55 protein-coding genes and 1 other RNA gene (1 of these 56 cut by a window edge) are annotated in these 53578 nt (G+C 69.2%); 31 read left to right on the top strand and 25 right to left on the bottom strand.

Features of this window, described 5'->3' with window-relative positions; translation table 11 throughout:
* The 3 genes in view from ACESMY_RS12415 to ACESMY_RS12405 are tightly spaced (at most 53 nt apart) and all read right to left on the bottom strand, a layout consistent with a single transcriptional unit that may run on beyond the window.
* A protein-coding gene (locus tag ACESMY_RS12415) for a DHA2 family efflux MFS transporter permease subunit (protein ID WP_372784900.1) crosses the window boundary here: on the bottom strand, window positions 1–1113 show its 5' portion. It extends 444 nt beyond the left edge of the window; the window shows 1113 of its 1557 coding nt (coding positions 1–1113); it begins with the start codon at window positions 1111–1113; its stop codon lies off the left edge, out of view.
* A gap of 27 nt (window positions 1114–1140) precedes the next feature.
* Window positions 1141–2256 (bottom strand): HlyD family secretion protein, encoded by a 1116-nt coding sequence (locus ACESMY_RS12410; protein WP_372784899.1) that lies wholly within the window; start codon window positions 2254–2256, stop codon window positions 1141–1143.
* A gap of 53 nt (window positions 2257–2309) precedes the next feature.
* Window positions 2310–3758 carry an efflux transporter outer membrane subunit gene (locus tag ACESMY_RS12405; protein WP_372784898.1) on the bottom strand — a complete coding sequence of 483 codons (1449 nt, stop codon included), beginning with the start codon at window positions 3756–3758 and terminating at the stop codon, window positions 2310–2312.
* 110 nt (window positions 3759–3868) lie between these two features.
* Between ACESMY_RS12405 and ACESMY_RS12400 the strand changes: the two genes are divergently transcribed.
* Complete coding sequence (locus ACESMY_RS12400; protein ID WP_372784897.1) at window positions 3869–4489, top strand: TetR/AcrR family transcriptional regulator; 621 nt, start codon at window positions 3869–3871, stop codon at window positions 4487–4489.
* 4 nt (window positions 4490–4493) lie between these two features.
* Here ACESMY_RS12400 and ACESMY_RS12395 read toward each other — a convergent pair whose 3' ends face one another.
* Complete coding sequence (locus tag ACESMY_RS12395) at window positions 4494–5399, bottom strand: LysR family transcriptional regulator (protein WP_372784896.1); 906 nt, start codon at window positions 5397–5399, stop codon at window positions 4494–4496.
* Between the two features lie 109 nt (window positions 5400–5508).
* On the opposite strand from ACESMY_RS12395, the gene ACESMY_RS12390 reads away from it, so the two are divergent.
* The 3 genes from ACESMY_RS12390 to ACESMY_RS12380 all read left to right on the top strand — a co-directional run bounded on the left by ACESMY_RS12390 (window position 5509) and on the right by ACESMY_RS12380 (window position 8465).
* Complete coding sequence (locus ACESMY_RS12390) at window positions 5509–6525, top strand: aldo/keto reductase (protein WP_372784895.1); 1017 nt, start codon at window positions 5509–5511, stop codon at window positions 6523–6525.
* An 84-nt stretch (window positions 6526–6609) separates the two neighbouring features.
* Complete coding sequence (locus tag ACESMY_RS12385; protein ID WP_372784894.1) at window positions 6610–7785, top strand: VWA domain-containing protein; 1176 nt, start codon at window positions 6610–6612, stop codon at window positions 7783–7785.
* Between the two features lie 11 nt (window positions 7786–7796).
* A complete protein-coding gene (locus ACESMY_RS12380) occupies window positions 7797–8465 on the top strand; it encodes a TetR/AcrR family transcriptional regulator (RefSeq protein ID WP_372784893.1) in 669 nt (222 codons plus the stop codon).
* Here the strand turns inward: ACESMY_RS12380 and ACESMY_RS12375 are convergent.
* The 4 genes from ACESMY_RS12375 to ACESMY_RS12360 all read right to left on the bottom strand — a co-directional run bounded on the left by ACESMY_RS12375 (window position 8462) and on the right by ACESMY_RS12360 (window position 12620).
* Window positions 8462–8752 carry a hypothetical protein gene (locus ACESMY_RS12375; RefSeq protein WP_372784892.1) on the bottom strand — a complete coding sequence of 97 codons (291 nt, stop codon included), beginning with the start codon at window positions 8750–8752 and terminating at the stop codon, window positions 8462–8464. The genes ACESMY_RS12380 and ACESMY_RS12375 overlap by 4 nt on opposite strands.
* Before the next feature lie 90 nt (window positions 8753–8842).
* Window positions 8843–9904: a class I SAM-dependent methyltransferase gene (locus ACESMY_RS12370; RefSeq protein ID WP_372784891.1), complete on the bottom strand. Its 1062-nt coding sequence runs from the start codon at window positions 9902–9904 to the stop codon at window positions 8843–8845.
* A gap of 56 nt (window positions 9905–9960) precedes the next feature.
* A complete protein-coding gene (locus ACESMY_RS12365) occupies window positions 9961–11397 on the bottom strand; it encodes a UdgX family uracil-DNA binding protein (protein WP_372784890.1) in 1437 nt (478 codons plus the stop codon).
* Window positions 11397–12620 (bottom strand): putative DNA modification/repair radical SAM protein, encoded by a 1224-nt coding sequence (locus ACESMY_RS12360; protein ID WP_372784889.1) that lies wholly within the window; start codon window positions 12618–12620, stop codon window positions 11397–11399. The genes ACESMY_RS12365 and ACESMY_RS12360 overlap by 1 nt, the downstream gene beginning before the upstream one ends.
* Window positions 12621–12733: 113 nt before the next feature.
* Here ACESMY_RS12360 and ACESMY_RS12355 point away from each other — a divergent pair, with 113 nt between their 5' ends.
* From ACESMY_RS12355 to ACESMY_RS12335, 5 genes are all read left to right on the top strand, one after another.
* Complete coding sequence (locus tag ACESMY_RS12355) at window positions 12734–13447, top strand: glutathione S-transferase family protein (protein ID WP_372784888.1); 714 nt, start codon at window positions 12734–12736, stop codon at window positions 13445–13447.
* A 44-nt stretch (window positions 13448–13491) separates the two neighbouring features.
* Window positions 13492–14376 carry a transglutaminase N-terminal domain-containing protein gene (locus tag ACESMY_RS12350; RefSeq protein WP_372784887.1) on the top strand — a complete coding sequence of 295 codons (885 nt, stop codon included), beginning with the start codon at window positions 13492–13494 and terminating at the stop codon, window positions 14374–14376.
* Between the two features lie 37 nt (window positions 14377–14413).
* The gene (locus ACESMY_RS12345; RefSeq protein ID WP_372784886.1) at window positions 14414–14560 is read left to right on the top strand and encodes a hypothetical protein; all 147 of its coding nucleotides are present in this window, start codon (window positions 14414–14416) and stop codon (window positions 14558–14560) included.
* Window positions 14561–14628: 68 nt separating this feature from the next.
* Complete coding sequence (locus tag ACESMY_RS12340; RefSeq protein WP_372784885.1) at window positions 14629–15246, top strand: DUF6134 family protein; 618 nt, start codon at window positions 14629–14631, stop codon at window positions 15244–15246.
* Between the two features lie 116 nt (window positions 15247–15362).
* A complete protein-coding gene (locus ACESMY_RS12335) occupies window positions 15363–16943 on the top strand; it encodes an MFS transporter (protein WP_372784884.1) in 1581 nt (526 codons plus the stop codon).
* Here ACESMY_RS12335 and ACESMY_RS12330 read toward each other — a convergent pair.
* From ACESMY_RS12330 to pcaF, 7 genes are all read right to left on the bottom strand, one after another.
* Window positions 16940–18019, bottom strand: a complete 1080-nt coding sequence (locus ACESMY_RS12330; RefSeq protein WP_372784883.1) for a Glu/Leu/Phe/Val dehydrogenase — start codon at window positions 18017–18019, stop codon at window positions 16940–16942. The two genes, ACESMY_RS12335 and ACESMY_RS12330, sit on opposite strands and share 4 nt — an antisense overlap.
* A 64-nt stretch (window positions 18020–18083) precedes the next feature.
* The gene (locus tag ACESMY_RS12325) at window positions 18084–19103 is read right to left on the bottom strand and encodes an alpha/beta fold hydrolase (protein WP_372784882.1); all 1020 of its coding nucleotides are present in this window, start codon (window positions 19101–19103) and stop codon (window positions 18084–18086) included.
* Window positions 19104–19146: 43 nt separating this feature from the next.
* A complete protein-coding gene (locus ACESMY_RS12320) occupies window positions 19147–19785 on the bottom strand; it encodes a glutathione S-transferase family protein (protein WP_372784881.1) in 639 nt (212 codons plus the stop codon).
* Window positions 19782–20057 carry a DUF3253 domain-containing protein gene (locus tag ACESMY_RS12315; protein WP_372784880.1) on the bottom strand — a complete coding sequence of 92 codons (276 nt, stop codon included), beginning with the start codon at window positions 20055–20057 and terminating at the stop codon, window positions 19782–19784. The genes ACESMY_RS12320 and ACESMY_RS12315 overlap by 4 nt, the downstream gene beginning before the upstream one ends.
* Window positions 20057–21205, bottom strand: a complete 1149-nt coding sequence (locus ACESMY_RS12310) for an acyl-CoA dehydrogenase family protein (RefSeq protein ID WP_372784879.1) — start codon at window positions 21203–21205, stop codon at window positions 20057–20059. The genes ACESMY_RS12315 and ACESMY_RS12310 overlap by 1 nt, the downstream gene beginning before the upstream one ends.
* Window positions 21172–21810, bottom strand: coding sequence for a hypothetical protein (locus ACESMY_RS12305; protein WP_372784878.1), 639 nt, complete (start codon window positions 21808–21810; stop codon window positions 21172–21174). Before ACESMY_RS12305 ends, ACESMY_RS12310 begins: the two co-directional genes overlap by 34 nt.
* Window positions 21807–23015, bottom strand: a complete 1209-nt coding sequence (pcaF, locus tag ACESMY_RS12300) for a 3-oxoadipyl-CoA thiolase (RefSeq protein WP_372784877.1) — start codon at window positions 23013–23015, stop codon at window positions 21807–21809. Before pcaF ends, ACESMY_RS12305 begins: the two co-directional genes overlap by 4 nt.
* Window positions 23016–23106: 91 nt before the next feature.
* On the opposite strand from pcaF, the gene ACESMY_RS12295 reads away from it, so the two are divergent.
* Window positions 23107–23580, top strand: a complete 474-nt coding sequence (locus ACESMY_RS12295; RefSeq protein WP_372784876.1) for a PaaI family thioesterase — start codon at window positions 23107–23109, stop codon at window positions 23578–23580.
* Here ACESMY_RS12295 and ACESMY_RS12290 read toward each other — a convergent pair.
* Window positions 23577–25067 carry an FAD-dependent oxidoreductase gene (locus tag ACESMY_RS12290; protein WP_372784875.1) on the bottom strand — a complete coding sequence of 497 codons (1491 nt, stop codon included), beginning with the start codon at window positions 25065–25067 and terminating at the stop codon, window positions 23577–23579. The genes ACESMY_RS12295 and ACESMY_RS12290 overlap by 4 nt on opposite strands.
* 83 nt (window positions 25068–25150) lie before the next feature.
* On the opposite strand from ACESMY_RS12290, the gene ACESMY_RS12285 reads away from it, so the two are divergent.
* From ACESMY_RS12285 to ACESMY_RS12265, 5 genes are all read left to right on the top strand, one after another.
* A complete protein-coding gene (locus ACESMY_RS12285; protein WP_372784874.1) occupies window positions 25151–25642 on the top strand; it encodes a MarR family winged helix-turn-helix transcriptional regulator in 492 nt (163 codons plus the stop codon).
* A 20-nt stretch (window positions 25643–25662) separates the two neighbouring features.
* Window positions 25663–26019: a GFA family protein gene (locus tag ACESMY_RS12280; RefSeq protein ID WP_372784873.1), complete on the top strand. Its 357-nt coding sequence runs from the start codon at window positions 25663–25665 to the stop codon at window positions 26017–26019.
* A 25-nt stretch (window positions 26020–26044) separates the two neighbouring features.
* Window positions 26045–27052 carry an MsnO8 family LLM class oxidoreductase gene (locus ACESMY_RS12275; protein WP_372784872.1) on the top strand — a complete coding sequence of 336 codons (1008 nt, stop codon included), beginning with the start codon at window positions 26045–26047 and terminating at the stop codon, window positions 27050–27052.
* Window positions 27049–27933, top strand: a complete 885-nt coding sequence (locus tag ACESMY_RS12270; RefSeq protein WP_372784871.1) for an MBL fold metallo-hydrolase — start codon at window positions 27049–27051, stop codon at window positions 27931–27933. Before ACESMY_RS12275 ends, ACESMY_RS12270 begins: the two co-directional genes overlap by 4 nt.
* Before the next feature lie 101 nt (window positions 27934–28034).
* Entirely contained in the window at window positions 28035–28289 is a 255-nt protein-coding gene (locus ACESMY_RS12265; RefSeq protein WP_372784870.1) for a GlsB/YeaQ/YmgE family stress response membrane protein, read from the top strand.
* 6 nt (window positions 28290–28295) lie between these two features.
* Here the strand turns inward: ACESMY_RS12265 and ACESMY_RS12260 are convergent, their stop codons facing one another.
* From ACESMY_RS12260 to ACESMY_RS12250, 3 genes are read right to left on the bottom strand one after another with little or no spacing between them, the layout of a single operon-like run.
* On the bottom strand, window positions 28296–29111 hold the full coding sequence (locus tag ACESMY_RS12260) for a hypothetical protein (protein WP_372784869.1): 816 nt from the start codon (window positions 29109–29111) through the stop codon (window positions 28296–28298).
* Window positions 29108–29743, bottom strand: coding sequence for a glutathione S-transferase family protein (locus tag ACESMY_RS12255; protein WP_372784868.1), 636 nt, complete (start codon window positions 29741–29743; stop codon window positions 29108–29110). The genes ACESMY_RS12260 and ACESMY_RS12255 overlap by 4 nt, the downstream gene beginning before the upstream one ends.
* A complete protein-coding gene (locus ACESMY_RS12250; protein ID WP_372784867.1) occupies window positions 29740–31110 on the bottom strand; it encodes a NupC/NupG family nucleoside CNT transporter in 1371 nt (456 codons plus the stop codon). Before ACESMY_RS12250 ends, ACESMY_RS12255 begins: the two co-directional genes overlap by 4 nt.
* A 294-nt stretch (window positions 31111–31404) precedes the next feature.
* Here ACESMY_RS12250 and ACESMY_RS12245 point away from each other — a divergent pair, with 294 nt between their 5' ends.
* From ACESMY_RS12245 to ACESMY_RS12215, 7 genes are all read left to right on the top strand, one after another.
* Entirely contained in the window at window positions 31405–32547 is a 1143-nt protein-coding gene (locus ACESMY_RS12245) for an ABC transporter permease (protein ID WP_372784866.1), read from the top strand.
* The gene (locus tag ACESMY_RS12240) at window positions 32544–33311 is read left to right on the top strand and encodes an ABC transporter ATP-binding protein (RefSeq protein WP_372784865.1); all 768 of its coding nucleotides are present in this window, start codon (window positions 32544–32546) and stop codon (window positions 33309–33311) included. The genes ACESMY_RS12245 and ACESMY_RS12240 overlap by 4 nt, the downstream gene beginning before the upstream one ends.
* 11 nt (window positions 33312–33322) lie before the next feature.
* Entirely contained in the window at window positions 33323–34297 is a 975-nt protein-coding gene (locus ACESMY_RS12235) for an HlyD family secretion protein (protein ID WP_372784864.1), read from the top strand.
* 19 nt (window positions 34298–34316) lie between these two features.
* Window positions 34317–36011 carry a hypothetical protein gene (locus tag ACESMY_RS12230; RefSeq protein WP_372784863.1) on the top strand — a complete coding sequence of 565 codons (1695 nt, stop codon included), beginning with the start codon at window positions 34317–34319 and terminating at the stop codon, window positions 36009–36011.
* A gap of 110 nt (window positions 36012–36121) precedes the next feature.
* The gene (locus ACESMY_RS12225; protein ID WP_372784862.1) at window positions 36122–37027 is read left to right on the top strand and encodes an SDR family NAD(P)-dependent oxidoreductase; all 906 of its coding nucleotides are present in this window, start codon (window positions 36122–36124) and stop codon (window positions 37025–37027) included.
* Window positions 37028–37189: 162 nt separating this feature from the next.
* On the top strand, window positions 37190–38617 hold the full coding sequence (locus ACESMY_RS12220) for an MFS transporter (RefSeq protein ID WP_372784861.1): 1428 nt from the start codon (window positions 37190–37192) through the stop codon (window positions 38615–38617).
* Between the two features lie 131 nt (window positions 38618–38748).
* A complete protein-coding gene (locus ACESMY_RS12215; RefSeq protein WP_372784860.1) occupies window positions 38749–40143 on the top strand; it encodes an MFS transporter in 1395 nt (464 codons plus the stop codon).
* A gap of 1 nt (window position 40144) precedes the next feature.
* Here the strand turns inward: ACESMY_RS12215 and ACESMY_RS12210 are convergent, their stop codons facing one another.
* The gene (locus ACESMY_RS12210) at window positions 40145–41251 is read right to left on the bottom strand and encodes a P-loop NTPase (protein WP_372784859.1); all 1107 of its coding nucleotides are present in this window, start codon (window positions 41249–41251) and stop codon (window positions 40145–40147) included.
* A gap of 271 nt (window positions 41252–41522) precedes the next feature.
* Here ACESMY_RS12210 and hflK point away from each other — a divergent pair, with 271 nt between their 5' ends.
* The 3 genes from hflK to ACESMY_RS12195 are packed head-to-tail and all read left to right on the top strand — an operon-like array spanning window position 41523 to window position 44001.
* The gene (gene hflK, locus ACESMY_RS12205) at window positions 41523–42560 is read left to right on the top strand and encodes an FtsH protease activity modulator HflK (RefSeq protein WP_372784858.1); all 1038 of its coding nucleotides are present in this window, start codon (window positions 41523–41525) and stop codon (window positions 42558–42560) included.
* Window positions 42557–43456 (top strand): protease modulator HflC, encoded by a 900-nt coding sequence (gene hflC / locus ACESMY_RS12200; protein WP_372784857.1) that lies wholly within the window; start codon window positions 42557–42559, stop codon window positions 43454–43456. The genes hflK and hflC overlap by 4 nt, the downstream gene beginning before the upstream one ends.
* A complete protein-coding gene (locus tag ACESMY_RS12195) occupies window positions 43456–44001 on the top strand; it encodes a GNAT family N-acetyltransferase (protein ID WP_372784856.1) in 546 nt (181 codons plus the stop codon). The genes hflC and ACESMY_RS12195 overlap by 1 nt, the downstream gene beginning before the upstream one ends.
* Here ACESMY_RS12195 and ACESMY_RS12190 read toward each other — a convergent pair.
* Window positions 43980–44657 carry an HAD family hydrolase gene (locus tag ACESMY_RS12190; RefSeq protein WP_372784855.1) on the bottom strand — a complete coding sequence of 226 codons (678 nt, stop codon included), beginning with the start codon at window positions 44655–44657 and terminating at the stop codon, window positions 43980–43982. The two genes, ACESMY_RS12195 and ACESMY_RS12190, sit on opposite strands and share 22 nt — an antisense overlap.
* A 48-nt stretch (window positions 44658–44705) precedes the next feature.
* Entirely contained in the window at window positions 44706–45602 is an 897-nt protein-coding gene (serB, locus tag ACESMY_RS12185; RefSeq protein ID WP_372784854.1) for a phosphoserine phosphatase SerB, read from the bottom strand.
* On the opposite strand from serB, the gene miaA reads away from it, so the two are divergent.
* Together miaA and ACESMY_RS12175 are read left to right on the top strand one after the other, a co-directional pair.
* Window positions 45601–46533 (top strand): tRNA (adenosine(37)-N6)-dimethylallyltransferase MiaA, encoded by a 933-nt coding sequence (gene miaA, locus ACESMY_RS12180; RefSeq protein WP_372784994.1) that lies wholly within the window; start codon window positions 45601–45603, stop codon window positions 46531–46533. The two genes, serB and miaA, sit on opposite strands and share 2 nt — an antisense overlap.
* Before the next feature lie 168 nt (window positions 46534–46701).
* Complete coding sequence (locus ACESMY_RS12175; RefSeq protein WP_372784853.1) at window positions 46702–48495, top strand: acetolactate synthase 3 large subunit; 1794 nt, start codon at window positions 46702–46704, stop codon at window positions 48493–48495.
* A gap of 846 nt (window positions 48496–49341) precedes the next feature.
* On the opposite strand, the gene ACESMY_RS12170 is transcribed toward ACESMY_RS12175, so the two are convergent.
* A complete protein-coding gene (locus ACESMY_RS12170) occupies window positions 49342–49653 on the bottom strand; it encodes a DUF6665 family protein (protein ID WP_372784852.1) in 312 nt (103 codons plus the stop codon).
* 44 nt (window positions 49654–49697) lie between these two features.
* Complete coding sequence (locus ACESMY_RS12165; RefSeq protein WP_372784851.1) at window positions 49698–50060, bottom strand: SnoaL-like domain-containing protein; 363 nt, start codon at window positions 50058–50060, stop codon at window positions 49698–49700.
* A gap of 251 nt (window positions 50061–50311) precedes the next feature.
* Between ACESMY_RS12165 and ACESMY_RS12160 the strand changes: the two genes are divergently transcribed.
* From ACESMY_RS12160 to ACESMY_RS12150, 3 genes are read left to right on the top strand one after another with little or no spacing between them, the layout of a single operon-like run.
* Window positions 50312–50887 (top strand): TIGR00645 family protein, encoded by a 576-nt coding sequence (locus ACESMY_RS12160; RefSeq protein WP_372784850.1) that lies wholly within the window; start codon window positions 50312–50314, stop codon window positions 50885–50887.
* A gap of 1 nt (window position 50888) precedes the next feature.
* Complete coding sequence (gene ilvN / locus ACESMY_RS12155) at window positions 50889–51437, top strand: acetolactate synthase small subunit (RefSeq protein WP_372784993.1); 549 nt, start codon at window positions 50889–50891, stop codon at window positions 51435–51437.
* A gap of 38 nt (window positions 51438–51475) precedes the next feature.
* On the top strand, window positions 51476–52366 hold the full coding sequence (locus tag ACESMY_RS12150; RefSeq protein ID WP_372784849.1) for a hypothetical protein: 891 nt from the start codon (window positions 51476–51478) through the stop codon (window positions 52364–52366).
* Between the two features lie 4 nt (window positions 52367–52370).
* Here ACESMY_RS12150 and ACESMY_RS12145 read toward each other — a convergent pair whose 3' ends face one another.
* Window positions 52371–52982 carry an inner membrane-spanning protein YciB gene (locus ACESMY_RS12145; protein ID WP_372784848.1) on the bottom strand — a complete coding sequence of 204 codons (612 nt, stop codon included), beginning with the start codon at window positions 52980–52982 and terminating at the stop codon, window positions 52371–52373.
* Window positions 52983–53123: 141 nt separating this feature from the next.
* Here ACESMY_RS12145 and ssrA point away from each other — a divergent pair.
* Window positions 53124–53482: a transfer-messenger RNA gene (ssrA, locus tag ACESMY_RS12140) on the top strand.
* Window positions 53483–53578 lie beyond the last annotated feature (96 nt).

The raw sequence follows: 53578 nt of genomic DNA, 5'->3' as shown, positions 1-53578 counted from the left end.
CACCAGGGCCCCGAAGCTCACATCGGTCGTATAGAGCGAGCGTAGCCAGAACGAGGCGGCGAAGGCGACCAGCGACAGCGAGGCCGTCCAGCGCGCGTCGACCCGGTTCATCAGCCGCGCCGCGAACGGCGTCAGGAACACCGCGACCACGCCTGACGGCGCCGCCACCAGACCCGCCCAGGTGGCGACGTAGCCCATCCGCGTCTGCAGCCAGAGCGGCTGCAGGAGGTTCGCGCCGAAGAACAGCGCGAAGCCGATGCAGGAGACAAGGGTCGCGATCACGAAGTTGCGGGACTTCATCAGCGACAGGTCGACGATCGGATGCTGCTCGTTCAGCTCCCAGATCAGCCAGGCAATGAACCCGATGACCGCGATGATCGCCTCGACAATGATCGCCGGCGAATTGAACCAGTCGGCGTCCTTGCCGGTGTCCAGCATCACCTGCAGCGCGCCGACCCAGGTCAGCAGCAGGAAGAAGCCCGTCCGGTCGATCGGCACCTGGCGGGTCGCGGTCTCGCGGCTGCGCATATTGCGCCAGCAGATCACGCTGCAGACGATCCCCACCGGCAGGTTGATCAGGAAGATCCACGGCCAGGAGATGTTGTCGGAGATGTAGCCGCCGAGGATCGGTCCGCAGATCGGCGCCACAAGCGTGGTCATCGACCAGATCGCCAGCGCCGTGCCGCGCTTGGACGGCGGGAAGATCATGATCAGCAGGGCCTGGGAACCCGGGATCATCGGCCCGGAGACCGCGCCCTGCAGCACCCGGAAGATGATCAGTGACGGCAGGTCCCAGGAAATGCCGCAGAGGAAAGAGGCGACGGTGAACATCGCCACCGACCCCACGAAGGTCTTCACAACCCCGTAGCGCATCATCAGCCAGCCGGTCAGCGGCACGGAGACGCCGTTGGCCACCGCGAACGAGGTGATGACCCAGGTGCCCTGGCTGGTGCTGACGCCCAGGTTGCCGGCGATGGTCGGGATCGAGACGTTGGCGATCGTCGAATCCAGCACCTGCATGAAGGTGCCGAGCGCCAGCGCGATGGAGGTGATCGCCAGCAGCGAGCCCGTCATCGGGGTGGGCATGCCGGGGGCGGAGCCGGTGTTGGCCATGACCTGGAGCCTTCCGAGGCGGGCGGCTTAGTTGGCGCCGGCGATGTCGACCGAGGCCTTCATCGAGAGGCCCACGCGCAGCGGATGGCTGGCCAGCTCCTTGGGGTCGAGGTCGATCCGCACCGGCAGGCGCTGCACCACCTTGATCCAGTTGCCCGAGGCGTTCTGCGCCGGGATCAGCGCGAAGGCCGAGCCGGTGCCGCCGGAAAGGCCGCGGACCTTGCCGTGGAACTTCACGCCGGAGCCATAGAGGTCGGAGGTGAGCGTCACCGGCTGGCCGGGGCGCACCTTCTTCAGCTGCACTTCCTTGAAGTTGGCGTCGACATAGGCCTCGGTGGCCGGGACGATCGACATCAGCGGCACGCCGATGGAGGCCTGCTGGCCGACCTCGACCTGCTTCTTGGAGACGATGCCGGCGATCGGCGCCTTCACCACGGTGCGGTCGAGCGCCAGCTGGGCGGCGTCGAGGCGCGCCTTGGCGGCGGCCACCTCGGGATTCTGCTCGAGGCTGACGCCGGCGATCAGCACGCGGTTGGCCTCGCGGTTGCCGGCGGCCGCGGCGCGGCTGGCCTGGGCCTGGGCGAGCGCGGCCTGAGCCTCGGCGAACTTGTTCTTGGCGTTGGTCAGTTCGTCGCCGGAGACCGCGCCGGAGGCCGACAGCGCCTGGCGCCGTTCGAGGTCGGTGCGGGCGCGGTCGAGGTCGGAGCGGGCGCGGGCGATGTCGGCGTCGCGGGCCCCGAGCTGGCCGGCGAGCGCGGTGTCGCTGGCCTCATAGCCGCGCACCTTGCGTTCGGCCTGGCCCAGCGCGGCCCGCGCCTGCTCGACCAGGATCCTGGTGTCGGCGTCGTCGAGGATCACCACCGGCGTCCCGGCCTTCACCGCCTCGGTCTCGCGCACCAGCACCTTGGCGACGGGTCCCGCGACCAGCGGCGTCACCTGGGCGACGTCGGCGCCGACATAGGCGTTGTCGGTCGACACCGCCTTGCCGGAGAAGATCAGCGCGTAGAGGCCGTAGAGCAGGACGCCGACGACCACGGCGACGGCCAGCCAGATGAGCAGGCGCTGGCGGCGCGCCTTGGCGGCGGTGACGCTGGCGGTCGGGGCGGCGGCGGGCGCCTTGGCGAGGGTGGCGGTGTCGGACATCGGGGTGGTCCTTGGAAGCGTAATCGGGCGTCGAGGGTTCGGATAGGGTCGGGTCAGGCGGCGGCGCGATAACCGCCGCCCAGGGCGCGGACCAGGGCCACGTCGAGGGCCAGCGCCCGGGCGTCGAGGTCGGCCACGGTTCGGCGGCGGGTCAGCACCCCCTGCTCGGCGAGCAGCACGGTCGGATAGGTGGCGAGCCCGCCCTTGTAGCGAAGCGTGGCGATGCGGAAGGCGTCCTCGCTGGCGGCCAGGGCGGCACGGGAATCGGCGACCTGCGACTGCAGCGCGCGGCTCGACGCCACCACGTCGGCGACCTGGCGGAAGGCCTCGGTGACGGTGGCGTCGTAGCTCGCCACGGCCGCGTCGCGGTCGGCCTCCGCGCCACGGTAGCCGGCCCGCAGGCGCCCGCCGTTGAAGATCGGCAGGCTGACCGCCGGACCCACGGAGCCGATATCGGACCCTGAGGCGGTGAGCTTGTTGAGGAACAGCGACTGCACCCCGATGAAGGCCGCGAGGTTCACGTCGGGGAAGAAGGCGGCGCGCGCTTCGTGGATGCGTTCGGCCGCCGCCTCGGCGCGCCAGCGGGCCGCGGTCACGTCCGGCCGCCGGCCGACCAGATTGGCGGCGAGTTCGGCCGGCAGGCCCAGCGGCTTCAGCGCCGCGGCGTTCGGGCGGGCGAGGCCGAGGCCCCGGTCGGGCCCGGCGCCGGCCAGAGCAGCCAGCCGGTTGCGGGTGAGCGCGATCTGTTCGTCGATGGCGGCGAGGTCGGCCTTGGCCTGCAGCGGCTCGGCCTCCGCCTGGCGTTGCTCGGCCAGGGTGTCGAGGCCGTTCTTGACCCGGCTCTGCACCAGCTGGCTGGTTTCGCCCTGGACGCTGAGCGCGCGCTCGGCCACGTCGCGCTCGGCATAGAGCCTGGCGAGATCGGCATAGGCCGCCGCCACATTGGTCGAGAGCATCAGCCGGGCCTCGGCGGCGTCGGCCTCGGCGGCCCGGGCGTCGGAGACGGCGGCGGCCACCGCCGCTCGGTTCTTGCCCCAGAAGTCCAGCTCCCAGCTGAAGTCCAGCGTCGCGCGGCCGTAGTCGTTGTAGCCGTGCGGCACGAACTCGGGCGGGATGCCGGCGTTGTAGCTCTGCTTCTGTTCCTCGGCGCTGGCGTTGGCCGAGATCTGCGGCAGGCCGCGCGAGCGCGCCGTCGCGGTGGCGGACTGGGCCTTGCGCACGCGGGCCTGGGCTTGCGCCAAACTCGGCGAGCCGGCCAGCGCCTCCTGCATCAGGCTGTTGAGCTGGGCGTCGCCATAGGCGGTCCACCAGGCGTCCGCCGGCCAGTCGCGGGCCGGACCCGACAGGGACTGGGCGGTCGCATAGCTCTGCGGGGTCTTGGCGACTCGGGCCGGAGTGGGCGACGGAAGGCTGGCGCAGGCGCTGAGCGCGGTGGCGGCCAGCAGGCCGACGAGACCCGTCCGGAGACGGGAGCCTTCTGGCGGGGAGAGGAACGAGCTCATGAGCGGACTCTTGTCATACCGTACGGTACGGTCATATATTGGTGAGCACGATATAGCGAGCGCCACACCGGCGCGTCAAGACTGACCATACCGTACGGTTGGAAAAAAAGATGCAACTGACCAAAACTCGGCTGGACCGCGACCAGCGCCGGGAACTGATCCTAGATGTGGCCCAGGAGGTGTTCTTGGAAGAGGGCTTCGCCAATGCGTCGATGTCGGTCATCGCAGCCCGGCTCGGCGGCTCCAAGGGCACGCTCTACAACTACTTCAAAAGCAAGGACGAGCTGTTCAACGCCTACGTCGAACGGCGCTGCCTGTGGCAGGACGAGATCTTCGCCTCGCCGCTCGCCGACGAAACGCCTGCACAGACGCTGCGGCGCATCGGCCGGGCCTATCTGACCCGGGTCCTCACCGACTTCAACCTGCGCAATTTCCGGCTGATCGCCTCGGAGGCCGAACGCTCGCCGGACATCGGCCTGACGTTCTACAACGCCGGCCCGCGAAAAGGGGCCGAGCGCGTGGCGGAACTGCTGACCGACATGGCCAGGGCCGGTCACCTGGATCTCGACGATCCCGCGGACGCCGCCCACCAGTTCCTGGGCCTGGTGCAGAACCGCTACTTCAAGGCGAGGCTCTGCAACGCCATTCCGGAACTGACGCAGATCCAGATCGAGGACGAAGCGGCGTTGGCGACCCGGACCTTCCTGCGCGCCTTCGGCAAGCGGACCTAGGCGTTCACCAGCCCTCGCGCCGCCGCCGGTCCTGGACGAAGTCGACGAAGGCCCGCAACGCGGAGGGCGGATGGCGCCGGCTCGGATAGTAGAGATAGGGTCCGGGGAATCGCTCGGACCAATCCTCCAGCACGCTGACCAGCCGGCCCGACGCCAGCAGCGGCTCGGCCACCGCGTCGAAGGTCACGTAGAAGCCCGCCCCGTCGAGGGCGGCGCGCAGCAGCAGCGCCGAGCTGCTGGAGACGATCGGCCCCTGCACCGCGACCTTCAGCGTCTCTCCGCCCCGCTCGAACTCCCAGCCGGGCTCGGCGCCGCTCGGAAACCGCACGCGCAGGCAGGGCCGGGTCAGGAGATCGCTCGGGTGGGCCGGCGCGCCCACGCGTTCGATCAGCGCCGGCGCGGCCACCACGACATACCGCTGCGGCGCCGACAGCGGCACGGCGACCATGTCCTGGGCCAGGCTCTCGCCCCAGCGCACGCCGGCGTCGAACCCCTTGGCGACGATGTCGACGAAGGCGGTCTCGCCGACGATCTCGAGCCTGACGGCCGGATGCAGGGCCAGGAACTCGGCGACCATCGGGGCCAGCACCAGCTCGATGGCCGGCTCCGGCGCATTGATGCGCAGCGTGCCGGAGGGCTGGGCCTGGGCCGAGCGGGCGTCGTCGACCGCCGCGGCGATCTGGCTGAGGGCCGGCTGCAGGGTGGTCAGAAGGGCCGCGCCGGCCTCCGTCAGGGCGACGCTGCGCGTCGTGCGGTTGAGCAGCCGCACGCCCAGCCGCGCCTCCAGGTCGCGCAGGGTCTGGCTGAGCGTCGAGGGCGAGACACCGCGCTCGACCGCCGCGCGGCGGAAATTGCCGTGCCGGGCGATGGCCGCGAAGCTGTCGAGCGCGCCGAGGTCGATCCGGTCCATTGTTCGAAATTCCGCACAGTCCGTACGGCATTATGCGGCTTATCCCCAGGAACCCGCAGCCCTAAATTCCGGGCCACAGCGGCGATCCGGCCGAACGGGAGATGATCAGATGAAGATGCGCAAGCTTGGAAAGACCGGTCCGGAGGTCTCCGCCATTGGCCTCGGCGCCATGGGGATGTCGGGCATGTACGGCCCCTCCGACCGGGCGGAGAGCCTGGCCACGATCCACGCCGCCCTCGATGCGGGGATCAACCTGATCGACACCGGCGACTTCTACGGCATGGGTCACAACGAGCTCCTGATCGGCGAGGCGCTGAAAGGCCGTCGCCGCGACGAGGCCGTGGTCAGCGTGAAGTTCGGCGCCCAGCGCGGCCCGGACGGCGGCTGGATCGGCTTCGACGCGCGGCCCGCCGCGGCCAAGACCGCCTGCGCCTATAGCCTGCAGCGGCTCGGCCTCGATCACATCGACGTCTACCGCCCTGCCCGCCTCGACCCCAATGTGCCCATCGAGGACACCGTCGGGGCCCTCGCCGAACTGGTGAAGGCCGGCTACGTCCGCCACATCGGGCTCTCCGAGGTGGGCGCGGCCACGATCCGCAAGGCCGCCGCCATCCATCCGATCGTCGACCTGCAGATCGAATATTCGCTGATCTCGCGGGGTCCGGAGGACGAGATACTCGCCGTCACCCGTGAACTCGGCATCGCGATCACCGCCTATGGCGTGCTGTCCCGCGGGCTGATCGGCGGCCACATGCAGGGCGGCGTCGCCACCACCGGCGTCCATGGCCAGGGGGATTTCCGCGGCCACAGCCCTCGCTTCCAGGGCGAGAACCTGCAGAAGAACCTGGCGCTGACCGAAGCCCTGCGCGGGGAGGCCGCGAAGCTCGGCCTCTCGCCTGCCCAGGCCGCCATCGCCTGGGCCCTGGCGAAGGGCGAGGACATCATCCCGGTGATCGGCGCCCGCACCCGCGAACGCCTGGCCGAGACGCTTGGCGCGCTCGACAAGCCGCTGACGCCGGACGCGGTCGCCGCCCTCGAAGCGGCCGTGCCGAAGGACGCCGCGGCCGGCGATCGCTATCCGGCGATGCAGATGGCCAGCCTGGACAGCGAGCGGCGCGGCGTCTAGCCGCCCGCCCTCCTCTGGACATCGGGGACCCAACGCCCCATCCTCCGCGTTCAAACAGACGTTCGTGACGCGAGAGACTTCGGCATGTTCATGCGTTTCTTCACCGAGCTTCGCCAGGCCAAGGTGCCGGTGACGCTGAAGGAATATCTCATGCTCATGGAGGGCCTGGACAAGCAGGTCATCGACCGCTCGGTGGACGACTTCTACTACCTCAGCCGCGCCGCCCTGGTGAAGGACGAGAAGAACATCGACAAGTTCGACCAGGTCTTCTCCCACGTCTTCAAGGGCCTGGAGCGGATGGGCGACGACGTCACCGCCGACATCCCGGCCGAATGGCTGAAGAAGCTCTCCGACCAGTTCCTCACCGACGAGGAGAAGGCGCAGATCGAGGCCATGGGCGGCTTCGACAAGCTGATGGAAGCGCTGGCCGAGCGCATGAAGGAGCAGAAGGAGCGCCACGAGAAGGGCGACAAGGCGATCGGCACCGGCGGCACCTCGCCCTTCGGCGCCAACGGCTATCACCCCGAAGGCATCCGCATCGGCCAGGACAAGGGCCGCCACGGCAAGGCGATCAAGGTCTGGGACAAGCGCGAGTACAAGAACCTCGACGACCAAGTCGAACTCGGCACCCGCAACATCAAGGTGGCCCTGCGGCGGCTGCGCAAATGGGTCCGCGACGGCTCGCCCGACGAACTCGACATGAACGCCACCATCAAGGGCACGGCCGAGAAGGGCTACCTGGACATCAATATGCGCCCCGAGCGCCGCAACAAGATCAGCGTGCTGATCTTCTTCGACATCGGCGGCTCGATGGATAGCCACATCAAGGTCTGCGAGGAGCTGTTTTCCGCGGCCCGCTCCGAGTTCAAGAACATGGAGTTCTACTACTTCCACAACTGCCTCTATGAGAGCGTGTGGAAGGACAACCGGCGCCGTCACGCCGAGAAGCTGAACACCTGGGACATCCTCCACAAGTTCCCCCACGACTACAAAGTCATCTTCGTGGGCGACGCGACCATGAGCCCCTACGAGATCACCTATCCGGGCGGCTCGGTGGAGCACTGGAACGAGGAGGCCGGCGCCGTCTGGATGGACCGCGTGGCCAACATCTACGAGCACATGATCTGGCTGAACCCGACCGCCGAGCGGCACTGGGACTACACCCCCTCGGTCGGCGTCCTCAAACAGCTGGTCAACGACCGGATGTATCCGCTGACGTTGGCGGGACTCGAGAAGGCCATGAAGGAGCTCGCCCGCTAGGCGGGGCCCGCATGTCTGAGCTGACCCCCGAGGCGCCGGAGATCGTCGCCGACGAAGAAACCCACGCCGCCACCAAGGCCGCGGTGTTCGGCGCGGCCGAGCGGCTGTTCGCCCTGCACGGCTTCCAGAACGTCTCGGTGCGCGACATCACCGCCGAGGCCGGCGTCAACCTGGCGAGCGTGAACTACCATTTCGGGTCCAAGGACGCCCTACTGTTCGAGATCTTCCGCCGGCGGACCGGCGAGCTGAACCGCGAACGCGCGCGCATGCTGCATGAGGCCTCCGACCGCCACGCCGGCAAGCCGCCGTTGCGCGAGATCCTGGAAGCCCTGTTCGCCCCGCCGCTGCGCTGGGCCGATCCCGCCCACGACCGGCGGATCAGCGTGCAGTTCATCATTCGCGCCCGCTCCGAAGGCACGGCGGAGATGCGCGACGCCCTGCAGAACGACGTCTCCCACCTCGCCCGCTTCGCCGAGGCCCTGAAGACCGCCCGGCCCGACCTGCCGCCCGAGAGCGTCTACTGGCGGCTGCATTTCGTGCTGGGCATGGTCCACAACAACCGCTTCGTGGAATTCGACCGGCTGCACCACCTGTCGGGCGGCCTGACCCGCGAGGGCGACGTGGCGGCGCTGCTGAACCGCATGCTGGACTTCGCCGAAGCCGGCTTCCTCGCGCCCTAGGGCCCGGCCGTCCTCGACGGCGGAACGACATGCAGCGCCGCCGCCGCGGCCTGGCAGTCCTCCCGCTCCCGCGCCGCCCAGGCCTGGCCGTCAGCCACGTCCTTGGCGTCGGAATAGGCGATGGCGACCATCTTGGCCTTCACGCAGCGGTCGAGCGGAGGGCCGGACCTAACGGCCTGTTCGTAGTCGCTGATCGCCGTCTTGATCCGCAGGTTCTCGACGAGCTTCGCCTGGGCGTCGGCGACCTGGCCGCAGCCTGCGCATAACAGCCCAACGCCAAGGATCACCGCACCCTTCATCGCCGTTCGAGGCCCCCCTTGGTCCGCGCAAGCTGGACCTTGGATGGTGGGCTGCGGTGTGTGGCCCAATCGTGGCGGTCAGCGGCCCTTGGTGAGGACGATGGTGCCTTCGACCATCAGCTCGCGCTTGGCGTGCCAGGTGAGCGCGGCGTCGAAGCTGTCGAGAATATCGATGGCCCAGGGCGGCAGCGTGAGGTCGCCGCGGCCGGTCGCCAGCCGGATGTGGACGGCGGTGACGTCGCGATAGAGCGTCTTGTGATCGTTGTGTGGGACGAACTGCGCCACGCCAAAGCCCGCGGCCCGCGCCGATTCCGTGATCCGGCTGCGCGAAAACAGCCACTTGTCGTCCATGGCCTTGAACGCCGGATCGCCGGCGTCGGGCTCGCTGCGCGTGGCCACGTCGAGGGCGAGCTGGCGCAACGCCGTGTCGACAAGCGGGTCTAGCGGGTCGTTGCGCAGGGCCGATTCCGCCAGGATCCGCTCGAACGCCAGCCGCAGGATCGCCCAGCCGTTGAACGGCTCGAAGAAGATCGCATGGCCGCCCGGCTTCAGCGCCCGGGCGGCGGCGTTCATGCCCCGCTCGGGGTTCTCCAGGTGGTGCAGGATCGAGGCGCCGGTGACGAGGTCGAAGGAGCCGGGCGAGACCACCTCGCTCATGGCGTCCATCTTCACGCAGACCACCTCGGCCGCGGCGCCGTTGTCGACGGCGTAGTTGGCCAGCATGGCGAGCAATTCGCCGGAAAGGTCGGTCGCCACGATCCGAGCGCCGGGGAAGAGACGCCGGCAGGGCACGACGGAATTCACCCCCGAGCCGCTGCCGATGTCGAGGATCAACGGCGCCGGCGCCACGACGAGGCTCGTGGCCAGCAGGCCCTGCCGGAACAGTTTCTCGAAGTGATCGCTGGCCGCGTAGCGCCGGTGGTATTCTTCGGCGTTGGCCTTGAACTGGTCGGTGATGGTGGCGGTGGAAGCTCGGTCCTCGATGGTCCAGACCAGCACGTCTCCGCTGTCGCTCTGCAGCTCGGGGGCTAGATCGGTGCTGAACAGCGCCTGCGCCCAGGCAGGCGCGCCGCCGCCGCCGGAGGCCACCCGCGGCGCCTCGACGGGCCTGCGGCGTAGCAGATTCATAAGCGACGCCATGTCGACCTCGGATCAGCGGGAGCTCCACCCCTAAGCGAAGGCCGCCGGGGAGGCAATCAGCCCGCCAGACTCCAGGCGAACTTCAGGTCCTCGACGAACTGCGCATAGGCCCGCGCCCTGGCCTCGTGATCGGGAAGGCGCAGCAGGTAGGACGGGTGATAGGTCACCACCCCCTGGGCCTGGTCGGGAAGCTGCAGGGCCTGCTGACGCAGCTTGCTCACCGCGAGCGCCTTGCCGAACACGGAAAGCGCCGCGGTCCCGCCCAGGGCCACGATCACCCGCGGCCGCACGATCCGCCGTTCGGCTTCCAGCCACCAGCGGCAGGCCGTCACCTCGCCTGTCGTGGGCGTCTTGTGGATGCGCCGCTTCCCGCGCAGCTCGTGCTTGAAGTGCTTCACCGCATTGGTGACGAAGGCCTGGTCGCGCGGCACGCCGGCGGCGGCCAGCGCCTTGTCGAACATCTGGCCCGCGGGGCCCACGAAGGGACGGCCGGCCAGGTCCTCCTGGTCCCCCGGCTGTTCGCCGACGAACATGATCCGGGCGCGCGCCGGTCCTTCGCCGGAGACCCCTTGCGTCGCGTCGCGGTAGAGGTCGCAGCGGCGGCACATCTGCACCCCGGCATGGACCTCTTCGAGCGTGGTCACCGCCTCTCCATCATAGGAGGCGTCGCGGCTGGCGCGCTGGGCGGCGCGCATGACCCGGCGAGACGGCGTGGAAGGGGCTTGGCTGACCATGGCGTCGGTGCGGCCCTCGGCTCGGGCGATAAGCTCGGGAATGAGCCGGGCCTCCGGCAGGTTCCGCCAATAGCGTTTCGGCATCTCCTTCTGCATCGCACCGACCTTCAGCCGCGCCGGGTTGAAGATCGAGGCGTAGTAGGTCCGCCAATAGTCTTCCAGGCTGTCCTCGCTCGGGGCGTCCGCGGGATCGGCGCCCGGCAGCACGGCCAGGCGCTGGGTGTCCCAGTGGACACAGACGTCCGGCGTCAGGATCGAGAAATTCATGGTCGCGAACCGCCGCGCGAAGAACGGCGCGGTCATCTCGGTCACCCGGTGCGCCGGCTCGAACCAGGCCACGTAGCTCTCCCCGCCCTCCGGATCGGTCGCCAGCCGGAAGCGCACGAACGCCTTCATCTTGTGCGCCGCCAGGCCCACCGCCTTGGCGAATCCTTGGGCCTTCTGCACATCGGGGTCGGAGTGGATGCGCAGGAGGTCCGGCTCGCGTCCCAGGCGCCAGAGCAGCCGGTAAAGCAGCGCGAACCGCTCGTCCGAGCGGTGCAGGATCACCCTGTCGGCCAGCTCGACGAACTCGCGCGGCACGGTGAAGGCCGGCGCGCCCGCGGCCGGCGACGGCGCCGCCTCCCCGAAGAGGTCGCCGCCCGCGCCATCCACGGTCCAGAGCGTCGCCTCGGGCGCCACCTGGCTCGACCGCAGCGCCCGGGCCGCCTCGCGCCATCCCTGGAAGTCGGTTTCGGACGCGAGACGCACGGTGGGCATCAGAAGAGGCTCTGCTGTTGCGGCGCGACGCGCTCGCGCAGGTCCGCCTTGTCGATGAGCGCGCCCGGCGACCAGTCGGCCGTGACGATGAACGGCTTCAGCTTCTCGATCCCGCGGGTCAGCCGCCGCACGTCCTCCAGCGTCAGCGCCTTGAACCGGCGGACCTCCAGCATCCTGTCCACCGAGCGCACCCCCAACCCCGGCACGCGCAGCATCCGCTCCCGCTCGGCCGTGTTGAGATCGAGCGGAAAGTCGCCACGGTTCCGCAGCGCCCAGGCGAGCTTGGGGTCGATCTCGAGCTCCAGGTCCTCCGCCTCGCCGACGATCTCGGCGCGGGCGAAGCCGTAGAAGCGCATCAGCCAGTCGGCCTGGTAGAGCCGGTGCTCGCGCACCAGCGGCGGGCGGGCGAGCGGCAGGCGCGCGGTGGAATCCGGGATCGGCGAGAAGGCCGAGTAGTAGACGCGCCGTAGCTGGTAGGCGCCGTAGAGCCGCTCGCTGCGCTTGAGGATCTCGCCGTCCGAGGCCGCGTCGGCGCCGACGATCATCTGGGTGGACTGTCCGGCCGGCGCATATCTGGCGGGCTTGGCCTTACGTCCCTTTTCCTGGCCGGCGTCGACGCCCAGCCTCACCGCGCCCATCGCCTTGCGGATGGTCCCGGCGTCCTTTTCCGGGGCCAGCGCGCTCAGGCTCTCGTCCCGGGGCAGCTCGATGTTGATCGACACGCGGTCGGCGTAGAGCGCGGCCTGGTCGATCAGGCCCGGCGCGGCCTCCGGGATCAGCTTCAGATGGATGTAGCCGCGGAAGTGGTGGACCTCGCGCAGATCGCGCGCCACCCGCACCATCTCCTCCATGGTGTAGTCGGCCGTGCGGATGATGCCCGAGGAGAGGAACAGGCCCTCGATGTAGTTGCGCTTGTAGAAGCCCAGCGTCAGGTCGCAGACCTCCTCCACGCTGAACCGCGCCCTGGGCGTGTTCGACGAGACGCGGTTCACGCAGTAGGCGCAGTCGTAGACGCAGAAGTTGGTCAGCAGGATCTTCAGGAGGCTGATGCAGCGCCCGTCCGGCGCATAGGCGTGGCAGATGCCCATGCCGCCATCCACCGAGCCCACGCCCTTGCCGCCCAGGCTGTCGCGCTTCGTCCCGCCCGACGAGGCGCAGGAAGCATCGTACTTGGCCGCGTCGGACAGGATGGCGAGCTTGCGTTTCAGATCGAGGACGGCCATCTCCCCGTTCTAGGGTTCACTTTTTGTTCTGTCCAGCCGAAGAAAGGACTGCTGACAGAACGCTGACAGGAGGGGCCGCCCATGGTGGCCGCCTGCCCAGCAAGGAACAGCCCATGATCACCCTCTTCACCCTCGGCTCCCTCTGGGGCCTGCCGGATCCCAGCCCCTTCGTCATGAAGACCGAGGTGCAGCTGAAGATGTCGGGTCTGCCGTTCACGACGCGGAAGTCTCGGCCGCCGGAAGCGCCCAAGGGCAAGCTGCCCTACATCGAGGACCAGGACGTGCTGATCGGCGACTCGACCTTCATCCGCGAGCATCTTGAGCGGAAGTACGGCGTCGACCTCGACGCGGGCCTCACGCCGCGCCAGCGGGCGATCGCCTGGGCCGCCGAGCGGATCGTCGAGGACCACATCTACTGGGCGACGATCTACTCCCGCTGGGGCGTGCGCGAGAACTTCGACAAGGGGCCCGCGATCTTCTTCGGCGGGGCGCCGCCCGAGGTCGCCGAGGCCGGCCGCGCGCGGGTGCTGGAGAACCTGCACGGCCAGGGCTTCGGCCGCCATTCGCTGGCCGAGGTGGCCGACCTCGCCCGCCGCTCGTTCGCCGCGCTCTCCGAACTGCTGGGCGACGGGCCCTACCTGTCGGGCCAGACGATCTGCGGCGCCGATGCGACCCTCTTCGCCGGCCTGGCGGCGATCGCCACGCCGCATTTCGACACGCCCGTCCGCGACGCCCTGTTGAAGTTCCCCAACCTCATGGCCCATCACGACCGGATGATGGCGCGCTTCTACCCCGCCTTCGCCCATGCGGAGCCGGAGCTGGCCTGACGATCTCCGCGGAACCGCCGGCCGTTCCGGCGGTTCCGCAAGCGATGGCCCGTCTCTGCATCCGCCACGAGACGCTCTACACCTATGAGCGCCCGGTTCGTTTCGCGGCGCATCGGCTGCTCGTGCGGCCGCGCGACAGCCACGCAACCCGGGTCGTCGACGCGCATCTCACCCTGTCGCCGCCGGGCGAGACGCGCTGGCTCTATGACGCCATGGGCAATTCGGTCTGCATCTTTGCCCCAGGGGGCGAGGGCCGGTCGCTCTCGATCGTCAGCGACCTGACCATCGAGCGTTTCCCCGCGCCCCTGCTGCGGCGCGACATCGCCGACCCGCAGACCGTGACCCCGATCGTCTACGCCGCCTCCGACCGCGCCGTGCTGGCGCCGTTCATCGATCCGGTCAGCGAGGATACGGACGGCCACCTGCTGGCCTGGCTGCGCGACAAGATCGGGAGCCCGCGCGAGCCGGCGCTCGATTTCCTGCTGCGGCTGAACCGGACGATCCGCGCCGACTTCGAATACCTCGCCCGCGACCTCGGCGCCGCCCAGGAGCCCAGCCATACGGTGAGCGTCGGCTCGGGGACCTGCCGGGATTTCGCCTGGCTGATGGTCGAGGCCCTGAGGCGGCTGGGCTATGCGGCGCGGTTCGTCACCGGCTACCTCTATTCGCCGGCCACGGCCTCCGGCGCCGTTCGCGGCGCAGGGGCCACCCACGCCTGGTGCGAGGTCTTCCTTCCGGAGTTGGGCTGGACCGAGTTCGATCCCACCAACGCGCTCGCCGAAAGCCCGGACCTGATCCCGGTGGCCATGACACGCACGCCCGCCGAGGCTGCGCCGGTGTCGGGCGCCATCTATGGCGACGGCGGCGACTCGGAGCTGACGGTTCACGTAGACGTGCGGCCGGCGGAGTCGATTCCAGCCGCGGCCTGAGCCAGGTTGGACAAGGGCCAGATGAGGAGACGCGCAGATGACGCGAGGTTTCGATCAGCAGGACCGCTCGGACTTCAGCTTCCTGAAGTCCGCCCCCACGCCGCAGCACGGCCAGAAGCCCGATCCAAAGAAGATCGTCCCGACGCGCCCGCCGCGCGCCTTTGAGCCCCGCCCGGGCCATTAGCGCATCCTTCGGCGTCCCGGCCGCGTATGTCCCCGGACGGCGCTCGCCCGCCGCCGAGGAGGTTCGCGATGTCCGAGGTCTCTAAACCATTGTCTCGCCGCGCCGCCCTGGCCGGCGGGCTGATCCTGGCCTCGGCCCCGCGGCTGGTCCTGGCCGCCACGCCGCGCGACCTAACCTTCGCGGTGTTCCGCAATGGATCGAGGATCGGCGAGCACCACGTGACCTTCGCCGGCGGCCAGGACGCGCTGACCGCGACGACGGACGCGGTGATGACGGTCCGGCTGGGGCCCGTGCCGGTGTTCCGCTACCACCACCACGCGGTGGAGACGCGGAAGGACAGCGCCTTCGTCTCGCTCGAGACCGCCACCAGCAGCAACGGCAAGAAAGAGCATGTGCTCGCCGAGCGCCGGGGCGGGGCGGTCCGGGTGGAAGGCTCGACCGGCCACGAGACGCTGGCGGCCGACGCCAACCCGATGAACCACTGGAACCCGCAGGCCTTCCTTGGCCCGCTGTTCAACCCGCAGACCGGCAGGCCCCTGAAGGTCCGGGCGACCAGGGTCGCTCCCGGCCGCTGGCAGATCCGCGGGGAGGCCGAGATCGACGACGCCTATGACGAGACCGGGGCCTGGCTCTCGTTGACGGGCAAGCTCGACGACGGCTCACGGATCGAATACCGGCGGCTCTGATGCCCGGCCTTTCACGCCGCGGCGGGACTCTGATAGACCAGCGCTATTGAAGTCATCCCTTTGCTGAAGGGCGCCGGGGCCGGACCGATTTGCCGGCCCGAAGCGGCGTTGGTCATTTGGACGCCAAGATTGAACCCACCGACGCGCCCCGGGTTCTCGATGGGGCTGTCGGCGAGCCCGACCTCGCCACGCGCGAGGCCCAGTATGAAAAGTTCGTCTGGGACAATCTGAGGCGCAACTACCTCGGCAACTACCTGCACGGCATGCTCGGGATGACCGGCTTTCGGCTGGTCAATGCGCCGACCTTCCTGCCGGCCTATCTGCACATGATCTCCGGCTCCAACGGCATCGTCGGCCTGGGGCTCGCCCTGCAGCAGGTGGGCGGGGTGATCTCGCCGATCTTCGGGGCCAGCCGGATCGAGCATCGCACCAAGGTGATGCCGGCGGCCCTGTGGATGGGCGGCCTGGCGCGCACCGCCGTGCTCGGCATCGCCCTCTCCGGCTGGCTGCTGAAGGGCAATGCCCTGGTCGGTTCGATCCTCGGCTTCATGCTGATGTTCGGCCTCTTCATGGGCGCCCAGCGGGTGGTGTTTTCGCTCCTGATGGCCAAGGTGATCCCGATCAGCCGCCGGGGGCGCCTGCAGGCCTGGCGCAACGCCACCGGCAGCCTGATCGCCGCGGGCCTCGCCTATCTGGCCGGCCGCTACTTCGTCGGGCCGAACCTGTTCGGCAACGGCTGCGGCACGACCTTCGTCTGCGCCTTCGTGCTGACCACCCTGGGCCTCTGGGCGCTGCAGCTCCTCCTGAAGGAACCGGAGCCGCCCACCACGCGGGCGCGGGGCAAGTTCCGCGACCGGCTGCGCGAGTTCCCGCGCCTGATCACCGAGGACCGCGCCTACGCCTATTTCCTGGTGGTGCAGATGCTGTCGAGCTCGGCCCGCATCGCGACGCCGTTCTACATCCTCTACGTCTCGGCCTCGGTGCACATGACCGGCAAGCTCCTGGGGGCGCTGACGGGCGCGTTCATCGGGGCGGACGCGCTCTCGAACCTCGTCTGGGGCTATCTCGGCGACAAGACCGGCTTTCGGCTGGTGCTGCTCTTCTCGCTGATCGCCTGGGCCGCCTCGACCGTGCTGCTGATCGAAGTGCACGAGCCCTGGGCGATCTTCCTGGCCTTCTTCGGCCTTGGCGCGGGCCAAGCCGGCTACAACATGTCGGCGCAGACCATGATCCTGGAGTTCGGGGCGCGGGACGACCTGCCCATGCGGATCGCGGTCTCCGCCACAGCGGAGAGCATCACGGCGACACTGGCCCCCCTGATCGGAGGCCAGGTCGCCGACTTCCTCGGCTACAATGTGGTGTTCGGCATTTCCATCGGCGTGCTGGCCGCGGGCCTGCTGGTGCTGATGACGCTCGTCAAGGAGCCGCGCACCGCGCGCCTCGCGGCGTTCTACGCGGGGGCGTCCTCAGGCGACGGCGATCGCCAGGCCCACGGCGGTGATCATCGCCTTGCAGGTGAGCGCCACCAGCGGGATCGAGGCCAGCGCCAGGCTGGCGAGGCTCGCATAGGACGAATAGGTCTTGAACACGGAAGGCTCCTGATGGCTCGACGCCGAGGATCGGCGAGGCGCCTTATCTCCGGTTCATCGTCCGCCGGCTGTGACCGGGGTCACCCGTCCGAGCCGCTCAGGTCCTAGGCCGCCGCCTTCTTCTGCTCGGCCGCCCGGCTGATCCGCGCCTTGGCCATTTCGTTGGCGACCTCCGAGGCTGGGCGCTTCTCGGCCTTGGAGCGGTCGAGGACCTCGTCCAGAGTCTCCATCAGGCGCGCGAGCTTGCCCTCCACCCAGGCGGGGTCGAAGGCCTCGCCCCGGTCCAGCGCGCGGATCTCGCCGGCCACATTGATGATCCCGCCGCCGTTGATGACGTAGTCCGGCAGGTAGAGGATGCCCTGGTCGTAGACCGCGCGCCCGACGTCGGCGTCGGCGAGCTGGTTGTTGGCGCCGCCGGCGATCACCTTGGCCCGCAGCCTGGGCAGGGTGTCGGCGTTGACCGCCCCGCCCAGCGCACAGGGGGCGAAGACCTCGGCCTCGGCGTCGAAGATCGCGCCCGGCGAGACGACGCGCGCCCCGGTCCGCGCGGCCACGGCCTTCAGAGCCTCGTCGTTGACGTCGGTGATCACCAGCTTGGCCCCTGCCGCGTGCAGCTTGTCGGCGAGGTAGGCGCCCACGTGGCCGACGCCCTGGATCGCCACCGTCACACCATCGAGGTCGCGGTTGAGCGCGCGCCGGACGCCGAGCGTGATGCCGCGGAACACGCCTTCGGCGGTCACCGGGCTCGGGTCGCCCGAGGCCGCCGGGCCGCCGGTGAGACCGGCGACGTAGCGGGTGGTCTTGCGGGCATGCATCAGGTCGGCCGGCGAGACGCCGACGTCCTCGGCCGTCCAGTACTTGCCGCCGACGTCCTCGACCGCGCGGCCGAAGGCTTCGAACAGCGCCGGGGTCTTCTGGGTGCGGGAATCGCCGATGATCACCGCCTTGCCGCCGCCCAGCTCCAGGTCGGCCATGGCATTCTTGTAGGACATCGCCCGCGACAGCCTGAGCGCGTCTTCGAGCGCGGCGTCGGCGCTGGGGAACGGCCACATGCGGCAGCCGCCCGCCGCCGGGCCCCGGGCCGTGGAATGCACCGCGATAATGCATTTGAGGCCGGATTTTTCGTCGAAAAACGCGTGGACGCCTTCGTGGCCCTCGAAAGCGGCGGAATCGAACAAAGTCATGCCTGAGACATCGCTGATGCTGGGGAAGGAATTGCTGGAAGCCTCTACGCCGGACGCGCCCGCCTCACAACCCCGCCGAGGCCTGAGACTGTCCGGTGGGCGCGGGCGCGGTGGGGATCTTCGGCGCGCCCGAGGGCAGCGGCGCGCCGGGATCGCGGATGAAAGCCAGGATGTCCTTCCAGACGAGGGGCCCCTGCTTGTCGCGCGTCATCAGGTGCCAGCCCTTGGCGTAGTAGGCCGAGCGGTCGGTGGGCTTGAGCTGGGCGGCCGCCTTGAACGCCGCGTTCTTGGGGATGATCTGGTCGTGGGCGCCATAGAGGTAGAGCGTCGGCGGCCTCGCCTTGCCCACGTCCTCCGAGCCCCGCTCCATCGTCGAGACCAGTCCGTAGATCGTGTCCGACCGCGCGCCCCAGATCATCAGCGGGTCGCGGCCCATGGCGATCAGTTCGTCGCGGTTGTCGGTCGGACTGACCTTGGAGGTGAGCCAGCGCGGCGGCGTATAGACTTTCGGCCCGGTGAAGTTGGCCGCGAACCACAGCAGCGTCTTGTTGGGCAGCGGCTGCTCGCGCCAGCCCCAGACCGCCGGCGACAGCAGCACCAGCCGGTCGGCCGTCGGCGGCCGGTCCGAGGCGAAGGCTTCCGCCGCCACCGCCCCGCCCAGGCTCTCGCCCGCCACCACCACCAGGGCGTTCGGATACTTCCGCCGCACCAGGGCGGTCACGGTCCTGAGGTCCTCGACCATCAGCTCGTCTCCGGCCCAGACGCCCCGGCCCGGCGAGCGGCCGAACCCGCGCTGGTCGTAGGCCACGGTCGTCACGCCCTGCTCCGCCCACCAGGGCGCGGCCATGTGGAAGGCGTTGGCGTAGTCGTTCATGCCGTGGACGCCGACGATCACCGCCCAGGGATCGCCCGGCGCATCCCACTCCGACAGCCCCAGCCTGGCGCCGTCGAAGCTGACGATGTCGCTGGTCTCGATCCGCGGGCCGGCGAACCCCAGCGGCGGCTGGCCCACCTGCTGCATCATCAGCGGCGTGCAGCCGGCCAGCATCAGGGCGGCGAAAAGGGCGGCAAGGAAACGCGTCATAGTCCCGAAGCTAACTTCCCCGCCCTTTCCCGGTTGCCAACATCTAGGCGGCGAGTTGAGCCTTTTCCTGGGCGATCAGCTTGGCGAAGGCCGGGCGCTCGCAGATCTTGGCGACGTAGGCCGCCGACCTCGGATGCGCGCCGCCGTCCACCGAGCAGTCGGCGAGGCTCATGGTGACCAGCGGGCTCACCACGGCGATGTCGGCGAGCGTGAAGCGGTCCTCGACCAGGTAGCCCGACGCCGGCAGCACCTTTTCCAGGTAGTCGAGCAGCTTGGGGAACTCGGTCTTCTGCGCCTCGTCGGCGGCGGCCAGGTCGCCCGGCCGGCCGAAGAACTTCGGCGAGACCACCCGGTTGAAGAAGATCTTGCCGCCGCAGGCCGCGACGATCGTATCGCCGAACTCCTCGTACCAGATGGTCCGCGCCCGGGCCTTGGCCTCGGTCGGGATCAGGTTCGGCTCGGGCTTGATGGTGTCCAGGTAGGTGATGATCGCGGTGGAGTCGGAGATCAGGAAATCGCCGTCCTTAAAGCCCGGCATCTTGCCGAAGGGGCTGGCCTCCTTGAACTCCGGCGGGCCGCCCTGGGCGCCGGCCATGACCAGTTCGAAGTCGAGGCCCTTCTCGGTGGCGAAGACCACGGTCTTGCGCACATAGGGGGACATGGTGGAGCCGTAGATGATCATGACGCGTCTCCTTCAGCGGGGGTTTCGGCATCCGGCAGCCTGAGCCGGTACACGCCCTTGAAATCTTCCGGATCGGCCGGCTTGTTGTGCCGCAGGATCACCAGCTTGCCCTGGCGCGCAAGCCCCCGCGCCACGGCCCGAACGTGGCCGAGCAGCCGCCGCCAGCCCTCGGGGTCGACGCGGCGGGCCACCTCCTCCGGCGAGATCGACTTGCCCGGCGCGATCTTGGCGGCCAGCAGCTCGAAGATGGCGCCTTCCACATCGGCCGACATCAGCCGCCCCGCTTCAGGGTCTCGCGCGCGATGACCACCTGCTGGATCTGGCTGGTGCCCTCGTAGATGCGGAAGATTCGGACGTCGCGGTAGAGCCGCTCGATCCCGTGGTCGGCGACGTAGCCCGCCCCGCCGAAGATCTGCACCGCCCGGTCGGCGACGCGGCCGACCATCTCCGAGGCGAAGTACTTGGCGGCCGCGGCCTCCATGGTGACGCTCTGGCCGGCGTCGCGCTTGCGCGCGGTTTCCATCGTCAGCGCCTTGGCCGCGAGGCTCTCGGTCTTGGAGTCCGCGATCATCCCCTGCAGCAGCTGGAACTGGCTGAGCGCCTGGCCGAACTGCTTGCGCTCGCTCATATATCCGACGCTGTCCTTGATCAGCCGCTCGGCGACGCCGACGCAGACCGCCGAGATGTGCAGCCGCCCGCGGTCCAGCACCTGCATGGCCACCTTGAAGCCCTCGCCCTCCTGGCCCAGCCGGTTCTCGGCGGAGACCCGGACGTTGTCGAAGACCACGTCGCAGATGTGGGCGCCCTGCTGGCCCATCTTCTTCTCGGGCTTGCCGACGCTGAGGCCCGGCAGGTTGCGTTCCACCAGGAAGGCCGAGACCCCGCCCGCGCCCGGCTTCGAAGGATCGCTCCTGGCCATCACCGTGAAGAGGTCGGCCTTGTTGGCGTTGGTGATGAACCGCTTGGAGCCGTTCAGGACGTAGTGGTCGCCGTCCCTGATCGCCCGGGTCTGGACGTTGGCGCTGTCCGAGCCCGCCTCAGGCTCGGTGAGCGCGAAGGAAGTGATGATGTCGCCGGATGCGATGCCCGGCAGGTACTTCTCCTTCTGGGCGTCGGTCCCGAACATCACCAGCCCCTGGCTGCCGATGCCGACGTTGGTGCCGAAGGTCGAGCGGAAGGCGGGGCTCGTCCGGCCGAGCTCAACGGCCACCAGGCATTCATCCTCCATGGAGAGGTCGAGCCCGCCATATTCCTCGGGGATCGACAGGCCGAAGAGCCCGAGCGCCTTCATCTCCTCGACCACCTCGGGCGGCATGGCGTCGTCCTCGGCGACCTTGGCCTCCAGCGGGCGCAGCCGTTCGGCCACGAACCGGCGGACGGTGTCGATCAGCTGGTCGCGGGTCTCGGCGTCGAGCGCCATGGTTTGGTCCCCTGGTTGTTGACGGGCGTGGCGCGGACCGGCCGCGGGGCAGCCCGCGGCTTGGGCGTCTCCTGGCAGACCACCTGGTTGGTGTCGCGCGGCGTGAAGTGGCTGAGCAGGATGGCGGTGACCCGCCGCCGGGGCCAGGTCTCCCAACTGGGCAGCAGCGGCAGCACCGTGCAGACGCCGGTGGGTTCGCGGACCGGCGCGGCCTCGGCGCCCGCCAGCAGCAGGACCGCCTGATAGTCGAAGGCTTTCGACGCGCCGTTCTCGACCTTGAGGATCGCGCCATCGCCCAGGGGTCCGGCCAGGAAGGACACCGTGCCGGCCGGGGTCTCGACCAGCGGATTGCCCGCGCCCGGCGGCCTCACCGCGCCGGGCTTCGGCGGCGAGGCGTGGGCGCCGTCCTCGGCGACGACAGAGACCAGGGTCAGGCGGCCGCCGGGGCCAAGGCGCACGGTCACCCGCTCCCCGGGCGTCAGCATCAGCGTCGTCTCGTCCACCAGATGAGAGGCGCCCCCGGGCGACGGCGCCTGGGCTGCCGCCGGCAGGGCCAGGGCCAGCACGAGGGCTGCGATCCAGGCGCCGCCCCGCACGGTCTTCAAGCCTTCGCCAAGGCGAGCGCGGAACCCTGGCCCACGCCGACGCACATGGTGGCGAGCGCGCGGTCGCCGCCCTTTTCCTTCAGCGCCCGGGCCGCTGTCAGCGCCAGCCGCGCGCCCGACGCGCCCAGCGGGTGGCCGATGGCGATGGCGCCGCCATGGGCGTTGACGTGTTCGGCGTCGTCCGCCAGGCCCCAGGCCCGCGTGCAGGCCAGCGCCTGGGCGGCGAAGGCCTCGTTGAGCTCGATGACATCGAAATCGCGCGGCGTGATGCCGAGCCGCTGGGTTAGCTTGTCCACCGCCGGCACGGGCCCGACGCCCATCACCCGCGGCGCGACGCCTCCGGACGCCCCGCCCTCGATGCGGGCCAGCGGTTCAAGCCCGTACTTCTTCACCGCGTCTTCGCTGGCCAACACCAGGGCGCAGGCGCCGTCGTTAACGCCGGAGGCGTTGCCCGCCGTCACGGTGCCGTCGGCCCGCACGATCGGCTTCAACCCTTGCAGGGCCTCGAGCGTGGTCTCCGGCCGGGGATGCTCGTCCTGGCTGACGGTGACGTCGCCCTTGCGGTCCTTGATGACGATTCCGGCGATCTCGCCGTCGAAGAAGCCGCGGGCCCGGGCCGCGCCCACCCGCTGCTGGCTGCGGTGGGCGAAGGCGTCCTGGTCGGCGCGGTTGATCTGGTAGTCGGTGGCGACGTTCTCGGCCGTCTCCGGCATGGACTCGACGCCGTATTGCTTCTGCAGCGCCGGATTGACGAACCGCCAGCCGATGGTGGTGTCGTAGATCTCCGCCGAGCGCGAGAAGGCCGAATCCGCCTTGCCCATCACGAAGGGCGCCCGCGTCATGCTCTCCACCCCGCCGGCGATCACCAGGTCGTTCTCGCCGGTGGCGATCGACCGTGCGCCGGCGATAGTGGCGTCGAGCCCGGAGGCGCAGAGCCGGTTCACCGTCATGCCCGGCGTCCGCGACGGCAGTCCGGCCAGCAAGAGCGCCATGCGCGCCACATTGCGGTTGTCCTCGCCGGCCTGGTTCACGCAGCCGTAGACCACCTCGTCGATGGCCTCCCAGTCGAGGTTCGGCAGCCGCTCCATCAAGACCCGTAGCGGGTGCGCCGCCAGATCGTCGGCCCTGACCTTGGCCAGCGCCCCGCCATATCGCCCGATCGGACTGCGCACGCCTGTGCAGAGATAGACGGTCCGGCCTTGCATGATGGCTCCTGGGAGGCTTTTTGGGCGCGGGTCAAACTAGTGTTCGAATCCGCGGGGGGCAAACCCTTCGCGGGCGGTTCTGTGAGGGTCCATGGACGGCGGCGAAACAGACAACAGCTACACGTCGAAGCTGACCCCAGTCACCGAGGGCGAGTGGGCCGGGTGGTCCTGGTATCCCGGCGGCGATCCGTTCGAGGACCTGGCGGGGCCGTTCTATTTCAAGGTCGGCGAGGACGGCCGTCCGGTCTGCGCCTTCCGCGCCGAGCGCAAGCACATGAACGGCGGGATGTTCATGCACGGCGGCTGCGTCATGACCTTCGCTGACTTCTGCCTCTTCGTGATCGCCCGCGACGCGATCCAGGACAGCCGCTGCGTCACCGCCACCTTCAACGGCGAGTTCGTGGGCTCCTGCGGCGTCGGCGACCTTGTCGAATGCACGGGCGAGGTGGTGAAGGCCGGGCGCAGCATGGTCTTCGTGCGCGGGATCATCTCCAACGCCTCGGCCGGGGGCCAGCCGATGATGAGCTTTTCGTCGGTCCTGAAGAAGACCGCCCGGCCCAGCTAGACCGGCCCCAGGATGCGGTCCAGATGCCGGTCGATGGCTTCGCCGGCGGGGACCACCGCCGCCACATAGCCGTCCGGCCGGACCAGCACCCACTCGCCGGGCGCCAGGCCATAGGCGTCGCGGAGATGGCCGGCGTCGTCGGCCAGGCCGCCCGGACCGCCCACCCTGAGAATCTCGACACCGGGTCGCGGCCGTGGGGCTGGCCGCTCGTCGGCCTCATAGCCCAGCGCCGTCCAGTGCGGACCCCGGAAGAGGTCGAAGAGCCTCGTCGGCCGGCCCGCCGGGTCGCCGACCGGCGCGTCAGGCGCTCGGTCGCCGGCCTCCACGCCCTGCAGCCGCGCGGGTCCCGCGAGCGACAGGGGCGAGCCGGGATAGCCGATGTCGAGTTGTTGGGTCTCACGCCCCCGCCGCATGGCGACGCCGGCCTTTGCGTCATCCAGCAGGCGCTTCGACAGGCCCAGCACCTCGGCGGCCACCGGGCGGCGCTCGGCCTCGTAGCTGTCCAGCAGGCCGTCCGGCGCGCCGTCGAGCACAGCGGCCAGCTTCCAGCCCAGATTGTAGGCGTCCTGCAGGCTGGTATTGAGCCCCTGCCCGCCCGTCGGCGGATGGATGTGCGCCGCGTCGCCGGCCAGGAAGACCCGGCCCACCCGATAGCGGTCGGCCAGCCGCGCGTTCATCGAATAGGCGGAAGCCCAGGCGACCGACGTGACGACGAGGTCCGAGCGACCGGTGCGGGCCGCGACCATCGCCCTCAGCCCTTCAGCCGACAGATCGACATCGCCTTCCAAGGGGATCGGGCCCTGGAGCTGGACGAGGTCGGTCCCCCAGAGGGGGCAGAGACCGATCATCTCCAGGCCCTCGCCCCAGCGATGCCAGGCGTCCCGGGAGAGCCCCTCCAGCCTGACGTCCGCGACCACGGCCCGCACGCCAAGCGTCGTGCCCGGGAAGTCGACGCCCAGCGCTGAGCGCACGAAGCTGCGCCCGCCGTCCGCGCCGACCAGATAGCGGCAGCGCAGGGTCTCCGCGCCGTCCGGCCCCGTCAGCTTCGCGGTCACGCCGTCGGCGTCCTGCGAAAAGCCCGTCAGCTCGACCCCGAAGCGCAGGCGGCCGCCGAGCGCCTCGAGCCGCTCACGCAGCGCCCGCTCAGTCAGGAACTGGGCGGAAAGCAGCGGCATGACATAGGACTCCGCCGGCGTCGGACTGAGCAACTCGGAGACCAGCGTCTCCTCGCAGCCGCCGTCCGCCCGGTGCGCCCGCTGCGGCGGATAGGGGCCGGCGGTCTCCAGGATGCGGTCCAGAACCCCCAGGTCCTCGAACACCTCCTGGCTGCGCGGCTGGATCCCCTTGCCGCGCGAGCCCGGAAACGGCCCCCCGGCCTTGTCGATCAGCTGGAAGGTAACGCCGCGCCGCGCCAGGTCCACCGCCAGGGTAAGCCCCGCCGCGCCGGCGCCGCAGATCAGGATGTCGGTCGAGGTCGAGGGCGTCATGTCCGTGATCCATTTATGTGTATTTTGCACTTAAATGGACAGGCCGTGTGTCGCGTCAAGCGAATTATGTGTATCCTGCACCTATGACCAGCATCGTTCGCCAGTTGCATGACGCCCTGCTCGATCTGGTGGGACTGCTGAACCGCGCCCAGCCGGACGAGACCATGCTGAAGACCGCGGGCGTCTCGCTCGACCGCGCGCTCTTCCCATTGCTGGTGCGCATCGAGCGGCGGGGCCCGATCGGCGTGGGCGACCTGGCCGACCTGGCGGGCCGCGACTATTCCACCGTCAGCCGCCAGGTGGCGAAGCTGGAAGGCCTCGGACTGGTGACGCGCGGGCCCTCCGCCGCCGACCGGCGGGTCAACGAAGCGGCCGTCACGCCACGGGGCCGGGCGATGATCCGGGACATTGACGCCGCCCGCGAGACCCTGGCCGGCCGCCTGCTGGCCAGCTGGAGCGAGCAGGACCAGCACGACCTCGCCCGCCTGTTGCGCCGCCTTGCCGATGACGCGCTCGCCGCCCAGAGCGTCGGGAACCGGCTGGACAGCGACGGCAACCTCGGTCCTCCTGCTTGAAACGCTCCGGGGAGGACGCGATGATCGAGGCCGCCTGCCACTGCGGGGCCGTGCGTCTGACGGCGCCCGGCGCGCCGCACACAGTGACCGAGTGCAACTGCTCCATCTGCCGCAAGCTCGCCGCGCGCTGGGCCTACTACAAGCCGTCCGAAGTCGGGATGCCGAAGGCGGGCTCGACCCAGCCCTATGTCTGGGGCGACCGCATGCTGGCCTTCCACCGCTGCAAGACCTGCGGGGTCACCACCCACTGGCAGAGCCTCGACGGGGCCCAGGATCGCATGGCGATCAATGCGCGCCTGGTCGACGACCTCGACTGGCCCAACATCCGCATCCGCCATTTCGACGGGGCCGACACCTGGGCCTATCTGGACGATTGATGCGCGCGCGCCCAGATGTGCGCCCATGATCCTCTCCGCGCTCGACCTCTCGCCCGTCACCGGTGACGCCACCCAGGCCCAGGCGGTCCGCGAGACGGTCGAGATCGCCAAGGCCGCCGAGCGGCTTGGCTATCACCGCCTGTGGCTGGCCGAGCACCACAACATTCAGGGCCTGGGCTCGCCCGCGCCGGAGATCCTGATCGCCGCGCTCACCCAGGCGACAAGCACCATCCGGCTGGGCTCCGGCGGGGTGATGCTGGTCAACTACTCGCCGCTGAAGGTGGCCGAGGTGTTCATGGAGCTGGAGGCCCTGGCCCCCGGCCGCATCGACCTCGGGCTCGGCCGCGCGCTCGGCACGGACGCGCGCACCGGCGGCGCCCTGCGCTCGGTGGGGTCGGACGCTTTCCCGCAGTATTTCCACCTCCTGACCACCTGGCTGCTGGACGCCTCGGGCAAGGCCCCGATCGGCGAGGGGCACCCGCTGCACGACATCCACGCCAATCCCGCCGGCCCCTCGCATCCCGACGTCTTCGTGCTCTGCACCTCGGAGGAGAGCGCGACCTTCGCCGGCCAGATGGGCGTCGGCATGGTGTTCGCAGAGTTCATCGCCCGCACCGATGGCGGCCCGGCCGTCGCGGCCTACCGCAAGGCCTTCCAGCCATCGCAGTTCCGCAGCGAGCCCTGGGCGGGGATCGCGCTGATCGCCTACGCCGCGGAGACCGCCGAGGCCGCCTGGCGCGAGGACGCCCTGCGGCGCGCCGCCAATGTCTCCATGCTGTCGGGCCGCCGGCGACGGTTCACGGACCTGGCGAGCGCGGACGCGTTCCTGGCCGAACACGCCGGTACGCCTGTGCGTCAGATGGTCGAGGCCCGCACCATCGCGGCCGAAGCCGGCGCCGTTCACGCCCGGTTGGCCGACAAAGTCCGTGATGCCGACGCCGACGAGGTCTTCGTCATGGCGACAGGGCCCTCGCTTAAGGCCCGAATCCGCTCATTGGAACTGATCGCCGAGGCCCACCGGAGCGCCGCATGAAGCTCGCGACCCTGATCGCCGCCACCCTGCTGGCCCTGCCCGCCGCCGCCTCGGCCAAGCCGCTTTTCCAACCCTGGATCGATGGGATCCAGGCCGGCGAGCCGCAGATGCAGGTTCAGCGCTACGACGCCGACACCTATGTCATCCGCCAGTCGGTGAAGACCAACTTCGAGGCGCCCTTCCTCTATCTGCTGTTCGGCAAGGACCGGGTGCTGCTGCTCGACACCGGGGCCGGCGGGCTGCAGGTCCGCCCGACCATCGACAGGGTCATTTCCGACTGGCTGAAAGCGCACCATCGCGCCTCGATCCCGCTGGTCGTCGCCCACTCCCACAGCCACGGCGACCACCGGATGGGCGACGCGGAGTTCAAGGACCGGCCGGACACCGCCATCGTCGGCTGGACCGCACCCGAGGTCGCCGCCTTCTTCAAGATCGCCGACTGGCCGCACGACATCGTCAAGTTCGACCTGGGCGGTCGCGTGCTCGACGTCATCCCGACGCCCGGCCACCACCCGTCGCACATCATGATCTTCGACGAGAAGGACCGGCTGCTGCTCTCCGGCGACACCCTCTATCCGGGACGGCTCTATGTGTCGGCCGACCAGTTCGCGGCCTTCCGCGACAGCATCGACCGGGCGGTCGCCTTCACGAGGGACCGCCGCGTCAGCCATGTCCTGGGCGCCCACGTCGAGATGACCGCCGCCCCCGGTAAGGACTTCCCTGAGGCAGCGCCCGCGCACCCGAACGAACGCGCGCTCGAACTGCCCTATGCCGACCTGCTGGAACTGCAGGCGGCGGTCCACGCGATGGGCGAGACCGCCGTCAAGGACGTCCACAACGACTTCATCGTCTTCCCGCTGACGCCCAGGCCGAAGCGCTAACGGGCGCCCGGCGGAACCCTTTCCATCGGCCAAGCTTATTGAAGCCAAGGCGGCGCGACCGCCGGCTTCGGCACGTGCCGAACCATAGGGATGAAACAGCCATGGAACCTCACAGCCTGATCGCCTGGCTCGTCATCGGCGCCATCGCCGGCTGGCTGGCCGGGACCTTCGTCAAGGGCGGCGGCTTCGGCCTGCTGGGCGACATCGTCGTCGGCATCATCGGCGCCTTCATCGGCGGTTGGCTGGCCGGCGTGCTGCACGTCCACGTCGGCAGCGGCTGGATTTCCTCGATCCTCACCGCGGCCGTGGGCGCCGTCCTGCTGCTGGTCATTCTGCGGGCGGTGCGCCGCGCCTGACGCGGCTCAGTCGGCGACCTTCCAGGCCCCGCCCTCCAGCACCAGGCTCGAAAAGCCGCCGTCGCCCATGAGCGCCACCGCGGTCTCGCGACGCACGACCACGCGCTTGATGGCCCGGATCCCCTTGAGCATCTCGGGCACGGCGGCCTTGAACTGCTTCAGTTCGCCGGCCGGCACGCCGCGCAGATCCGAGCCCTGGGACGAGAGCGCCAGGGCCGCCGGCAGGTCGCCGCGCCCGATGGCCTCGGCCCGCGCGATCAGCGCCTGCACCTGCGGGCTCTTCTGGGCGTCGGGGCCGCGCAGGTCGGCCTGGACCGGATCGGTGAACACCGGGGCGCTGAAGCTGAACTTCATGTCGCCGCCCTCTCCGCCGTCGTCATATTCGCCGGTGACCCGCGTGGCGGTGACCACGATCTTCTTGAAGACCCCCTGCGAGTTCGAGAGCGAGATATTGGTCAGCGAAGCCCCCAGCTCCTGCGGCCTGGACAGCACGGTGACATGCATGGCCTTGGGGTCCTTGGGGCTGAACTCCAGCATCACGCCGTGGACGGCGTCCTTGCGCGCCATGCCGTTCACCGGCGGGAAGACCGCGCCGTAGAGCGCCGCGACCGGGACCTCGACGTCGGAGAGCACGACCCGGACCTGCGGCCCGTTGTCGAGCAAGCCCTCGGTGTTGTCCTGGCTGAGCGCGATGGCGTGGCTGAAGGTCAGCTTCACGCCGTCGCGGGCATAGTGGCCGGAGGCCGTTCCGGGATCGAGTGCGAGCGCCGGGCCGGCCGTCAGCACCAGGGCGGCGACGAGGAGGTTGCGGCGGGCGATCATGCCGGCGGCCTTTGCGGCATTCCGGCCTTGGCGGCCGGCCGTTCGCGCATGGCGGCGACCCAGCGCGTCACGTGAGTCAGCTCCTCCGGCGCCTGGAACTTGACCATCCGGCTGAAGTCGAGGCCGGAGAAGGTCACGATGTCGGCGATGGTGATCCGGTCGGCCGCCAGCCACTCGTGATCGGCCAAACGCCGATCGAGCACCTTCAGGCCGCCGATGCCGCTGGAACGGCCGCGCTCCGCCACCTCGGGGCTCTGGGTCTCCAGCGCCGCCATCGCCGGATGGCTATGCCGGACCATGTTCATGAACGGCAGCGAGACCAGCATCTCCCCGCGGCGCATCCACATCTCGATCACCGCCGTCTCCTGCGGCGTGCGGCCGAACAGGTTGGGGTCGGGGTAGCGGCTTTCCAGGTAGCGGCAGATGGCGACCGACTCGGTGATGCAGGTCCCGTCGTCCAGCTCCAGCATCGGCACGTTGGCGAGACCGGCCTTGCCCAGGTATTCCGGCGTCTTGTGCTCGCCCTGCATGAGGTTGAGCGTCACGACCTCTATATCGTCGATGGCCTTTTCGGCCATGAACCAGCGCACCCGGCGCGGGTTGGGGGCGAGCGGGGTGTCGTAGAGCTTCATGGCGTCACCGGAGGCGCGGGCGTCGGATTGGGCGCGAGGGTGGGTTTCAGGACGGGCGCACGCGCCGGGGCGGGCGGCGGCGGCTCATGCCCGAAGAGTTCGCTCGGCATGGCGCCCACCACCGAGGCGGTCAGGCAGGTGGCCAGGAAGCCGGCCATCATCGCCTTCCAGACCATGCCCATGATCTCCGCCCGCCGCTCCGGCACCAGCACGGAATAGCCGGCCACGTTGATGCCCACCGAGGCGATGTTGGCGAAGCCGCAGAGCGCATAGGTCATGATCACCCGCGTCCGCTCGTCGATGACGCCGGTGGGGATCGCCCCCATGCGGATGAAGGCGGTGAACTCGGTCAGCACCAGCTTCACGCCGAGCAGCGAGCCCGCGGTCGGCGCGTCGGCCCAGCGGATCCCCAGCGCCCAGGCCAGCGGCGCGAAGATGACGCCGAGGATGCGCTCAACCGAGATCGGCGCGCCGTGGACGTCGCCCAGCATGCCGAGGATGCCGTTGACCATCGCAACCAGCGCCACGAATACGATCAGGGTGGCGGCCACGTTGAGCACGATCGAGAGCCCGTCGGTGGTGCCCTTGATCAGCGCGTCGACCGAGCTTTCGTAAACCTTGTCCTCCGCCGGATTGAGCGGGACCGAGACCTCGGTCTCCGGCATCCGCGGCACCAGGATGCGGGCCAGGAGCACACCGGCGGGCGCGGAGATGATCGAGGCGGTGAGCACGTGGCTGGCCGCGTTCGGCAGCACGTCCTTCAGGATCGTCGCATAGGCCACCATGGTCGAGCCGGAGACGCAGCTCATGCCGACCGCGATCAGCATGAAGAGCTCCGAGCGCGACAGGGTCGGCAGGTAGGAGCGGATGAAGATCGGGCCTTCCACCTGGCCCATGAAGACGGTGGCGGCGGTGGCGAGCGCCGGGGGGCCGCGCAGGCCCATGGTCTTTTCGAACACCACCCCGAAGCCCTGGGTGATCCAGCGCAGGATCCGCCAGTGCCAGAGGAGCGCGGCTAGCGCGCAGACTACCAGGATCACCGGCAGCACCCGGAAGGCGAAGACAAAGAGGGAGCCGGGGTCGGTGAGCGCATAGGGCTGGTTCGGGGTCCCGGCCAGAAAGCCGAACACGAAGGCGACGCCGGCCTGGGTCGAGGCCGAGAGGCCGTCCACCGCGTGGCCGACGCCCTGCAGGCCGCTGCGCAGTGCGGGCAGGCCGAACAGCGCCAGCACCAGGACCGCCTGCACCAGCACCGCTCCGATCGCCAGCTTCCAGGGGAACCGGCGGCGGTTCTCAGACACAGCCCAGCAGATGCCGATGGCCAGCAGAATGCCCACCAGGCTCTGCGCATTCTCGAGACGGAACATGCCAAGCGACCTCAATCGGCCGCGAGTCTCCGGCGGCCCCCCCGGCGATAGAGGATCAGACGCGCGGCTTTCGCAAGCGGGCGGCGCTTCGCCGGGGCGCGCGAATAGCCGGCGGCGACTGGATTACAAAGGTTTAATCGGGGCCGCCGCATCTGAGGGAGCGCCTGAGAGCCTCTTCGTATTAGAGCGCATCACGCGGCCCGTCAGGCCGTCCGGCGGGTCCCGCCTTACCGGGATTTAACTGGCCCCTGACCCAACGGCGGCACATCTCGCGCTCGACAAGGGGACGTCGCGATGTCGCTGGCTCTGGCCACACTGCTCTACGAATGGAAACGCTACAGCGCCGCCATGGTGGCGCTGGCGTTCTCCGGCCTGCTGATCCTGGCGCAGGTCGGCATGTTCACCGGCATCGTGAAGGGCATAACCGCCTCCATCGACCGGTCTCGCGCCGACCTGATGATCCTGGCCCCCAAGAACGACAGCCTGATCAACTCCGGCCCCAGTGGCCTGCCCGAACGCATCCAGCCGCTGATCTATCTCAACCCGCAAGTCACCGAGGTGGAGAGCCTGGACGGCGACGGCGCGCGCTGGGTCAATACACCGGAGCCGGGCAAGAAGGCGGTCACCACCTACGTCAATACCTTCGACGTCGACCCCAGGCCGGGGTCGGTGACCTTGCCGATCGACTATCCGGAGTCGATCCGGCTTGCGCTGCTCGAACCCTACGCCGTCATTCTGGACAAGAGCGCCCAGGCGCGGCTGGGCACCCATCTGGGCGCGGCCGCCAGCCTGAACGGCAAGACCGTGCACGTCCGCGGCCTGCTCGAAAACTATCCCAACGTGGACCAGCCCACCGTTTTCATGTCTCGCGACACGATGCGCCTTCTGGGCATGGGCCCGAAGAACGGCAAGACCGGCCCCCTGATGGTGCGGGTGCGCGACCCGGCCCAGGCGCTCGCGGTGCGCGACCAGCTGAACGCCGCCGCCAACGGGGCCTACAAGGCCTGGAGCAAGCCGGACCTCGCCGCGGCGAACGAAAAGGCCCTGATGGGCCAGCAGATCATCGGTATCTTCCTGGGCTTCTCGCTGTTCCTCGGCCTGCTGATCGGCGTCGGCATCACCTCCCAGACCCTGCGCGGCGCGATCCTCGCCAGCATCAAGGAGTTCGCCAGCCTACGCGCACTCGGCGTCTCCATGGGCTCGCTCAGCATGATCGTGCTGGAGCTGTCCGTCTGGGTCGGCGTCGCGGGCCTGATCGCCACGGCGTTGTTCACACTCGGCGTCTACCTGCTGGCGCTGAAGTTCGGCATGCCGATGGGCTTCCCCATGCCGTGGGTGATTACCGTCGCCGTCCTCCTGACCGTCATCTCCATCCTCTCGGGGCTGTTCTCCCTGGGTGTCCTGAAGAAAAGCCAACCTGCGGACCTCCTGCGATGAGTTCTCAACCTGCCCTGGTGGCCCCCCCTGCTTTGGTAGCGAAGGGTCTCGTGAAGCGCTTCAAGACCGGGCGCACCCACATCGAGGTCCTGAAGTCGGTGGACTTCGAAGCCCTGCACGGCGAGGTGACCATGGTCATGGGGCCGTCGGGCTCGGGCAAGTCGACGCTGGTGGCCGCGCTCTCCGGCCTGCTGAAGCCCGACGCCGGATCGGTCAGCGCCATGGGCGAGGACCTGTGGAGCTACAAGCCCGGCAAGATCGACCGCTTCCGCCTCGACCACTGCGGCTTCATCTTCCAGGGGTTCAACCTGTTCCCGGCGCTAACCGCCCTGCAGCAGGTCGAGATCATCCTGAAATACAAGGGCTACTCCCGCTCTCAGGCGCGTGAAAAAGCTGCGACCGCGCTCACGGAAGTGGGCCTCGAAATGCGGATGAATTCGCGGCCTTCCGAAATGTCCGGCGGCGAGAAGCAGCGCGTGGCGATCGCCCGGGCTATCGCCAAGGACCCGCAGCTGCTGTTCGCCGACGAACCCACCAGCGCGCTCGACGGCGAGAACGGCCAGGTGGTGATCAAGCTCCTGCAGCGCGCCGCCAAGTCGTTTGGCGCGGCCGTCGTCTGCGTGACCCATGACGTGCGCCTGGAAAGCTACGCGGACCGCATCATCCACATCGACGACGGCCGCATCGTCGATGATCGCCGCGCGGTTGGCGGCAACGTCCCTCTCGACCACGCCCACCACCATCCCGCTTTCGCCGGGACCTAAGGACCAAAATCATGTTCGCCTTCCTCCGCAACCGCATCGTCTGGGTCGTGATCGTCGTGGTCGCGGTTCTCGGCGCCGGCGGTCTGTTCATGTCCAGCCAGGCCAATGCCAAGAAGGCTGCGGCGGCCAAGGTCGCGGCCGCCAACGCGCCCAAGAGCCCCTATGTGGCCATCGCCAACGGCAAGGCCGACGTGGAAGGCGGGGTGATCCAGGTCGCCGCCCGCACCTCCGGCATCGTGCGTGAGGTTCTGGCCCAGGAAGGCGACAACGTCGTCAAGGGCCAAGTGCTCGCGCGCCTGGAGGACGACGAGCCCAAGCTGCAAGCCGAGAGCGCCGCGGCCGACATGCGCCAGGCCCAGGCACAGATCCCGTTGCTGGAGGTCCAGCTCTCCACCGCCAACCGGGAGCTGGCGCGCCTGCAGGGCCTCGTCGCCACCAACTTCGTCGCCGCCCAGAAGGTCGACCAGGCCAGGGACGCGGTGCGCCAGGCCCAGGCCGGCATCGAAGCCCAGAAGGCCGCCATCGGCGCCTCGAAGGCCAAGTACAACCAGGCCCGCTACAACCAGGAACTGACCATCATCCGCGCGCCGGCCGACGGCCGCATCGTGCGCCGCTACGCCAATCCCGGCGCCGGCGCCTCGACGCTCAACGTCTCAAACATGTTCGACCTGGAGCCCAAGGCCAACCGCATCGTCCGCGCCGAGATCTCGGAAAGCTCGCTGCCCTTCGTGGTCATCGGCCAGACCGTGCAGCTCTCGCCCGAGGCCGATCCCACCAAGGTGATCCCCGGCCGGGTGCTGCGCCGCGCCGCGGTCTTCGGCGCCCGCAAGCTGCAGTCCGACGACCCCACCGAGCGCACCGACGAACGCGTGGTCGAGGTGGTGGTGGCCACCGACGGCGCGCCGTTCCTGATCGGCCAGCGGGTGCTGGTGAAATTCATGCGCACCCAGCAGCAGGCGGCGGCGAACACGCCCGCCGCCGGCTGACGCGATAGGGCGAGGCGGCATGATTCTGGGTACGCTGACGGCCGCCGCACTGCTGTCGCTCGCCTCGACGGCCGCCGCCGCGGCGCCCGTCGATCCGGTCGCCTACCGCCTGTCGCCGGAACTCGACGCAAGCGGGGCCCTGACCGCGCTCAAGGTCGAGATCCGCTTCCGCGAAGGCCCCTCCGGCCGCACCCGTCTGGCTTGGGCCGACGACTGGGCCGGCGACAAGGAACTCTCCACGCGGGCTCGCGACGTGAAGATCGCAGGCGGCGAGGCGACGCCTGACGGGATAGGCGCCTGGGTCGTCCGCGCCCCGCCGGGCACGCCGATCGTGGCGACCTATCGCGTCGTCTCGGCCTACGACCACGACCCCACCGACGACGACAGCAAACAGTCGAAACCCGTGGTGCGCCCGACCTGGTTCTATTCGGTCGGCGAGACGCTGCTCGCGCTGCCGGAGGACCAGAAGAGGTCGCCCGCCACTTTCGAATGGACCGGCGCGCCCAAGGACTTCGGCTTCGCCTCCGACCTTGAGCATCTGGCGCGTCCCGGAAAGAAGGCCGAACGGGCCGGCACGGTCGAGGACGTCGTCGAAAGCATCGTGGCCGGCGGTCGAGACTTGCGGGTCTTCGAGCAGCGGACCGACGGCGCGCGCGTCCGCGTGGCGATCATCGGGCGCTATGCCTTCGATGACGCCACCTTTGCCCAGCAGGTCTTTCAGGTCCTCAAGGCCGAGCGCGGCTTCTGGAAGGAAAAGGCCTCGCCATTCCTGGTGACCATGTCGCCGACCCTGGGCGCGCCCGGGCGGATATCCTTGGGCGGTACGGGCCGCGCCGACGCCTTCGCCCTGTGGGTCGACACCACCACCACCAAGCTCGACGATCTGCGATGGCTGCTGGCGCACGAATATTTTCACACCTGGAATCCCAAGGCGATCGGCGAAACGGCGGAGGGCGATGCGGAGCCGGCGGCCTATTGGCTGTCCGAGGGCTTCACCGACTACTACGCCTGGACGCTGATGCTTCGGGCGAAGCTGTTCGGGCCCGAGGCGTTCGCCCGCCAATGGAACGACATGCTGCGCGCCTATGCCGCCTCGCCGGTGCGCGAGAAGCCCAACAGCCTGATCGTCACCGACTTCTGGAAGTCGCAGGCGGTGGAGAAGCTGCCCTACCAGCGCGGCGCGATCCTGGCTGCGGTGCTCGATCGGCAGGCGCGGACGCGTGGGACGTCGCTGGACGCGGTGCTTCGCGACATGCGCCGGCTGGCGGCCACGCCGGGCGAGCCCCGTCATGTGGACGACCTGCTGCCGGTCGCCTATCGCAACGTTGTGGGCGTCGACATCTCGGACCTCCTCGCCCGCCACATCGTCGCCGGCGAGCCGCTGGACCTGCCGGCGGACGTGTTCGGAACCTGTTTCCGCGTGAATGCGGTGGAGATGGCGCCCTTCGATCGCGGCTGGGATGGCGCGGCGACCCGCAAGGCCGGCAATGTCGTGACCGGCCTGCGCGACGACACCCCGGCCTACGCGGCCGGCCTACGCAACGGCATGAAGATCGTTGAATTCCTCGCAGGCGATTCCGGCAATTCCGCCGTCGCCGTCTTGCTGAAGGTCCAGCCGCCTGACGGTCCGGAGCGCCTTGTGCGCTTCTTCCCCGCCGGCAAGACGCGGCTGCCGACCCAGCAGCTCGAAGTGGTCCCCGGCTGCAAGCCCTGAGACCCGGCTGATCCAAGCCGCGCTGCCGCTGCGTCCGCCTTGACGCCTCGGCTGTCGCACCGCACAACGCCCGCCGAAATCGCACCGCAGCCAGCTTCAAGGGGTTCCTCATGGCGGACATCCGTTTCGACGGCAAAGTGGCCATCGTCACCGGCTCGGGCGGCGGCCTCGGCCGCCAGCACGCCCTGGAGCTCGCCCGCCGCGGCGCGCGCGTGGTGGTCAACGACCTGGGCGGGTCCGTCGATGGCTCCGGCGGCGGCTCGGAAGCCGCCCACGCGGTGGTCGAGGAGATCAAGGCGCTCGGCGGCGAGGCCATCGCCAACGGCTCGTCCGTCACCGATGACGCGGGCGTCGCCCTGATGGTCAAGCACGCCATGGACGCCTGGGGCCGCATCGACATCCTGATCGCCAACGCCGGGGTGCTGCGCGACAAGACCTTCTCCAAGATGGAGATCGCCGACTTCGAGTTCGTCCTCGGCGTCCACCTGATGGGCACCGTGAAGCCCGCCAAGGCGGTCTGGGAGATCATGCGCGAGCAGAACTACGGGCGGATCGTCTGCACGACCTCCTCGTCCGGGCTCTACGGCAACTTCGGCCAGTCGAACTATGGCGCGGCCAAGCTCGGCATCATCGGCCTCATGAACACGCTGAAGCTCGAGGGCCAGAAGAACAACATCCACGTCAACGCGATCGCGCCGGTGGCCGCCACGCGGATGACCGAGAACCTGATGCCGCCGGCGATCCTGGAGCACCTGAAGCCTGAGTATGTCACCCCGGGCGTCGTCTACCTCTGCTCCGAGGAGGCCCCGACCGGCTGCATCCTGACCGCCGGCGCCGGCGCCTTCGCGCTCGCCCACATCGTCGAGACCGAGGGCGTCTATCTGGGCGAGGCCGGCCTTTCGGTCGAAGAGGTCCGCGACAACTGGGCCAAGATCGTCGATCCCGCGGGGCAGCAGCCCTACAACGCCGGCGGCGAACAAACCGGCAAGGTTTTCCGCAAGATGCAAGGCGGCTGATCGCGCCTCCAAGGCCAAGCTCCAGGCGGCCGGCGCGCCGGTCCGCCGGTCGGCTTGGCGTACCTGCATTACACCGAATCCACTTGCACCCGATCGAAGAGGTGCGGCTAACCTGACGACGTGCGGCCCCATCAGAGGCTCGGCAGTCCCAGGGAGATGCTCGTGTCCAAGGCCCCAGCCGCGGCGCCGTCCGGCCGTCTGTCGCTTCCCGCGGTGCTGGCCTTCGCCTGCGCCTACATGCCCTTCGCCGCGCTGCAGCTCTCGGTCGCCGTGCAGCTGCCGCCGTTCTTCGCCAGCCAGCTCGGCCTGGGCCTGGCCGCCGGCGCGGCCTTCGGCGTAGTCCGGCTCATCGATATCCCGGTGGACCCGGCGCTCGGCCTGTTCATCGACCGCACCAATACGCCCATCGGCCGCTACCGGCCGTGGATGATCGCCGGCGCGCCGATCCTGATGCTGGCGCTCTACATGCTCTACCAGGCCCACGAGGGGATCAGCGAGGCCTACCTCGTCGTGTGGCTGCTGGTCGTCTACCTGGGAATGTCGATCCTGCTGGTGGCCGGCAACGCCTGGGCCTCGACGCTGGCCACCAGCTACAAGGAACGCTCGCGCATCTTCGGCGCCATGCTGGCCATGGGCGTGCTCGGCACCGTGGCCTGCCTCTTGATTCCTGTGGTCTTCGAGAAGACGCACCACACCGAGCTGGAGGGCATGCGCGCGGTCGGCTGGTTCCTGCTCGTGCTGTCGCCGGTCGCGGTGCTCATCGCGGTCAGCCGCACCCGCGAGCGGGCCGTCGCCGCGGAGGCGGGCCCACGCTTCCGCATGGCCGACTACGCGCGGCTCCTGTCGCGCGGCAACGTCCTGCGCATCGTGGCCGCCGACTTCTGCGTCACCATGGGGCCCGGCTGGATGGCCGCGCTCTACTTCTACTACTATCGCCAGTCGCGGGAGCTCAGCCTCTCCGCCGCGAGCCTGCTGCTCACCCTCTACATCCTGGCCGGACTGGTGGGCGGCCCGGCGACGGCCTGGCTCGCGAACCGGATCAGCAAGCACCGCGCGCTGATCGTCTCGACGACGCTCTATGCCCTCATGCTGATCATCATCCCTCTCCTGCCGAGGGGGCAGGCGATGCTCTACGCGCCGCCGATGTTCCTCCTGGGCGCGCTCGCCACCGGCTTCGTGGTCATGGTTCGGGCGATCACCGCCGACGTCGGGGACGAGCTGCGGCTCGAAGGCGGACGCGACCTCATGGCGCTGCTCTATGCGGTCACCAGCGCCACGACCAAGGCGGCCGGAGCCCTCTCCATCTTTGTCAGCTTCTGGCTGCTGCAGGTCGTGGGTTTCGACGCCAAGCCGCATGCCCTCAACGGCGCCCCGCAGATCCACGGGCTGGAGCTGGTCTTCGTCATCGGGCCGATCGTCTTCGTGATGCTCGGGGGGGCCAGTTTCTTCGGCTACAAGCTCTCCGCCGACAAACACGCCAGCATCCGCCGCCAGCTCGACGAGCGCGACGCCGTCTATGCGGAATCGCCGATCACCCAGGCGACCGCGGGCGGGGCGGTGGAGGCGGTGACCGCGCGGCCGGACCATTGACGCGGCGGAAAGCCCTTGCGCGGCCGCGATCTGCAAGCTCTCCTGCCTGGATTAAGCACCCCATCAGAGGGTGACCTATTTATTTTGGGAGACGCACAGTGACCTTAGCCTCAGGGACCCCTGCGGGTCGGTTGTCATTTCCCCGCCTCTTCGCCTTCTCGGCGGGCAGCATCCCGGCCTACCTGCTGCTGGGGATCATGGGCGTCTACCTGCCCAAGTTCTACGCCTCGCACCTGGGCATCAGCCTGCTGACGCTGGGCGCCACCATCGCCGCCATCCGGCTGTCCGACCTCGGGATCGACATCCTGCTGGGCATATTGATGGACAAGACCAAGACGCCGTTCGGCCGCTACCGGCCCTGGTACCTGCTCGGCCTGCCGGCCGCCATCCTGGCGATCTTCAAGGTGTTCAATCCGCCGCTCGACGCGGGCATCCCCTATCTGCTGCTTTGGTACACCCTGCTCTACGTGGCCTATTCCCTACTGGTGCTGGGGCACTCGGCCTGGGCCGGGACGATCAGCGGCGACTACGACGAGCGCTCGCGCATCTTCGGCTGGATGATGGGCCTAGGGTTCGCCGGCAGCGTCACGATCAACCTGCTGCCGTGGATCACCAACGACCGGATCAACCCCGCCAAGGCGGCCAGCATCCCGACCATCGGCTGGATCATCATCGGGGCCGCGGTGATCGTCATCCCCCTGGCGCTCCTGCTGGCGCCCGAGCGGGACGTGCCGGTGGCCAAAAAGGAACGCCTGACGCTCAAGGACTATGCGGCGGTGGTGACCACGCCCTCGATGCTGCGGCTGGTGCTGGCGGACCTCTTCCTGACGCTGGGCCCCGCCACGACGGCGCCGATCTACATCTTCTTCTTCCACGAGGCGAAGAAGTTCTCGCTGCACGAGGTGCCGATGCTCCTCATCCCCTACACCGCCGCCGGGGTCGTCGGCGCGCCGTTCTGGGGCTGGGTGGCGCAGAAGATCGGCAAGCACCGCGCCGTGCAGGTCGCCTGCGTCGCCTACGCCATCACCCAGACCATCCTGATGGCCATGCCGGCGGGCCAGTTCGCGGTCACCGCGGTCGGCATGGCTTCGGTGGGCTTCTGCGCCAGCGCCTTCATACTGCTGGTCCGCGCCATGGTCGCCGACGTGGCCGATCAGCTGCGGCTGGAGACCGGCCAGGAGCGTTCGGGCGTGCTCTTCGCCCTGGTCACCATGACCCAGAAGTTCGGCACCTCGATCACCATCTCGATCGTCTATCCGATCCTCGCCTACGTGGGATTCAATCCCAAGGACGGGGCGGTGAACACGCCCCACGCCATCTGGGGTCTGGAGATGTGCTACCTTTTCGCCCCCATCATCCTGGCGCTGATCGGCGGGGCCATGTTCTTCGGCTACTCGCTGACGGCGCAACGGCAGGGCGAGATCCGGGCCCAGCTCGACGCCCTCGCGGCGGCCGAGGCCGGCGGGGTCGCGGGCGTCGAGAGCATGGGGGGCGGCGTCGGGGAGCGGCCGGCGCCGGCCGAATAGCTCAGGCCAGCTTTCGCGCCATCTCGATGAACACCTGGGCCGCGGCGCTATCCGGCGCCGTGGCGACCAGCGGCGCGCCATCGTCGCCGGATTGCCGCAGGGCCACGTCGATCGCTACCTGGCCCAGCAGCGGCACGCCCAGCGCCTGGGCTTCCTTGGCCGCGCCGCCCTCGCCGAAGATCGGGATGCGGGCGCCGGTCGCCGGGTCGGCGAACCAGGCCATGTTCTCCACCACGCCCAGGATCGAGGCGCCGGTCTTGCGGAACATGGTGGCCGCCCGCCGGGCGTCGATCAGGGCGATCTCCTGCGGCGTCGAGACGATCACCACCCCGTCGAGCTGCAGCCGCTGGACGAGGGTCAACTGAATGTCGCCGGTGCCCGGCGGCAGGTCGACGATCAGCACGTCGAGCGGATCGTCCTTCGTCCCCCAGACGCTGCCCATCAGCGTCCTGAGCGCCGAAGACGCCATCGGCCCGCGCCAGATGTTGGCGGTCCCGTCCTCGACGATGAAGCCGATCGACATCACCTTCACGCCCCAGGCCACGAGCGGAATCAGCCGCTTTTCCTCATCGAACGTCGGCTCGTCCTTGATCCCCATCATGTGCGGCGCGGAGGGGCCGTAGATATCGGCGTCCAGCAGCCCGGCCTGCAGCCCCAGGTGGGCGAAGGCCGCGGCGAGGTTCACCGCCACCGTCGACTTGCCGACCCCGCCCTTGCCGCTGGCGATGGCGATCACCTTGCCGACGAAGGCCGGGCGCACGGCCTCGGCCATGGGCGAAAGCCGCGCCTGCGGATCCTCCTGCACCCGCGCGGTCGCGCGGCGCGGCGTGACCTTCAGCGACGGTCCGGCGGTCTCGGCGGTCAGCACCACCTGGGCGCCCGCCACGCCCGCGACAGCGGCCAGGGCGCGTTCGGCCGCGTCCCTCACCGGGGCGTAGAGCGCGGTGTCGGCGGCCGGGACTTCCAGCATGAAGGCCGCGCGCGCGCCGCGAATGGTAAGCCCCCGCACGAGCCCCGCCGCCGTCAGGCCACGGCCCGAGCGGGGGTCCTGGACGGCATCGAGCGCGGCCAGGATGGCGCCTCGATCGGGGGCGGTTTCTTCGCTCATGACGCCTTAAGCTTGCTTTGGTCCAGCTAGGGTCTCATATCCGGGGAGACAGCGCGGGTTTACACGCCTGCTGCGCCTGGATCGACCACAACAAAGCTTAAAGCAAAGACCGACCCGGCAGATGCCCTGGAACGACAACGCCAATCCCGGCCCTTGGGGCTCACCCCCTTCGGGCGACGACGGCGGGCGCAAAGACCCGCCCCCACGCCGCCCCGGCGGCAATGGCGGCGGCCGTGGGCCCCGGGGTCCCGGCCCTGACCTGGGCGCCGGCATGGACCAGCTCCGCGACCGCCTTCGCGGCCTCTTCGGCGGCGGACCGGGCGGCGGGGTCAGGCCCGGCGCCATCGCGGCGATCGCCGGCGCGGTCTTCGCGCTCTGGGCGCTTTCCGGAATCTACCAGGTGCAACCCAACGAAGAAGCGGTGGTCACCACCTTCGGGGCCTATTCGCGCTCCGAGGCGCCCGGCCTTCGCTACCACCTGCCGAGCCCCATCGAGCATGTGGAGAAGGTGCCGGTCACCTCGCTGAACCGCCTCGACATCGGCGGCAACGGCGCGGCCGACGGAGATGTGCCGCAGGAAAGCCTGATGCTGACCAGCGACGAAAACATCGTCGACCTGAACTTCAGCGTCACCTGGCGGATCAACGACGCCAGCCGCTATCTGTTCGCCACGCGCGCGCCGGAGGAGGCCGTCAAGGCGGTGGCCGAAAGCTCGATGCGCGAGATCATCGGCAAGACGCCGCTCGACCCCATCCTGACGGGCGGCAAGGGGCAGGTGCAGCTGCAGACCGCCGAACTGATGCAGAAGACGCTCGACCGCTGGGGCGCAGGCGTCAGCGTCGTTGAGGTGCAGATCCGGACAGCCAATCCGCCCCCCGAAGTCATCGCTGCGTTCCGCGACGTGACCAACGCCCAACAGGACGCCGCGTCGGCGGTCAACGAGGGCGACACCTACAAGAACCGGGTGGTCAACGAGGCGAAGGGCGACGCCGCCAAGATCATTCAGTCCGCCGAGGGCTACCGCGAGCAGTCCGTGCGCACCGCCACCGGCGACGCCGCGCGATTCAACTCGATCTACGGCGAGTACCGCCGGGCGCCTGAAGCCACCCGCCAGCGGCTCTATCTGGAAACCATGGAAAAGGTGCTGGCCCGTTCCAACAAGGTGATCGTCTCCGGCAAGGGCGTGACCGCCCCGGTGATCCTGCCGCCGGACGTCTTCCGGCCCAGGAACGCGCCCGCGGCCGCTGCCCCGCCGCCGGCCGACACCCAGGCCGCGCCCACCGCACCCGCGCGGGGAGCCGGCCAATGACCCGCAGCCCGCTGATCCTCTGGGCCATCCTGGCCTTCGCGGCCATCGTCATCCTGGCCAACAGCCTGTTCGTGGTCGAGCAACGCCAGCAGGCCATCGTGCTGCGCTTCGGCCAGCCGGTCCGGGTGATCCATGCGCCGGGCCAGCCCGGTGCGGGCCTGAACTTCAAGACGCCGTTCGTCGAGAACGTCATCAAGCTCGATCGACGGAACCTGGCCATGGAAGCCGCCCAGGAAGAGGTCATCGCCTCCGACGAACAGCGTCTGTTGGTCGACGCCTTCCTGCGCTACCGCATCTCGGACCCGCTGCAATACTACCGGACGCTTCGGAACGAGCAGATCGCCCAGGACCGGCTTGAGCGGCTGGTGAACTCGTCGCTGCGCCAGATTCTCGGCTCGGCGGCGCAGTCGGACATCATCTCCGGCCGTCGCGACCAGCTGATGCAACAGACCCGGCTGGACGTGGAAAGCCGGGCCAAGGCCTCGCGGCTCGGGATCGAGGTCATCGACCTGCGGATCAAGCGCGTCGACCTGCCGGCCCAGATCCAGCCGAACGTGTTCCGCAGCATGCAGACCCAGCGCCAGCAGATCGCCGCTCAGACCCGGGCCAAGGGCGAACAGCAGAAGCGTGAGATCATCGCGTCGGCCGACAAGGAAGTGGCGATCACGCTCGCCACCGCCCAGCAGACCGGCGAGACGACCAAGGGCCAGGGCGACGCCCAGCGCACCCGCATCTTCGCCGAAGCCTATGGCAAGGATCCGGCCTTCTCAGCCTTCTACCGCTCGATGCAGGCCTACGAGACGGGCCTCGCCCAAGGCGACACGACGCTGATCCTTTCGCCCGACAGCGCCTTCTTCAAATATTTCGAACAGGGCCCCGGCGGCGCCAGGCGCTGATGACGGCGGCCCTGGTTCGGCCGGACGCCCGGTACATGGCCTCGTTCGTCGAGGCCATGCGTGAGGGTTATTCCCGCGACACCCTGCGGCCCGAGACGCCGGAGACGATCGCCGCGGTCGCCGCCGACCCGGACGGGTTCCTGCGCCAGCTTGCCGACCCGCCCGCGACCATCGTCCTGCCTGACGGCGCGCTCGGCCAGCGGGCGCCCGAGACCCTGCTCTGGTACGTGGACGGCGATGAATTCCTGGGATCGGTCAGCGTGCGGCACGCCTTGAACGCCGCCCTGTCGCAGTGGGGTGGCCACATCGGCTATTCGGTGAGGCCCTCGGCCCAGGGACGGGGTTATGCCTCGGCCATGCTCGCCGGGATGCTGGACCATGTGCGGGCCAACCTGCCGCTCGATCGGGTGATGCTCACGGCCAACCTGAAGAACCCCGCCTCGATCCGGGTGATCGAGAAGAACGGCGGCGTGCTGCAGGACACCATCCCCCACCCCTGGGTCGAGGGCGACCGGGGCCGCCGCTACTGGATCGCGCTGCGCTGAGCTTCAAGCAGTTCCCGCACTTCGTGCAGGTCGCGGGCGATGCGTACGCAGAGGGTCTGCATCTCCTCCGTGGCGTGCAGCAGGTCCGGCACCATGATGGTCATCATGCCGGCCGCGTGGGCCGCACGGACGCCGCTATGGCTGTCTTCCAGGGCGAGGCAGTCCTCGGGCGCGACGCCCAGACGCCCGGCGGCTGTCAGGAACGGGTCGGGCGCGGGCTTGCCACGCGCGTAGTCGCCCTGCGCCACCAGGGCGTCGAAGCGGTCCAGCAGCCCGTGCTGGCCGAGGTGGTGCTGCACGGTCGGGTGCATCGAGGAGGTGGCGATCGCGCGCGGCAGCCCGAGCGCGTCGAGCGCGTCCAGGATCTCGACCACGCCCGCCTTCAGGCAGATCTCGGCGTCGGCGACAATGTGGAACCGGCGGGTCGCCTCGCGGCGGAAGCTCTCCGGCTCGAAGGTCGGCCCGTAGTGCGCCATCAGCATGGGGATGTTCGCCGCCCAGGGCAGGCCCACCAGCTTGAGGAACAGCGAGGACGGCATCTCCAGCCCGAGCTCGGCCGCCGTGGCGATCATGGCGTCGCGGTAGACGCTCTCGCTGTCGAAGAGCAGGCCGTCCATGTCGAAGACGACGGCGCGCACGGTGCGGGGGAGGCTCATGGCGCGGACTAAGCGGAGTCGCGCGCCGACGCAAAATCAACGCCGGCTTCAGTCTGTAACGAAGGCGTCCTCGGCGTAGCCCTGGAAGTAGAGCAGCGCCGTGAGGTCGGCATGATCCACCCGCGCGTCGGCCCGGGCGGCCACGACCGGCTTGGCGCGATAGGCGACGCCCAGGCCGGCCGCCTCGATCATCGCCAGGTCGTTGGCCCCGTCGCCGATCGCCAGCGTCGCCGAGAGCGGAAGCTGCCGGGCGGCGGCCTCTTCCTCCAGCGCCGTGAGCTTGGCCTCGCGGCCGAGGATCGGCTCACCGACCTCGCCGGTCAGCACGCCGTCGGCCTCCAACAGCGTGTTCCCGCGATGCGCCTGGAACAGCGCGGCCTGCGCCACCCGGCTGGTGAAGAACGAAAACCCGCCGGAGACCAGCACGCAGCGCGCGCCGTTCGCGGCCATGGTCCTGACCAGGGTCCGCGCGCCCGGATTGAGCCGCACGCGCTCGTCGTAGGCCTGCTGCAGGACGGTGACCGGCAGGCCCTTCAGCATCGCTACCCGCTCGCGTAGCGCGCTCTCGAAGGGGAGTTCCCCGCGCATGGCCCGCTCGGTGATCGCCGAGATCTCGGCCTTCAGCCCCGCGAAGTCGGCCAGTTCGTCCAGGCACTCGACGTTGATGATCGTGGAATCCATGTCGGCGACCAGCAGGCGCTTCTTGCGTCCTTCCAGCGGCTGCAGGCACCAGTCGAGCTGCTGATCGGCCATCGGGGCCTCCAGCGCCGCTCGCACGGCCAGGAGGTCGTCGGCCTCCAGGATCACGTCGCTCGCCGCGCCGTCGCCCGCCGAGAGCTTGCGAGATTCCTTGCCGCGCGCGCCGACGCTCGCGAACACTTCGCGTAGGTTGATCGAGAAGGCCCCGGCGTTGGGGGGCGCGACGAGGGTGAGCACAAGATCCATGGAGCCCCGCATCTGGCTGATCGCCGGACCCACGGCAAGCGGCAAGTCGGCGCTGGCGCTCCGGCTGGCGCGCGCCACCGGGGCCGAGATCGTCAATGCCGACTCCATGCAGCTCTACCGCGACCTGGCGATCCTCTCCGCCGCGCCGTCCGCTGAGGAGCGGGCCCGGACGCCGCACCACCTGTTCGGAACCGTCGACGCCGCCGACGGCTGGTCGGTCGGCCGCTGGCGCGAGGCGGCGGTGCAGGTGCTGGGCGAGATCGCCAGGCGCGATGGCCAGGCGATCCTGATCGGCGGCACCGGTCTCTATTTCCAGGCCTTGACCGTGGGCCTGGCGGAGATCCCGCCGGTCCCGACCGCGGTCCGCGCCCAGGCGACGGCCGAGTTCGACGCCCTGGGCGAGCCGGCGTTCCGGCAGCGCCTGGCCGGCGCCGACCCGACGGCGGAAACGCGCATCGAGAGCGGCGACCGCCAGCGGCTGATCCGCGCCTGGAGTGTCTGGGCGGCGAGCGGCGTCTCGCTCAGCGATCACCAGTCCCGGACCGAGCCGACGCTCGAGCCGCAGGCCTGGCGCGCCGTCGCCCTGGAGCCGCCCCGCGAGGCGCTCTACGCCCGCTGCGACGCCCGCCTGGAGGCGATGGTCGGGGCCGGCGTGCTGGACGAGGTCCGGGCGCTCATGGCCCGCGATCTCGACCCTGCCCTGCCGGCGATGAAGGCGGTCGGCGTCCGCGAATTCGCCGCCCACCTGCGGGGCGAAACCGCCCTCCCCCAGGCCCTGGCCGCCGCCCAGCAGCAAACTCGCAACTATGCCAAGCGCCAGACCACCTGGATGCGCGGCCGGATGGCCGATTGGCCACGGCTCACCGAAATCGACGCCGAAGCGCAGTGGAGGCAGTTTGTTGCGCTCAACCCCGGCTTGACGGCCTCCTGACGCCATGCGAAACGCCTGATCCTCCAATTCCGAGGAATTCTCGTGCGCAGCATTCTTGTACTCGTAAGGCGGCCCGCCGCGGACTGACATTGAGGTCAGCCCGTCAACGGTCGCTTGCACCAGGCCCCCCGCGGGCCTTTTTTAATGCCCCGAACCCCGAGCCAACCCATGACCGCCCACCAGACGACGATCGAAGCTGACACCATCACCCTCTCCGGGGCCGAGATGGTCGTGCGCGCGCTCATCGACCAGGGCGTGGATGTCCTGTTCGGCTATCCGGGCGGCGCGGTGCTGCCGATCTATGACGCGCTCTTCTCCGAGCCGCGGCTGAAGCACGTGCTCGTCCGCCACGAACAGGGCGCGACCCATGCGGCGGAGGGCTATGCGCGCTCCACCGGCAAGCCCGGCGTGGTGCTGGTCACCTCGGGGCCGGGCGCCACCAATGCGGTGACCGGCATCGTCGACGCCCTGATGGATTCCATCCCGCTGATCGTCATCACCGGCCAGGTCGCCACCCACCTGATCGGCACCGACGCCTTCCAGGAATGCGACACCATCGGCATCACCCGGCCCTGCACCAAGCACAACTACCTGGTGAAGGACGTCGCCGACCTGCCGCGCATCCTGCACGAAGCCTTCCATATCGCCACCTCCGGCCGCCCGGGCCCGGTGGTCATCGACATCCCCAAGGACGTGCAGTTCGCCAAGGGCGCCTACCAGGGCCCGGCCGAGGTCAAGCACGTCCACAACTACGCACCGCGCACCAAGGGCGACCCCGGCCGCATCGCCGAGGCCGCCGCCATGATCGCCAAGGCCCGCCGGCCGATCCTCTACACCGGCGGCGGGGTGATCAACGCCGGGCCCGAGGCCGCCAAGCTGCTGCGCGAGTTCGCCGCCCTGACCGGCGCGCCGGTCACCTCGACCCTGATGGGCCTGGGGGCCTTCCCGGCGTCGAGCCCGCAGTGGCTGGGCATGCTGGGGATGCACGGCGCCTTCGAGGCCAATCACGCCATGCACGACTGTGACGTCATGGTCTGCATCGGCGCGCGCTTCGACGACCGGGTGACCGGCCGCCTCGACGCCTTCTCGCCGGGCTCGCGGAAGATCCACATCGACATCGACGCCTCCTCGATCGGCAAGAACGTGCGCACCGACATCGGCATCGTCGGCGACGCCGGCAGCGTGCTCGCCGACCTGATCGCCGTCTGGAAACAGAAGGAGCTCAAGACCAGCAAGACCGCGCTCGCCGACTGGTGGAAGCAGATCGACGTCTGGCGCGCCCGCGACGGCTTCCGCTATGCGCCCGACGCCAAGCTGATCAAGCCGCAGTACGCCATCCAGCGGCTCTATGAACTGACCCGCGGCGAGGACGTCTACATCACCACCGAGGTCGGCCAGCATCAGATGTGGGCGGCGCAGTTCTTCCACTTCGACGAGCCCAACCGCTGGATGACCTCCGGCGGGCTCGGCACCATGGGCTATGGCCTGCCCGCCGCCGTGGGCGTCCAGATGGCCCACCCGAACGCGCTGGTCATCGACATCGCCGGCGACGCCAGCGTGCAGATGACCATGCAGGAGATGTCGACCGCGGTTCAGCACGAGCTGCCGATCAAGATCTTCATCCTCAACAACGAGTACATGGGGATGGTCCGCCAATGGCAGCAGCTGCTGCACGGCGAGCGCTATTCGCACTCCTATTCGGCCAGCCTGCCCGACTTCGTGAAGCTCGCCGAGGCCTACGGCGGCGTCGGCCTGCGCGCCGAGCACCCCGACGAACTCGACGACAAGATCCGCGAGATGATCGCGGTGAGGAAGCCGGTGATCTTCGACTGCCGGGTCACCAAGGAAGAGAACTGCTTCCCGATGATCGTCTCCGGCAAGGCGCACAACGAGATGACGCTCGCCGACGAGGCGGGCGACCTGGGCGCCCTGGTCAGCGAGGCGGGCAAGCGGCTAGTCTAGCGCGACGTTATTTATACACAATCCATCCACACTTATACACAATTTATACCCAGAAATTCGGGGAAACATCCACGAATTCAGAAAAGGTGTGGATATTCGAGCGTCGTCATCCGAACGCAGTTGACGCGTCAAGACTTCAAGGCGTAGCAGCGATGCGTGGAACCGACTGTTCAATCAGCACTCAATGATCGCTTGCAGGTGGTGGATGAATTCATCTATCGCCTGGAACGTGGTCTGCAGATCCTATCGTTGGAACGGACTGCACTAGTAGAAGCTCTTGAAGCGTCAAGAACTGCCGACAAGCGCAGGGGCGAACTCCCAGACCTCTCCCTGGAAGAGGCTCTCGCGTCGATCGGCGTTCCCTTTCCCAAGGCGCGAAGGGAACCCTCGTTGCCGGAAAAAATAGTCGAGGTGCTAGCGGTTGCCCACAAAGCGGGCGATGCGGCCCTCTCGCCTAAGGAGATCGCGTCCAGAATTCGCGCACGATGGGGCAGCGCTGCGCCTCATTCGAGCGTGGGTCCCGTGACTTGGCGACTGGCCCAAGCGGGAAAGCTGTTCGGCGAGTCAGGCCTCTATCGGCTCAACGCGGACTCCGGTCGGAGCGAGCCGCATGACTAGAAGGAACAACCAAGACAGCCTTCATGTCGAGGTCGGCCCTTTGAAAGCCACGGGCGTTGGCTGGGGAATAGTTGCGCTTGCTGGGATCATTTTGGTTCTAGTGGTTCTGGCCACCGGAGTTGCTGCGTTCAGTCCGAATTTGTTTGATTGGCTGAGACGCTAGAATAGATCGTCATACCTCCTCCGGGATGGAATGCGGTTCGAAGAACTCCCAGACCACCGACACCGCTACTTGGCGCCCAGCCTGATCATCACCTCGCGGGGGATGTCGAACTGGGCGACGATCGCGGCGCGGTCGCGCAGGCCCAGCACCTCGCGCTGGACGAGGAAGCACCAGACCGCATCGGCCGCGGCCTTCAGGACCTGGGCGCGGCCCTCGCCCTCGTGAGCCCGGAGCGCGGCCAGGGCGGCCTCAGCCTTGCGGCCCATGCGGCCGAGGGCTGCGGCCTGTTCCTCGACGATCTCATGGCGCAGCGCAGCGTCGGCGGACTCGCCGTTTAGCTGCTTGACGAAACCCTGGGGCATGCGGAGCGAGGACATCGACGCCCATGTTGGCGCCCTCCCTGCCCCGCGCAAGCCCAGCCTCAGCCGTTATAGAAGAACCGCTCCTCGGCGATCTTGCCGCCCTTCAGCGTGTAGACCGCCATCTCGTCCATGGTCATCCGCGCACCGCCGGTCGGCGTTACGTCCATCTTGAAGCGCACCACGAACTGGTCGCCGTTGACGTAGGGCCCTTCGACCTCGACGCCGTGGATCTCGTGGTTGTTGGCCCACCACTCGCCCTTGCCGCGGGCCGCGTCGATGCCGCGGCTGACCGGATCGCCGCCGCCGGGCGCGCCGGCCTCGACGCTGACCACGTCGTCAGCCCAGTACTTCTCGCCGCTCTCGGCGAATTTGCCTTCCTTGCAGAGGGCGACGAGGTCGTTGGCGATGTCTTGGGTGGTCATGATGATCTTCCTTCTGCAACCCGTCCCGACCTTCACGGTCAGGCTCCTGTCTGAGACGCGGGAGCCGGCGGGAAATCGACACGCGGCGTCGCGGCAACCTCCGGACCTTAGACCCGCGTGGTGACAACGTGCTGGCAGCAGGGCGCAGCTTTCACTTGCCGCCCGCAGCGCCAGCCCGCAGCATCGCGCCGGGCTCCGGATCGGGCCAGCTCCTGGAATCCAGGGGTCGCAGCGTGAGGGGATAGGCGCCGATGAGTCGCGGAGAGCGGGGACCGAAGTTCCCCATTGAACGTCTTCTCGAGTCCTGGATGTTCAACTCGCGGTGGATCCTGGCGCCGTTCTACGTCGGCCTGGCGCTTTCGCTCCTGCTGCTCCTGTTCCGGTTCGGCTACGAGCTGGTGGAGAGCTTTTCCTCGGTGCTCCAGTCCACCACCGAAGAGATCACCCTCGCCGTGCTCTCGTTGATCGACATCTCGCTGGCCGCGAACCTCGTGCTGATCATCGTCTTCTCGGGCTACGAGAACTTCGTCTCCAAGATCGACACCGGCGACAGCGAAGACCGCCCGAGCTGGATGGGGACGCTCGATTTCTCAGGCCTCAAGATGAAGCTGATCGGCTCGATCGTGGCGATTTCCGCCATATCGCTGCTGCGCGCCTTCATGACGCTGCTGGACGCCGAGACGGCCGTGGACGAAACCCGCCTGCGCTGGCTGGTGGTCCTGCATCTGACGTTTGTGGTTTCGGGCGTGCTTTTTGCGCTAATGGACTGGGTGGGCGCCCGGGCCCACGCGCCGCACGCCGCGGGCGCGAAACATGAGTCCGCCTGACATGACCGACACCCAGCCCGCCTCCGTCTACGACCTCGCCCATGCCGACGAGGCCGAGAGCTTGGCGACCTTCGCGGTGCTGGTGGACAACGAGCCGGGCGTGCTGCACCGCCTGGTCGGGCTCTTCGCGGCGCGCGGCTACAATATCGAGAGCCTCACCGTCGCCGAGACCGACCGCAAGGCCCACACCAGCCGCGTGACCATCGTCACCCGCGGCACGCTGCAGGTGCTGTCGCAGATCGAGGCCCAGCTCACCAAGATGGTCTCCACCCGCCACGTGCAGGACGTGACGCGGGACCCCAACGGCCTGGAGCGCGAGCTGGCGTTGGTGAAGGTCAAGGGGACGGGCCCCGACCGGGTCGAGGCCCTGCGGGTCGCCGACATCTTCCGCGCCAAGGTGATCGACACCACTCACGAGAGCTTCGTCTTCGAGCTCACCGGCGCGCCGTCCAAGATCGACAAGTTCACCGACCTGATGCGGCCCCTGGGGCTGGTCGAGGTCTCGCGGACCGGCGTGCTCTCCATTCAGCGCGGCGTCGAGGTGCTCTGAGCGGGAACCGCCAGGGCTGCTGGAGGGCTTTCCAGACCGTGCGCTCCCTCATCCTCGCCGCCCTCCTGATCGCCGCCGCCGCGGCTCCGGCCGAGGCGCAGATCTTCCGCCGCGCCCCGCCCTCGCCCCCGGTCACCAGGCCGCCGCCGGGCGCCTCGCCGGCCGAGGCGGAGATCTGGCCCTTCCCGCCGCCCGACCCGAAGGCCTGGTGGGACGACAAGCGCCCGGTCGCCCCGGAAGCCGCCGACCCGCTGGGCGGACGCCGGATGGCGGGCGGCGCACACGCGATCCCGGTCGACAGCGGCGTCGATCCCTCGACCTACCGGCTCTGGGGCCTCAGCCCCCTCCAATGGCAACTGCCGCGCGGCGACGAGATGGTGCTGGAGGTCTGGGTCAGGCCGGCCCGCAGCGTGCGCCAGAGCGTCGTCAGGATCATCGTGCGGCGGGACGGCAAGGCCTTCGTCCAGGCCCGCGCGGGCCTCGCCTGCTGCGAGGCCGGCATCGCGCGGCGGATGGGCTTCGACGCCGAGCTGCCACCCGGCCAGGCCCAGGCCTTCCAGGCGCTGAAGGGGCTCCCCCTCTGGTCCGCGCCGCGCGACGTGCGGGTGAGCCAGGGGCCGGATCTCGCCGAGGATGTCTGCGTGGACGGCACGGACTATGACCTGACCCTGATGGTCCCCGGCCGGGCCCGCTCGCTGCGGCGCTCCTGCGACACCGCCGCCATCGGGGAGGCGGCCGATGTCCTGGAGCCGGTGCTGCGCGCGGCCCTGGGCCACGATGGGCGCTTCGACGTGATCTTCCCGGGCGGCGCCAGCTTCGCCGGCGCCCGCGACGCCTACCGCGACCTCACGGCCCATGGCGGGTCGCTGAAGCCGGACCCCCACGCCCGGCGCCAGCCGCCGGGCGTGGCGCCGGACGCGGGGGCCTGAGGGCTCAGGCCGCCAGCAGCTCCTGCCGTTGTGTCTCGGCCAGGGCGAGGGCCAGGGCTGCGGTCCGGCGCGCATTGCGGATCGCACGGGCCCGGACCGCCAGGTACTGGATCGCGAAGAGGCCGATCTTCGAAGCCGCCGGGAAGATGGCTATGAACAGGCTCCAGACCGCCAGCGACGTGGCGAGCGCGAAGACCGCGTTCAGGGCGGCGGTGACGAACATCAGGCCGGCCCAGACATAGCCCCAGCCGATCATCACCTCGTCCGACAGATGCTCGCGGCCGGCAGGCGGCAGGTAGGGGAGCATCCAGCCGCGCTCCAGCATGGCCGCGCCGACCAGCAGATAGATGACGCTGGGCTTGGCCATCATGAACCGCGGGTCCTTGGTTAATAGCGTCGCTCCGCCGGTGACCACCACCAGGCCCAGGCTCATCCACTGCATGGCGTTCACATGCTGGCCGCGCAGCCGCAGATAGAGGACCCGCGCCGCGCCGGCGGCGATGGCGACCCCGGTGGCCAGCAGCACGTTGTGCGTGACCGCGCTCAGAACCACGAAGACCAGGGTGGAAATCAGGTCCAGCGCCAGGGGACGCGCCGCGAAAAGCAGATTTTTCATAAGGTTACCTCAGGCTTACATCGGGTGAGAATTCGATGTCCCAAGGCTAGCGGCGGGCCGCCCCGACCGCCTAACCCGCTCACGAACCGCAGATGGCGATTGGCGGAAAACAGCCTGCCATTCGCGCTTCGCGAACAGACGGTCCTTCAGTTTTTAACCCCCGGGGCCTATATTGGCCGGGTCAGGGCTTGCTCTGACTATGGAGATAAACGCGCACGTAATAAGCGGACTGGACCCGGGTGCGATTCCCGGCGGCTCCACCAATCTTCCCGGGTTATCGCCGGACAGTGCGGGGCCGATCAGCATCGACAGACGTCTAAAGGTGTTGCTTTCTCTCGGCCTGACCCACCGTTCCGGGTTTTAAACTAACTGCGAACGATAACTTCGCTGGAGAAGTCCGCCTGGCCGCGTAAGCGGTTCGACGGTTCTCAATCTAAGTCCTAGGGGTTCAGATCCTTAGGCGGGGCCCGGGAGGCGCCTGCCAACAGAAGCCTCCCACCTAACGCCCTGCCGGCGCCTCCCTTCTTATCGGCAAAAGGGCGAGGCGCCTGCCAACAGAAGCCTCCCACCTAACGCCCTGCCGGCGCCTCCCTTCT

It is taken from the genome of Phenylobacterium sp. (assembly GCF_041691455.1).
GTDB lineage: Bacteria > Pseudomonadota > Alphaproteobacteria > Caulobacterales > Caulobacteraceae > Phenylobacterium.
The sequence above is the reverse complement of the archived record's forward strand: the minus strand, read 5'-3'. Positions and strand labels throughout refer to the sequence as shown.

What these genes read in the sequence shown, in the direction of transcription:
- ACESMY_RS12410 (WP_372784899.1), bottom strand. Translation starts at nt 2,256, where the DNA reads ATGTCCGACACCGCCACCCTCGCCAAGGCGCCCGCCGCCGCCCCGACC.
- ACESMY_RS12405 (WP_372784898.1), bottom strand. Translation starts at nt 3,758, where the DNA reads ATGAGCTCGTTCCTCTCCCCGCCAGAAGGCTCCCGTCTCCGGACGGGT.
- ACESMY_RS12400 (WP_372784897.1), top strand. Translation starts at nt 3,869, where the DNA reads ATGCAACTGACCAAAACTCGGCTGGACCGCGACCAGCGCCGGGAACTG.
- ACESMY_RS12395 (WP_372784896.1), bottom strand. Translation starts at nt 5,399, where the DNA reads ATGGACCGGATCGACCTCGGCGCGCTCGACAGCTTCGCGGCCATCGCC.
- ACESMY_RS12390 (WP_372784895.1), top strand. Translation starts at nt 5,509, where the DNA reads ATGAAGATGCGCAAGCTTGGAAAGACCGGTCCGGAGGTCTCCGCCATT.
- ACESMY_RS12385 (WP_372784894.1), top strand. Translation starts at nt 6,610, where the DNA reads ATGTTCATGCGTTTCTTCACCGAGCTTCGCCAGGCCAAGGTGCCGGTG.
- ACESMY_RS12380 (WP_372784893.1), top strand. Translation starts at nt 7,797, where the DNA reads ATGTCTGAGCTGACCCCCGAGGCGCCGGAGATCGTCGCCGACGAAGAA.
- ACESMY_RS12370 (WP_372784891.1), bottom strand. Translation starts at nt 9,904, where the DNA reads ATGGCGTCGCTTATGAATCTGCTACGCCGCAGGCCCGTCGAGGCGCCG.
- ACESMY_RS12365 (WP_372784890.1), bottom strand. Translation starts at nt 11,397, where the DNA reads ATGCCCACCGTGCGTCTCGCGTCCGAAACCGACTTCCAGGGATGGCGC.
- ACESMY_RS12360 (WP_372784889.1), bottom strand. Translation starts at nt 12,620, where the DNA reads ATGGCCGTCCTCGATCTGAAACGCAAGCTCGCCATCCTGTCCGACGCG.
- ACESMY_RS12355 (WP_372784888.1), top strand. Translation starts at nt 12,734, where the DNA reads ATGATCACCCTCTTCACCCTCGGCTCCCTCTGGGGCCTGCCGGATCCC.
- ACESMY_RS12350 (WP_372784887.1), top strand. Translation starts at nt 13,492, where the DNA reads ATGGCCCGTCTCTGCATCCGCCACGAGACGCTCTACACCTATGAGCGC.
- ACESMY_RS12345 (WP_372784886.1), top strand. Translation starts at nt 14,414, where the DNA reads ATGACGCGAGGTTTCGATCAGCAGGACCGCTCGGACTTCAGCTTCCTG.
- ACESMY_RS12340 (WP_372784885.1), top strand. Translation starts at nt 14,629, where the DNA reads ATGTCCGAGGTCTCTAAACCATTGTCTCGCCGCGCCGCCCTGGCCGGC.
- ACESMY_RS12330 (WP_372784883.1), bottom strand. Translation starts at nt 18,019, where the DNA reads ATGACTTTGTTCGATTCCGCCGCTTTCGAGGGCCACGAAGGCGTCCAC.
- ACESMY_RS12325 (WP_372784882.1), bottom strand. Translation starts at nt 19,103, where the DNA reads ATGACGCGTTTCCTTGCCGCCCTTTTCGCCGCCCTGATGCTGGCCGGC.
- ACESMY_RS12320 (WP_372784881.1), bottom strand. Translation starts at nt 19,785, where the DNA reads ATGATCATCTACGGCTCCACCATGTCCCCCTATGTGCGCAAGACCGTG.
- ACESMY_RS12315 (WP_372784880.1), bottom strand. Translation starts at nt 20,057, where the DNA reads ATGTCGGCCGATGTGGAAGGCGCCATCTTCGAGCTGCTGGCCGCCAAG.
- ACESMY_RS12310 (WP_372784879.1), bottom strand. Translation starts at nt 21,205, where the DNA reads ATGGCGCTCGACGCCGAGACCCGCGACCAGCTGATCGACACCGTCCGC.
- pcaF (WP_372784877.1), bottom strand. Translation starts at nt 23,015, where the DNA reads ATGCAAGGCCGGACCGTCTATCTCTGCACAGGCGTGCGCAGTCCGATC.
- ACESMY_RS12295 (WP_372784876.1), top strand. Translation starts at nt 23,107, where the DNA reads ATGGACGGCGGCGAAACAGACAACAGCTACACGTCGAAGCTGACCCCA.
- ACESMY_RS12290 (WP_372784875.1), bottom strand. Translation starts at nt 25,067, where the DNA reads ATGACGCCCTCGACCTCGACCGACATCCTGATCTGCGGCGCCGGCGCG.
- ACESMY_RS12285 (WP_372784874.1), top strand. Translation starts at nt 25,151, where the DNA reads ATGACCAGCATCGTTCGCCAGTTGCATGACGCCCTGCTCGATCTGGTG.
- ACESMY_RS12280 (WP_372784873.1), top strand. Translation starts at nt 25,663, where the DNA reads ATGATCGAGGCCGCCTGCCACTGCGGGGCCGTGCGTCTGACGGCGCCC.
- ACESMY_RS12275 (WP_372784872.1), top strand. Translation starts at nt 26,045, where the DNA reads ATGATCCTCTCCGCGCTCGACCTCTCGCCCGTCACCGGTGACGCCACC.
- ACESMY_RS12270 (WP_372784871.1), top strand. Translation starts at nt 27,049, where the DNA reads ATGAAGCTCGCGACCCTGATCGCCGCCACCCTGCTGGCCCTGCCCGCC.
- ACESMY_RS12265 (WP_372784870.1), top strand. Translation starts at nt 28,035, where the DNA reads ATGGAACCTCACAGCCTGATCGCCTGGCTCGTCATCGGCGCCATCGCC.
- ACESMY_RS12260 (WP_372784869.1), bottom strand. Translation starts at nt 29,111, where the DNA reads ATGATCGCCCGCCGCAACCTCCTCGTCGCCGCCCTGGTGCTGACGGCC.
- ACESMY_RS12255 (WP_372784868.1), bottom strand. Translation starts at nt 29,743, where the DNA reads ATGAAGCTCTACGACACCCCGCTCGCCCCCAACCCGCGCCGGGTGCGC.
- ACESMY_RS12250 (WP_372784867.1), bottom strand. Translation starts at nt 31,110, where the DNA reads ATGTTCCGTCTCGAGAATGCGCAGAGCCTGGTGGGCATTCTGCTGGCC.
- ACESMY_RS12245 (WP_372784866.1), top strand. Translation starts at nt 31,405, where the DNA reads ATGTCGCTGGCTCTGGCCACACTGCTCTACGAATGGAAACGCTACAGC.
- ACESMY_RS12240 (WP_372784865.1), top strand. Translation starts at nt 32,544, where the DNA reads ATGAGTTCTCAACCTGCCCTGGTGGCCCCCCCTGCTTTGGTAGCGAAG.
- ACESMY_RS12235 (WP_372784864.1), top strand. Translation starts at nt 33,323, where the DNA reads ATGTTCGCCTTCCTCCGCAACCGCATCGTCTGGGTCGTGATCGTCGTG.
- ACESMY_RS12230 (WP_372784863.1), top strand. Translation starts at nt 34,317, where the DNA reads ATGATTCTGGGTACGCTGACGGCCGCCGCACTGCTGTCGCTCGCCTCG.
- ACESMY_RS12225 (WP_372784862.1), top strand. Translation starts at nt 36,122, where the DNA reads ATGGCGGACATCCGTTTCGACGGCAAAGTGGCCATCGTCACCGGCTCG.
- ACESMY_RS12210 (WP_372784859.1), bottom strand. Translation starts at nt 41,251, where the DNA reads ATGAGCGAAGAAACCGCCCCCGATCGAGGCGCCATCCTGGCCGCGCTC.
- hflK (WP_372784858.1), top strand. Translation starts at nt 41,523, where the DNA reads ATGGACCAGCTCCGCGACCGCCTTCGCGGCCTCTTCGGCGGCGGACCG.
- hflC (WP_372784857.1), top strand. Translation starts at nt 42,557, where the DNA reads ATGACCCGCAGCCCGCTGATCCTCTGGGCCATCCTGGCCTTCGCGGCC.
- ACESMY_RS12195 (WP_372784856.1), top strand. Translation starts at nt 43,456, where the DNA reads ATGACGGCGGCCCTGGTTCGGCCGGACGCCCGGTACATGGCCTCGTTC.
- ACESMY_RS12190 (WP_372784855.1), bottom strand. Translation starts at nt 44,657, where the DNA reads ATGAGCCTCCCCCGCACCGTGCGCGCCGTCGTCTTCGACATGGACGGC.
- miaA (WP_372784994.1), top strand. Translation starts at nt 45,601, where the DNA reads ATGGAGCCCCGCATCTGGCTGATCGCCGGACCCACGGCAAGCGGCAAG.
- serB (WP_372784854.1), bottom strand. Translation starts at nt 45,602, where the DNA reads ATGGATCTTGTGCTCACCCTCGTCGCGCCCCCCAACGCCGGGGCCTTC.
- ACESMY_RS12175 (WP_372784853.1), top strand. Translation starts at nt 46,702, where the DNA reads ATGACCGCCCACCAGACGACGATCGAAGCTGACACCATCACCCTCTCC.
- ACESMY_RS12170 (WP_372784852.1), bottom strand. Translation starts at nt 49,653, where the DNA reads ATGTCCTCGCTCCGCATGCCCCAGGGTTTCGTCAAGCAGCTAAACGGC.
- ACESMY_RS12165 (WP_372784851.1), bottom strand. Translation starts at nt 50,060, where the DNA reads ATGACCACCCAAGACATCGCCAACGACCTCGTCGCCCTCTGCAAGGAA.
- ACESMY_RS12160 (WP_372784850.1), top strand. Translation starts at nt 50,312, where the DNA reads ATGAGTCGCGGAGAGCGGGGACCGAAGTTCCCCATTGAACGTCTTCTC.
- ilvN (WP_372784993.1), top strand. Translation starts at nt 50,889, where the DNA reads ATGACCGACACCCAGCCCGCCTCCGTCTACGACCTCGCCCATGCCGAC.
- ACESMY_RS12145 (WP_372784848.1), bottom strand. Translation starts at nt 52,982, where the DNA reads ATGAAAAATCTGCTTTTCGCGGCGCGTCCCCTGGCGCTGGACCTGATT.